General features: G+C 66.8%; 53 protein-coding genes and 1 pseudogene (1 of these 54 running past the window's edge). 17 read left to right on the top strand and 37 right to left on the bottom strand.

Translation table 11 applies throughout. The features are described from left to right. Both ACGTN6_RS14310 and ACGTN6_RS14305 read left to right on the top strand, forming a co-directional pair. Positions 1-773 carry the 3' portion of a carbohydrate porin gene (locus ACGTN6_RS14310; RefSeq protein ID WP_394592659.1) on the top strand. 706 nt of this gene lie to the left of the window's left edge, so 773 of the gene's 1,479 nt are visible here — the last part of the coding sequence; the start codon falls outside the window, past its left edge; it ends in the stop codon at positions 771-773. A gap of 210 nt (positions 774-983) precedes the next feature. After that, a complete protein-coding gene (locus tag ACGTN6_RS14305) occupies positions 984-2,039 on the top strand; it encodes a LacI family DNA-binding transcriptional regulator (protein ID WP_394592656.1) in 1,056 nt (351 codons plus the stop codon). 108 nt (positions 2,040-2,147) lie between these two features. On the opposite strand, the gene ACGTN6_RS14300 is transcribed toward ACGTN6_RS14305, so the two are convergent. The 8 genes from ACGTN6_RS14300 to araD form a co-directional block, all read right to left on the bottom strand. Beyond that, positions 2,148-2,897: a sulfite exporter TauE/SafE family protein gene (locus ACGTN6_RS14300; RefSeq protein WP_394592653.1), complete on the bottom strand. Its 750-nt coding sequence runs from the start codon at positions 2,895-2,897 to the stop codon at positions 2,148-2,150. Next, complete coding sequence (locus ACGTN6_RS14295) at positions 2,894-4,921, bottom strand: alpha-glucosidase (RefSeq protein ID WP_394592651.1); 2,028 nt, start codon at positions 4,919-4,921, stop codon at positions 2,894-2,896. The genes ACGTN6_RS14300 and ACGTN6_RS14295 overlap by 4 nt, the downstream gene beginning before the upstream one ends. Positions 4,922-5,006: 85 nt before the next feature. Then, positions 5,007-5,777 (bottom strand): SDR family NAD(P)-dependent oxidoreductase, encoded by a 771-nt coding sequence (locus tag ACGTN6_RS14290; RefSeq protein WP_394592649.1) that lies wholly within the window; start codon positions 5,775-5,777, stop codon positions 5,007-5,009. An 11-nt stretch (positions 5,778-5,788) separates the two neighbouring features. Next, positions 5,789-7,234 (bottom strand): NAD-dependent succinate-semialdehyde dehydrogenase, encoded by a 1,446-nt coding sequence (locus tag ACGTN6_RS14285; RefSeq protein WP_394592647.1) that lies wholly within the window; start codon positions 7,232-7,234, stop codon positions 5,789-5,791. A gap of 36 nt (positions 7,235-7,270) precedes the next feature. Beyond that, a complete protein-coding gene (locus ACGTN6_RS14280; RefSeq protein ID WP_394592644.1) occupies positions 7,271-8,152 on the bottom strand; it encodes an SMP-30/gluconolactonase/LRE family protein in 882 nt (293 codons plus the stop codon). Then, complete coding sequence (locus ACGTN6_RS14275) at positions 8,149-9,033, bottom strand: aldose 1-epimerase (RefSeq protein ID WP_394592641.1); 885 nt, start codon at positions 9,031-9,033, stop codon at positions 8,149-8,151. The genes ACGTN6_RS14280 and ACGTN6_RS14275 overlap by 4 nt, the downstream gene beginning before the upstream one ends. A gap of 2 nt (positions 9,034-9,035) precedes the next feature. Continuing rightward, positions 9,036-9,833, bottom strand: a complete 798-nt coding sequence (locus ACGTN6_RS14270) for an HpcH/HpaI aldolase family protein (RefSeq protein WP_183387021.1) — start codon at positions 9,831-9,833, stop codon at positions 9,036-9,038. Between the two features lie 9 nt (positions 9,834-9,842). Further along, a complete protein-coding gene (gene araD, locus ACGTN6_RS14265) occupies positions 9,843-11,576 on the bottom strand; it encodes an L-arabinonate dehydratase (protein ID WP_394592637.1) in 1,734 nt (577 codons plus the stop codon). Between the two features lie 362 nt (positions 11,577-11,938). On the opposite strand from araD, the gene ACGTN6_RS14260 reads away from it, so the two are divergent. From ACGTN6_RS14260 to ACGTN6_RS14245, 4 genes are all read left to right on the top strand, one after another. Beyond that, a complete protein-coding gene (locus ACGTN6_RS14260) occupies positions 11,939-12,484 on the top strand; it encodes a TRAP transporter small permease (protein WP_394592634.1) in 546 nt (181 codons plus the stop codon). Between the two features lie 3 nt (positions 12,485-12,487). Further along, positions 12,488-13,777, top strand: coding sequence for a TRAP transporter large permease (locus ACGTN6_RS14255; RefSeq protein WP_394592631.1), 1,290 nt, complete (start codon positions 12,488-12,490; stop codon positions 13,775-13,777). 45 nt (positions 13,778-13,822) lie between these two features. Then, the gene (locus ACGTN6_RS14250; protein ID WP_394592628.1) at positions 13,823-14,893 is read left to right on the top strand and encodes a TRAP transporter substrate-binding protein; all 1,071 of its coding nucleotides are present in this window, start codon (positions 13,823-13,825) and stop codon (positions 14,891-14,893) included. Positions 14,894-15,097: 204 nt separating this feature from the next. After that, complete coding sequence (locus ACGTN6_RS14245; protein WP_394592625.1) at positions 15,098-16,162, top strand: endonuclease/exonuclease/phosphatase family protein; 1,065 nt, start codon at positions 15,098-15,100, stop codon at positions 16,160-16,162. A gap of 30 nt (positions 16,163-16,192) precedes the next feature. Here ACGTN6_RS14245 and ACGTN6_RS14240 read toward each other — a convergent pair whose 3' ends face one another. Beyond that, a complete protein-coding gene (locus tag ACGTN6_RS14240) occupies positions 16,193-17,572 on the bottom strand; it encodes a class II fumarate hydratase (protein ID WP_394592623.1) in 1,380 nt (459 codons plus the stop codon). A gap of 204 nt (positions 17,573-17,776) precedes the next feature. Between ACGTN6_RS14240 and ACGTN6_RS14235 the strand changes: the two genes are divergently transcribed. The 3 genes from ACGTN6_RS14235 to ehuB all read left to right on the top strand — a co-directional run bounded on the left by ACGTN6_RS14235 (position 17,777) and on the right by ehuB (position 19,785). Continuing rightward, positions 17,777-18,145, top strand: coding sequence for a phasin family protein (locus tag ACGTN6_RS14235; RefSeq protein ID WP_394592621.1), 369 nt, complete (start codon positions 17,777-17,779; stop codon positions 18,143-18,145). A gap of 116 nt (positions 18,146-18,261) precedes the next feature. Further along, entirely contained in the window at positions 18,262-18,813 is a 552-nt protein-coding gene (locus tag ACGTN6_RS14230; RefSeq protein WP_394592619.1) for a hypothetical protein, read from the top strand. 93 nt (positions 18,814-18,906) lie between these two features. Continuing rightward, complete coding sequence (gene ehuB, locus ACGTN6_RS14225) at positions 18,907-19,785, top strand: ectoine/hydroxyectoine ABC transporter substrate-binding protein EhuB (protein ID WP_394592617.1); 879 nt, start codon at positions 18,907-18,909, stop codon at positions 19,783-19,785. Positions 19,786-19,817: 32 nt separating this feature from the next. Here ehuB and hda read toward each other — a convergent pair whose 3' ends face one another. Next, entirely contained in the window at positions 19,818-20,519 is a 702-nt protein-coding gene (hda, locus tag ACGTN6_RS14220) for a DnaA regulatory inactivator Hda (protein WP_394592614.1), read from the bottom strand. Next, positions 20,516-21,592: an AI-2E family transporter gene (locus ACGTN6_RS14215; protein WP_394592612.1), complete on the bottom strand. Its 1,077-nt coding sequence runs from the start codon at positions 21,590-21,592 to the stop codon at positions 20,516-20,518. Before ACGTN6_RS14215 ends, hda begins: the two co-directional genes overlap by 4 nt. A 141-nt stretch (positions 21,593-21,733) precedes the next feature. Between ACGTN6_RS14215 and purM the strand changes: the two genes are divergently transcribed. Both purM and purN read left to right on the top strand, forming a co-directional pair. Beyond that, positions 21,734-22,807: a phosphoribosylformylglycinamidine cyclo-ligase gene (gene purM / locus ACGTN6_RS14210; RefSeq protein ID WP_394592610.1), complete on the top strand. Its 1,074-nt coding sequence runs from the start codon at positions 21,734-21,736 to the stop codon at positions 22,805-22,807. Continuing rightward, positions 22,804-23,544 (top strand): phosphoribosylglycinamide formyltransferase, encoded by a 741-nt coding sequence (gene purN, locus ACGTN6_RS14205; RefSeq protein ID WP_394592607.1) that lies wholly within the window; start codon positions 22,804-22,806, stop codon positions 23,542-23,544. Before purM ends, purN begins: the two co-directional genes overlap by 4 nt. Positions 23,545-23,708: 164 nt before the next feature. On the opposite strand, the gene dcd is transcribed toward purN, so the two are convergent. From dcd to ACGTN6_RS14190, 3 genes are all read right to left on the bottom strand, one after another. Continuing rightward, positions 23,709-24,275 (bottom strand): dCTP deaminase, encoded by a 567-nt coding sequence (gene dcd, locus ACGTN6_RS14200; RefSeq protein WP_183387007.1) that lies wholly within the window; start codon positions 24,273-24,275, stop codon positions 23,709-23,711. A 91-nt stretch (positions 24,276-24,366) separates the two neighbouring features. Beyond that, a complete protein-coding gene (gene apbC / locus ACGTN6_RS14195; protein ID WP_394592604.1) occupies positions 24,367-25,188 on the bottom strand; it encodes an iron-sulfur cluster carrier protein ApbC in 822 nt (273 codons plus the stop codon). Positions 25,189-25,324: 136 nt separating this feature from the next. Further along, on the bottom strand, positions 25,325-26,524 hold the full coding sequence (locus ACGTN6_RS14190; RefSeq protein ID WP_394592602.1) for a hypothetical protein: 1,200 nt from the start codon (positions 26,522-26,524) through the stop codon (positions 25,325-25,327). Positions 26,525-26,742: 218 nt separating this feature from the next. Between ACGTN6_RS14190 and ACGTN6_RS14185 the strand changes: the two genes are divergently transcribed. After that, on the top strand, positions 26,743-27,672 hold the full coding sequence (locus ACGTN6_RS14185) for a YihY/virulence factor BrkB family protein (protein WP_394592599.1): 930 nt from the start codon (positions 26,743-26,745) through the stop codon (positions 27,670-27,672). A gap of 7 nt (positions 27,673-27,679) precedes the next feature. Here the strand turns inward: ACGTN6_RS14185 and ACGTN6_RS14180 are convergent, their stop codons facing one another. The 18 genes and pseudogenes from ACGTN6_RS14180 to ACGTN6_RS14095 form a co-directional block, all read right to left on the bottom strand. Beyond that, the gene (locus tag ACGTN6_RS14180; RefSeq protein WP_394592597.1) at positions 27,680-27,904 is read right to left on the bottom strand and encodes a lipopolysaccharide assembly protein LapA domain-containing protein; all 225 of its coding nucleotides are present in this window, start codon (positions 27,902-27,904) and stop codon (positions 27,680-27,682) included. 89 nt (positions 27,905-27,993) lie between these two features. Next, positions 27,994-29,418 carry a phospholipase D family protein gene (locus tag ACGTN6_RS14175; RefSeq protein ID WP_394592596.1) on the bottom strand — a complete coding sequence of 475 codons (1,425 nt, stop codon included), beginning with the start codon at positions 29,416-29,418 and terminating at the stop codon, positions 27,994-27,996. 167 nt (positions 29,419-29,585) lie between these two features. Then, complete coding sequence (locus tag ACGTN6_RS14170) at positions 29,586-30,179, bottom strand: HupE/UreJ family protein (protein ID WP_394592594.1); 594 nt, start codon at positions 30,177-30,179, stop codon at positions 29,586-29,588. 154 nt (positions 30,180-30,333) lie between these two features. Continuing rightward, positions 30,334-30,978 (bottom strand): urease accessory protein UreG, encoded by a 645-nt coding sequence (gene ureG / locus ACGTN6_RS14165; RefSeq protein ID WP_394592591.1) that lies wholly within the window; start codon positions 30,976-30,978, stop codon positions 30,334-30,336. A 164-nt stretch (positions 30,979-31,142) separates the two neighbouring features. Continuing rightward, on the bottom strand, positions 31,143-31,826 hold the full coding sequence (locus ACGTN6_RS14160; RefSeq protein WP_394592756.1) for an urease accessory protein UreF: 684 nt from the start codon (positions 31,824-31,826) through the stop codon (positions 31,143-31,145). Continuing rightward, positions 31,816-32,343: an urease accessory protein UreE gene (gene ureE, locus ACGTN6_RS14155; RefSeq protein ID WP_394592588.1), complete on the bottom strand. Its 528-nt coding sequence runs from the start codon at positions 32,341-32,343 to the stop codon at positions 31,816-31,818. Before ureE ends, ACGTN6_RS14160 begins: the two co-directional genes overlap by 11 nt. Before the next feature lie 122 nt (positions 32,344-32,465). Then, a complete protein-coding gene (gene ureC / locus ACGTN6_RS14150) occupies positions 32,466-34,199 on the bottom strand; it encodes an urease subunit alpha (protein WP_394592585.1) in 1,734 nt (577 codons plus the stop codon). 92 nt (positions 34,200-34,291) lie between these two features. Beyond that, positions 34,292-34,594, bottom strand: a pseudogene (locus ACGTN6_RS14145) (urease subunit beta); the annotation flags it as partial. Between the two features lie 123 nt (positions 34,595-34,717). Further along, positions 34,718-35,020, bottom strand: a complete 303-nt coding sequence (ureA, locus tag ACGTN6_RS14140; protein WP_394592582.1) for an urease subunit gamma — start codon at positions 35,018-35,020, stop codon at positions 34,718-34,720. A 160-nt stretch (positions 35,021-35,180) separates the two neighbouring features. Beyond that, positions 35,181-36,086 (bottom strand): urease accessory protein UreD, encoded by a 906-nt coding sequence (locus ACGTN6_RS14135; protein WP_394592580.1) that lies wholly within the window; start codon positions 36,084-36,086, stop codon positions 35,181-35,183. A 284-nt stretch (positions 36,087-36,370) separates the two neighbouring features. Next, complete coding sequence (gene urtE, locus ACGTN6_RS14130) at positions 36,371-37,069, bottom strand: urea ABC transporter ATP-binding subunit UrtE (protein WP_394592577.1); 699 nt, start codon at positions 37,067-37,069, stop codon at positions 36,371-36,373. Then, a complete protein-coding gene (urtD, locus tag ACGTN6_RS14125; protein ID WP_394592574.1) occupies positions 37,069-37,911 on the bottom strand; it encodes an urea ABC transporter ATP-binding protein UrtD in 843 nt (280 codons plus the stop codon). Before urtD ends, urtE begins: the two co-directional genes overlap by 1 nt. Then, positions 37,908-39,050, bottom strand: a complete 1,143-nt coding sequence (gene urtC / locus ACGTN6_RS14120; protein WP_394592572.1) for an urea ABC transporter permease subunit UrtC — start codon at positions 39,048-39,050, stop codon at positions 37,908-37,910. The genes urtD and urtC overlap by 4 nt, the downstream gene beginning before the upstream one ends. Positions 39,051-39,053: 3 nt before the next feature. After that, positions 39,054-40,658 (bottom strand): urea ABC transporter permease subunit UrtB, encoded by a 1,605-nt coding sequence (gene urtB / locus ACGTN6_RS14115; RefSeq protein ID WP_394592570.1) that lies wholly within the window; start codon positions 40,656-40,658, stop codon positions 39,054-39,056. 63 nt (positions 40,659-40,721) lie between these two features. After that, positions 40,722-42,041, bottom strand: coding sequence for an urea ABC transporter substrate-binding protein (urtA, locus tag ACGTN6_RS14110; protein WP_394592568.1), 1,320 nt, complete (start codon positions 42,039-42,041; stop codon positions 40,722-40,724). A gap of 315 nt (positions 42,042-42,356) precedes the next feature. Beyond that, the gene (locus ACGTN6_RS14105; protein ID WP_394592566.1) at positions 42,357-43,883 is read right to left on the bottom strand and encodes a tripartite tricarboxylate transporter permease; all 1,527 of its coding nucleotides are present in this window, start codon (positions 43,881-43,883) and stop codon (positions 42,357-42,359) included. Then, the gene (locus ACGTN6_RS14100) at positions 43,883-44,335 is read right to left on the bottom strand and encodes a tripartite tricarboxylate transporter TctB family protein (RefSeq protein WP_394592563.1); all 453 of its coding nucleotides are present in this window, start codon (positions 44,333-44,335) and stop codon (positions 43,883-43,885) included. The genes ACGTN6_RS14105 and ACGTN6_RS14100 overlap by 1 nt, the downstream gene beginning before the upstream one ends. Continuing rightward, positions 44,332-45,321, bottom strand: a complete 990-nt coding sequence (locus tag ACGTN6_RS14095; RefSeq protein WP_394592561.1) for a Bug family tripartite tricarboxylate transporter substrate binding protein — start codon at positions 45,319-45,321, stop codon at positions 44,332-44,334. The genes ACGTN6_RS14100 and ACGTN6_RS14095 overlap by 4 nt, the downstream gene beginning before the upstream one ends. Positions 45,322-45,522: 201 nt before the next feature. On the opposite strand from ACGTN6_RS14095, the gene ACGTN6_RS14090 reads away from it, so the two are divergent. Genes ACGTN6_RS14090 through ACGTN6_RS14075 form a run of 4 tightly spaced genes read left to right on the top strand, consistent with a single transcriptional unit; the run spans position 45,523 to position 49,287 of the window. Further along, the gene (locus ACGTN6_RS14090; RefSeq protein WP_394592558.1) at positions 45,523-46,125 is read left to right on the top strand and encodes a helix-turn-helix domain-containing protein; all 603 of its coding nucleotides are present in this window, start codon (positions 45,523-45,525) and stop codon (positions 46,123-46,125) included. Between the two features lie 2 nt (positions 46,126-46,127). Then, entirely contained in the window at positions 46,128-46,790 is a 663-nt protein-coding gene (locus ACGTN6_RS14085) for a response regulator transcription factor (RefSeq protein WP_394592755.1), read from the top strand. Further along, on the top strand, positions 46,787-48,160 hold the full coding sequence (locus tag ACGTN6_RS14080; protein WP_394592555.1) for a sensor histidine kinase: 1,374 nt from the start codon (positions 46,787-46,789) through the stop codon (positions 48,158-48,160). The genes ACGTN6_RS14085 and ACGTN6_RS14080 overlap by 4 nt, the downstream gene beginning before the upstream one ends. Continuing rightward, positions 48,157-49,287, top strand: coding sequence for an ABC transporter substrate-binding protein (locus ACGTN6_RS14075; RefSeq protein WP_394592552.1), 1,131 nt, complete (start codon positions 48,157-48,159; stop codon positions 49,285-49,287). The genes ACGTN6_RS14080 and ACGTN6_RS14075 overlap by 4 nt, the downstream gene beginning before the upstream one ends. Before the next feature lie 101 nt (positions 49,288-49,388). Here ACGTN6_RS14075 and ACGTN6_RS14070 read toward each other — a convergent pair whose 3' ends face one another. From ACGTN6_RS14070 to ACGTN6_RS14050, 5 genes are all read right to left on the bottom strand, one after another. Further along, positions 49,389-49,811, bottom strand: a complete 423-nt coding sequence (locus ACGTN6_RS14070) for a septal ring lytic transglycosylase RlpA family protein (RefSeq protein ID WP_394592549.1) — start codon at positions 49,809-49,811, stop codon at positions 49,389-49,391. Positions 49,812-49,856: 45 nt separating this feature from the next. After that, entirely contained in the window at positions 49,857-50,729 is an 873-nt protein-coding gene (gene cobA, locus ACGTN6_RS14065) for a uroporphyrinogen-III C-methyltransferase (protein ID WP_394592547.1), read from the bottom strand. Between the two features lie 183 nt (positions 50,730-50,912). Then, the gene (locus tag ACGTN6_RS14060; protein ID WP_394592545.1) at positions 50,913-52,373 is read right to left on the bottom strand and encodes a sodium-dependent transporter; all 1,461 of its coding nucleotides are present in this window, start codon (positions 52,371-52,373) and stop codon (positions 50,913-50,915) included. A 171-nt stretch (positions 52,374-52,544) separates the two neighbouring features. Further along, positions 52,545-53,645, bottom strand: coding sequence for a 4-hydroxyphenylpyruvate dioxygenase (gene hppD, locus ACGTN6_RS14055; protein ID WP_394592542.1), 1,101 nt, complete (start codon positions 53,643-53,645; stop codon positions 52,545-52,547). Between the two features lie 222 nt (positions 53,646-53,867). Beyond that, on the bottom strand, positions 53,868-54,191 hold the full coding sequence (locus ACGTN6_RS14050; RefSeq protein ID WP_394592539.1) for an MTH1187 family thiamine-binding protein: 324 nt from the start codon (positions 54,189-54,191) through the stop codon (positions 53,868-53,870). 154 nt (positions 54,192-54,345) lie between these two features. Here ACGTN6_RS14050 and cfa point away from each other — a divergent pair, with 154 nt between their 5' ends. Continuing rightward, positions 54,346-55,497: a cyclopropane fatty acyl phospholipid synthase gene (cfa, locus tag ACGTN6_RS14045; protein ID WP_394592536.1), complete on the top strand. Its 1,152-nt coding sequence runs from the start codon at positions 54,346-54,348 to the stop codon at positions 55,495-55,497. Positions 55,498-55,697: the final 200 nt, after the last annotated feature.

The raw sequence follows: 55,697 nt of genomic DNA, 5'->3' as shown, positions 1-55,697 counted from the left end.
TGTACGGGCGCAGCTTCGACGACTTCCGCCTCGACCCGGAAGACACCGGGCTCAGCGACGATACCGACAGCCTGGTCCTGACCGCCAACAACTACGTCGGAAACTGGCAGTTGATGCTCAACGCGATCTCGGCCGCCGACAACGACCAACGACTCACCGACGGTGCCGGCACCGCCGCCGACCGCGGCCTCCACGCCATGCTCGCCTACAAGGGTGACAGCTTCTTCGGACTGGCAGACGGCGGCTTCCGGGCGGCCCTGCTGCACGGCCAGGGCCTCGGCGCCGAGGTCAAGCAGATCGGGGCCAACGGCGAGCTGCTGGACGACGCCCAGGCCACCCGCCTGGCCATCCAGGGCACCACCTACCTGACACCGGACTGGCGCATCGCGCCGGCGCTGCTGGCCGAAGTCAGCGAGGACCGGTTCGTCGAGGGCGACGACTACCGCTGGGCCTCGCTCAACGCGCGCATCGCCAACGAGCTCACCGAGAACTTCGAAATGCAGTACGAAGCCAGCTACCAGGCCATGGATCTCGACCCGCAGGGCTACAAGGGACGCCGCGCGGTGGAGGGCAACTTCGCCAAGTTCACCATCGCACCGACCTTCAAGCCCCAGGTGGGCGGCTTCTGGCAGCGCCCCGAGCTGCGAGCCTTCGCCTCCTACATCAGTTGGGATGACGAGCTGAACGATTTCGCCGCCGATGATGCCTTCGGCCAGGATGGCTACACCGGCGGGCAGTGGAGTTTCGGCGTCCAGGCGGAAACCTGGTTCTGATCGGCTGACGGGCCCGCTCGCCCCGCGCTCGCTGGCGTTTCGATCCTGCCCCATGGCGACGATGCCATGGGGCCTTTTTCCTTCCCGGCCCGCCTTGGACGAGGCCACGCGGGGGTGTGATAGGATTCATGCAAGTGCCGTCCATGGTCGCCACCTGGCTCGACCCGAGGCACTTTCCGACGTCCCGGCCACATCAATCGAGCAATCAGCATGAGTAGCCAACAGCGCTCCCGACGCAGCACCAAGCGCGTGACCATGACGGACGTCGCCAAGCTTTCCGGCGTCTCGGCCAGTACGGTGTCGCTCTATCTGCGCCGCCCCGACGAAGTATCCGACACCCTGGGGCGCCGCATCCAGGAGGCCATCGACGCCCTGGGCTATGTGCCCAACCTGATGGCGGGCGCGCTGGCCGCGGCCAAGACGCGGGTGATCGGTGTCGTCGTGCCGTCCATGGTCAACTCCATGTTCGCCTCGACCGTCAGCCGCATGCAGCTGTCGCTGAGCCGCCAAGGCTACCAGCTGCTGCTCGGTCACAGCGAGTATTCCGAGCAGCAGGAGGAGTCGCTGGTGCGCACCTTCATGTCCTGGTCGCCCAGCGCCATGGTGCTCACCGGCCTTCAGCACACCCGCGAAACGCGGCGCATCCTGACCAGCTCCGCGATTCCGGTGGTGGAGATGTGGGAGCTGGGCTCCAACGCCCTGGACACCATGATCGGCTTTTCCCACGAGGACGTCGGACGGGCCCAGGCGCGTCATCTCATCGAATCGGGCTGTCGACGCCTGGCCTTCATCGGCGCTCGGCTGAGCGTCGACAACCGTGCCCAGCTGCGGGCGACCGGCGTCAGGACCGCCTGCCGGGACCTGCTCGGCAGCGCCGATTGCCGGATCATCGACACCGGCACCGGCCGCATGGCCGAAGCCGCTCGTGAAGCGCTACGTACGCTGCTCGCCGAGCAGCCGGACATCGACGGCATCGTGTTCTCGAACGACGTCCTGGCCCTGGGGGCCATCTCCCAGGCGCAGGCCCAAGGCGTGCGCATCCCCGAGGACATTGCGCTGGTGGGCTTCGGTGACATGGACTTCAGCAACTGCTGCGTGCCGGCCATCTCGACGGTCCGTCCGCCCCGCGAGGAAATCGGCGACAGGATCGCGGTTGCCCTGCTCGATCGCCTGCAGGGCAACACCGTCGAGACCTCGATCGATCTCGGCTTCGAGCTGCTGGTGCGGGAAAGCTCGACCCGGCGAATCGGGATGGCCACCTCCTGAACGTCAGAGGGGCGCCGATCGGCGCCCCTCTTTTACGACCGCTCTCCCTTTACGACCACTCTCTTTACGACCGTTCTCTCTTCTGCGGCTGTCGTCTTTCCGCGGCCGTCAGCCGAGTCCCGACAGGCACAGGCTGACGCCCGATCCCATCAGCAGGAGGAAGGCGACACGCCGCAGGCTGCGCGGCGATAGCGGCGGCGGGTACCGACGCCCCAGCCAGGTGAACAGCACCACCACCGGGATCGCGGCGGCGGCCAGTCCCAGCACCTCGAGCTCGAGCGCGCCCTGAAACGCCACGATCACCAGGCGCTGGAGGCTATTGATGGCAAAGATCAACAGCAGGCAGTCGCGAATGACCGCCGGCGCCAGCGGCTGGCGGTAGAGCTGGAACACCATGGGCGGCCCCGAGGTCGAGAACATGCCGCCCATGAATCCCGACAGGCCGCCGAACAGCGCGAAGCTCCAGTTCGAAGAGCGCTCGCGCCGCGGCCTGGGGTGGCGCACCAGGATCAAGCTGCTGAGGATGATGGCCACGCCGAGGATCACCTGCAGCCAACCCACGTATTCACCGCTCAGGGCGTCCAGCGCCAGGACGCCCAGGAACACGGTGACCATCCCGCTCGCGGCACTGATCAGTACGACCCGGCGATCCAGGGTGGCACGCTTGCCGTAAAGGGCCACCGCACAGTTGAACAGGCTGAGGATACTGATCAGGATGGCGCCCATCGCCACCGGAGCAATGCCGAACATCACGACTCCGGCCATGAAGATCAGGCCGAAGGCGAAGCCGGTAACGGTCTGGGCGTAGGTCGCCAGCGCCACCACCAGTAGCAGCGGCAGGTGCTCCAGCAGGCTCATCCATCGCGCCCCGGCACGGACTCGAAGAGCCCTCGCCAAGCACTTTCTTGCCGGAAGAACACCGGGGGACGACCATCCGGCGCGGCCACCTGCAATCGGCGGCCACCCGCCTCGACGGCGCCGCTCCACAGGTGGACCCAGGTCTCGCCGGCCGGCAGGTAGACGTCACGCGCCTCGACGCCCTCCTCGACCACCGGCGCCACCAGCAGATCCGGGCCGTAGAGATATTGGGTCTGGGTGGCATAGGCCTCGGGGTCGCCCTCGAAGTGCAGGAACAGCGGACGCTGCACCGGAATGCCCCGTTCGGCGCCCTCCTCGACCTGCGCCTTGAGATAGGGGGCAAGATGGCGATAGACCCGGCTCATGTGCGCCAGGTGTTCGGTCAGCTCGGCGCTATCGAACCACTGCAGGTTGTCGCCGGGTCGATTGCACTCGTGGGTGCGCATCACCGGGGTGAAGGCGGCCAGGTCCACCCAGCGCTTGAACAGCTCGGCGCTGCGCACGTTGCCGAACAGGCTGGTGTAGCCGCCGATGTCGCTGTGATGGAAGGCATTGCCCACCAGGCCCGACGACAGCGCCGCGGTGATCACCGTGCCGATGCCGTCGTGACGGGAGAAGTCCACCGACTGGTCGCCGCCCCACAGCAGCGGGCAATGGGCCTGCACGCCGGTGTAGCCGGCGCGCATGAAGAAGGTGGCATCGGCGGTCTTGTCACGCTCCGCCACCGCCTCGGCATTGACCCTGGCCCAGCGCGTCGGCCAGCGGTTGTGCTCGACCTCCGCCGAGACGCCGTTGGCAAGCGTCACGTCCACGGGCAGGTATTCGCCGAAGTCCGCCATCCAGCCGCTGATGCCGATGTCGAGCATGTTGGCCTTGAGGATGACGTCCTTGAACCAGGCGCAGGCGTCGGGGCTGGTGAAATCCACCACGCCGCAGTCGAATTCGCCGAAGTCGACGATGGCCGGCCCGCCCTGGCCATCGGTGGCCAGGTAGCCGCGGTCGCGGGCCACCGGGTAGAGCTCGCCGTCCACGCACAGATAGGGATTCACGTAGCCCAGGAAGCGAATGCCCCGCTCGCCCAGCTCGCGACACCAGCCGGCAAGGTCCGGATAGCGGCTCTCGGAGGCCTTCCAGTCCCAGAATAGCCGCGCGCCGAAGCTGGTCTCGCGAATCCCCGCCCAGTCCTCGCACCACAGCGCCGAGACGGCCATGTCGGCGGAAAGCGCCTGGTCGAGTTTTTCTTCCGCATGCGCCTTGCCGCGCTTGAGGCCCAGGATGACCCCGTCGTAGACCCAGTCGGGCAGCCTCGGCTGATGGCCGAACCGGGCACCGAGCGTCTCGACCAGTGCCAGGTAGCTTGGCGCGGTAAACAGCTCGAGGCGCTCCGGCACCGCCCAGACCTGCAGTTCGTGAAAGTCCTCGTGGCGGAAGTCGAAGTCGGCGTAGCTGCTGGTTTCCACGTGGCAGGCATAGTAGCGCGACGACAGGAAGGTCGGCTGGGGATAGTTGGTGTGGTAATAGTCCCCACCGGCGCGATTCTCGACGTCCGAACGCCAGGTGACGTAGGTGCTTTTGTCGCGGCCGACGCCGGGCTCGGAGGTCCACAGCGGGAAATGGCGACCGCGCAGATCCAGGTAGGACATCTGTTCGCCGCAGCCCCAGACATGCTCGCCCTGCTCGGCGGCCAGCCGCCACCAGGTGCGGTTGATGCCCGGAGCGGCGTAGAGGGTGGTCAGGGTCGCGCCATCTCCGCGGGTCTCGAGCCGCAGCTCGAGCTGCAGGGCGTCGTCGGCGTGGCGCCGAAAGGCCAGGCGATGGCCATCGCCCTCCGCCATCACCTCCAGGTGCCTCAAGGGTTCGCGGGCCTCGAGATAGTCCTCGATCTCGAAGTTGCCCCGGTACATGTCGAAGCGGGCCTGGCCGCGACCGACGTGGATCGCCGGCGTCTCGGCGCTATGACGAAACAGCAGGGCGTCGCCGCGATAGAGGCTGACGGCGTGCGACTCGGGGATGACGCGCATCATGATGGTGTCCCGTTGGTGAAGAGGAAAAGAAGCGATGGGCAACAGCGGGCATGCGTTCCGGAGGCACGCCCCCGGAACGCAAGGCTCAGTTGAGCGTCAGGCCGGCATCGACCACGAAGTTCTGGCCGGTGCAGCCGCGGCTCTCCGCGGAGCCCAGGAACAGCGCCATGCGCGCCACGTCGTCGGCGTCCAGCCGGAACTTCAGCGCCTGCTGATCGAGGAAACGCTGATTGAGTTCCGGGGTCAGCCAAAGCCGCTCCTGGCGCTCGGTCAGGATGGCACCCGGCACCAGGGCGTTGACCCGGATGCCGTGCACGCCGATTTCCTGGGCCAGGGTCCTGGTCAGGCCATTGATGGCGGCCTTGGCAGTGGTATAGCCCACCATCCCGGGGCGGCCGCGCATCCAGGAGATCGAGCCGAGGTTGATGATGCTGCCCTCGCCTCGCCGCTTCATGGCGGGCAGCACCGCCTGGGTGGCGAAGACATGGTGACGCAGGTTGATGGCCTGGCAATTGTCCCAGTACTCGGGAGTCAGCTCCTCGAGGGAGTGGCGATCGTCGAGGCCGGCGTTGTTGATCAGCACGTCGATGGGGGCGAAATCGCACTCCACCTCGGCGATCACCGCCTGAAGCCGCTCGATGTCGCGGATATCGCACTCGTCGAACCGCACCTCGGCCGGCGCGAGTTCGGCCACCAGCGCCTGTGATGCCGCGGTATCGATATCGACGAAGGCCACTCTGGCACCCTGGCCGGCGAAGGCGCGCACCAGGGCGGCGCCGATGCCGGAGCCGCCTCCGGAGATGAACACCGTCTTGTCACGCAGGGAATGGTATTGAACCGGGGGCTGGTCGCTCATGATCTCGCCTCTCAGATGGCCATGTTGACGTACTTGGTCTCGAGGTAGTCCTCGATGCCCTGGCGAGCGCCCTCGCGACCCAGGCCGGATTCCTTGACGCCACCGAAGGGAGCCTCGCAGGTGGAGACGTGGCCGTTGTTGATGCCCACCATGCCGTAGTCCAGGCCCTCGGACATGCGCCAGGCGCGGCCCAGGTCGCGAGTGTAGCAATAGGCGGCCAGGCCGTACTCGGTGTCGTTGGCCAGGCGCAGTACCTCCGCCTCCTCGCCGAAGCGGAACACCGGCGCCAGCGGACCGAAGGTTTCCTCCGAGAAGCACGCCATCTCCGGCGTAGCCTCGGCGATCACCGCCGGCGACAGGAAGTTGCCGGACAGGCGCTCGCCGCCGACATGCAGCTTGCCGCCCTTGGCCACGGCATCGCGCAGCTGCTGCTCGACCTTGTCGGCGGCGGCGGCATCGATCAGCGGGCCAACCTCGACGCCCGCCTCGTGTCCGGGGCCGACCCTGAGTTCGGCAACCCGGGCCGCCAGGCGCTCGACGAAGGCATCGTGGATGCCCGCCTGGACGAAGATTCGATTGGCGCACACGCAGGTCTGGCCGGCATTGCGGAACTTGGCCAGCATCGCCCCCTCCACGGCCTGCTCCAGGTCGGCGTCGTCGAAGACGATGAAAGGCGCGTTGCCGCCCAGTTCCATGGAGACCTTCTTGACCGTGTCGGCGCACTGGCGCAGCAGCAGCTTGCCGATGCCGGTGGAGCCGGTGAAGCTCAGCTTGCGGACCTTGGGGCTTGCGGTCATGGCACCGCCGATGGCCCGGGCATCGCCGGTGACCACGTTGACCACGCCGGCCGGAATCCCGGCACGCTGGGCCAGCTCGCCCATGGCCAGCGCCGAGTAGGGGGTCTGGCCCGCCGGCTTGATGACGATGGTGCAGCCGGCGGCCAGCGCCGGCCCCGCCTTGCGAGCGATCATTGCGGCCGGGAAGTTCCAGGGCGTAATCGCAGCGCACACTCCCACCGGCTGCTTGACCACCATCATGCGGCGATCGCCCATGGGGCTTGGAATCAGCTCGCCATAGGTGCGACGCCCCTCCTCGGCGAACCACTCCAGGAAGCTCGCCGCAAAGCCGATCTCCCCGCGGGCCTCGGCCAGCGGCTTGCCCTGCTCGGCGGTCATCAGCGCGGCCAGATCCTCCTGATGCTCGAGCATCAGGTCGTGCCAGCGACGCAGCAGGAGGCCGCGCTGCTTGGCGGTCCTGCCCCGCCACTCGACCATGGCGCGTTCGGCCGCCTCGATGGCGCGTTGAGTCTCGGCCTCGCCCAGGCGCGGCACCCGGCCGATCACGCTGTCGTCGGCGGGATTGGTGACGTCGTCGACGGCGCCATCGTCGGCACCGACCCAGTCGCCGTCGATCAGACATGCCTGGCGCAGCAGGTCCTTGTCCTGGAGGTTGAGCATGATGGGCTCCTGTTGAGTGGTGAAAGCGGGCCGGCCTCAGCCGGCGAATGTCGGTTCGGGGCGGCCGGCAACGTCGACGCGCATGGCGAAGACGTCCCCGGACTGCGGATAGGCCGCGAGCTCTTCGGCCGGTCGGCCGTGACGGGCGCTGGTCACGTAGAGAGTCTTGAGGTCCTCTCCGCCGAAGGCGCACATGGTCGGGCAGCGGGCGGGGATCGGATACTCGGCGACGAGCTCGCCTTCGGGGGACAGGCGCACCACGCGACCGCCCTCGAACAGCGCCGACCAGTAATATCCTTCGCTGTCGACGGCGGCGCCGTCTGGCCGGCCGTTGCCGAAGGGAAAGCGGTGGAACACCTCGCGCGGGCCGAGGATCTCGCCGCTCTGCGGGTCCAGCGGGTAGCGATAGATCACGTGGTTGGGCGTATCGGAGTGATAGGCCCAGCGACGGTCCGGACTGAAGGCCACGCCGTTGGACACCAGCACCTCGCCGGCCAGTCGGCGGCAGCTGAGGTCGGCGTCGACCCGGAAGAGAGCGGCCAGGGGCCGGTCCCGCGGCTCGTGGATGGTGCCCGCCCAGAAGCGCCCCCAGGGGTCGACCCGGCCGTCATTGAAGCGGCTGATCGTGGTGTCGGATACCGGCCGGGCCAGGCACTCCAGCGGCCGCGCCTCGTCGTCGAGCAGCCACAGGCCGGAGCGCAGCCCGGCGATGAAGCCGCCCTCGCGGCGGCGGCCGATGCAGCCGATGTGTTCCGGCAGCGGATAGGCGGTGTTGTCGCCGCTGGCGGGGTCGAAGCGGTTGAGGCTCGGCGCCTCGATGTCCACCCAATAGAGTACCCCTTCGTCGCCGGCCCACACCGGGCATTCGCCCAGCGAGGCCCGGGCCGACAGCACGGAGCGGAACGGTGAAGCGGTCATGATGTGATCTCGCCTGTCAGGTGAATGTGGCCGACCAGCCGCTCGCCGGGCGCCAGGTGACGCACTCCTGCCGCAGCCGGATCGGCCATGTTGAGGGCATCGTTGGCGTGGCTGACCGGCTCGATGCCGACGACGTCGCTTTCTTCCGGGGTGAATACCACCAGGTGGGACAACGCTTCGCAGGCCGTCAGGGTCACGGCGATACCGCGCGACGGCCAGGCCAGTCGCGCCTCCCGCGCCCAGCCGGTGAAGCAGTGATCCAGGCCTGGCGTCCCCACCGGGCGGCGGACGCTGTAGTCCCAGTCGGCGGGAACGGACACATGACGCTCCGGGAGCTGGCGGGCGTCGCTCAGCCACACGCCCTCGCAGCGAAACGCCATGTCGAGTCCATCGCGCAGGAAATAGGGGTGCCAGCCAAGCCCCGCCGGCATGTCCCGGTCGTCGCGGTTCTCGACCTCGAGCGCCAGGCTGACGCGACGACCATCAAGCCGCCAGACCTGGCGAAGCCGGCAGCGCCAGGGCCAGTCGGCATCGCCGGGATGGTCCAGCACCAGGCTCGCGGCGTTGACGTCCCGGTCTTCCACCGCCCAGGCGCGCTGCCAGGCGAACCCGTGCAGGCTGTGGGGGTGATCGCCGAAGTTGCGCGCCAGCCGCACCCTCTCGCCCCGCCAGGTAAAACCGGCGTCGGCGATGCGATTGGAATACGGCGCCAGCATGTAGCCGCCGCTGTGGCGTACCGCCTCGGCGGCTGTGGCCCGCTCGGCCTCCAGGGGCCGCAGCACGTCACGCCCCGCCAGGCCGAGACTCGACACGGCCCCGCCCAGGGACGGCACCAGGCAGAGGCGCCAGGGAGGCGACGACAGCGAGAGGGTCTCGACCATGCTCAATAGACGCCGCTGTTCTCGGTGGCGGCGCTCTCGCCGCGCACGGCGGCGAGGTATTCCTGGGCCCGGGACATCATCAGGCTCATGTCGGAGCCGATGGCCACGAAGGCGAATCCCTTGGCGATGTACTCGCCGACCAGCGCCGGGTCGGCGCCGACGATGCCGCACGGCAGGTCACGGGCCCGACAGGCCGCCACGGCCCCAGCGATCGCCTCCTGGACCTCCGGGTGACGAATATCACCGATATGGTCCATGGCGGCGGAAAGGTCCCCCGGTCCGACGAACACGGCATCGACGTCGTCCACCTCGGCGATCTCCGGCAGGACCGCTAGCGCCTCCGGCGTCTCGAGCTGCAGGATCACGCCGATCTCGCGATCGGCCTCCTGGAGGTAACGCTTGACGGTACCGTAGCGGCTGGCGCGGTGCACCGCCGCCACCCCTCGGAAGCCGCGCCCGGGATAGCGGGTGGAAGCCACCGCCTGGCGCGCCTCCTCGGCGTTCTGGATGTAGGGGAACATCAGCGTCTGGGCCCCGCTGTCCAGCATCCGCTTGACCATCACCGGATCGTTCCAGGGCAGGCGCACCACCAGCTCCGCCGGCGTGCCGGCCACGGCCTGCATGATGGCCATGGCCTGGGGCACGTCGACCGGCACGTGCTCCATGTCGAGCACCACATAGTCGAAGCCGGCGAAGCCGATGGCCTCGGCCACGTTGGGACTCGCGGTCATCAGCCAGGTCCCCACCGGTACCCTGGACTCGCCCAGCCACTGCTTGAAGCGGTTCACGGGAAGCGTCATGTCGTCACCTCAGAAGATTTCGGGTTCGTCTTGTCGTTGACCGTTCTGGAGGATGTCGAAATCGCATCCCTGATCGGCCTGGGTCACATGCTCCTGGAAGATTGCGGTGTAGCCGCGATCGATCCGCGGGCTCGGGGCTCGCCAGGCCTCGCGTCGCGCCTCGAGCTCGCTCGGCTCGACGCACAGCTCGAGACGACGCGCCTCGATGTCCAGCTCGATCTCGTCGCCATCGCGCACCAGCGCCAGCGGTCCGCCCACCGAGGACTCGGGCGCCACGTGCAGCACGCAGGTCCCGTAGTGGGTGCCGCTCATGCGGGCGTCGGAGATGCGCAGCATGTCGCGGACGCCCTGGGCCAGGAGCTTCTTGGGAATCGGCAGCGCGCCCCATTCGGGCATCCCCGGCGCTCCCTTGGGCCCGGCATTGCGCAGCACCAGCACCGAGTCGGCGGTGATGTCGAGGGCCGGATCGTCGATGCGCGCCACCAGGTCCGCATGGTTGTCGAAGACCACGGCACGGCCGCGATGGCGGGCCAGCTCCGGATTCGCAGCGCTGGCCTTGATGACCGCCCCGTTGGGCGCCAGATTGCCGCGCAGCACGGCCAGGGCCGCGCCCGGCGTGACGGGCCGGTCGAAGGGGCGAATGACGTCGTCGTCGTAGCACTCCGCCGGGGCGATCCATTCACCCAGCGCCTTGCCGGAGATGCCACGGGCCTCGAGCGCCAGCTGGCCTTCAAGCCGCTTGAGCAGCGCCGGCAGCCCCCCGGCGTAGAAGAAGTCCTCCATCAGGTACTCGCCCGAGGGAAAGATATTGGCGAGCACCGGCACCTGGCGGGCCACGGCGTCCAGGTCATCGAGGGTCAGCGTCACGTTGGCCCGTCGCGCCAGGGCGATCAGATGCACGGCGGCATTGGTGGAGCCGCCCATGGCCATGTAGCAGCGCGCGCCATTGAGGAAGCTCTCGCGGGTCAGGAAGTCGGAGGGCTTGAGGTCCTCCCAGATCATCTCGACGATGCGCGAGCCACATTCGGAGGCCATGCGGGTGTGGCCGGAATCGGCCGCCGGAATGCTCGAGGCCCCGGGCAGGGTCAGGCCCATGGCATCGACGATGGAGGTCATGGTGGAGGCCGTGCCCATGGTGTTGCAGGTGCCATTGGAGCGCGTCATGCGCGACTCGAGGTCCACCCACTCGTCCTGGGTGATGTTGCCGCTGCGCAGCTCGTCCCAGTACTTGCGGGTGTGGGTGCCGGCGCCCAGGGTCTTGCCCTTCCACTTGCCGTTGAGCATCGGTCCCGCGGGACAGAAGATCGCCGGAATATCCATGCTGATGGCGCCCATCAGCAGCCCCGGCGTGGTCTTGTCGCAGCCGCCCAGTAGCACCACGCCATCGAGGGGATGCGAGCGCAGCAGCTCCTCGGCCTCCATCGCCAGGAAATTGCGGTACAGCATGGTGGTGGGCTTGACCATCACCTCGCCGAGCGACATCGCCGGCAGCTCCACCGGGAAGCCGCCGGCGGCCCACACCGCGCGCTTGACCGCGTCGGCCCTATCGCGCAGGTGCGCATGGCACGGGCTCAGGTCACTCCAGGTATTGAGGATGCCGACCACCGGCTTACCCATGAACTCTTCGCGACGCAGCCCCATCTGCTGGGTGCGCTGCCGGTGCGCGAAGCCACGCATGTCCGGGGAACTGTACCAGCGCTGACTGCGCAGCTGGTCGATGGTGCGTCGGTCCTTGTTCATCATCTTGCCTCTCGGTGACTCGCCATGGCTTTCATGGCGACGAAAATCGTAGCGCTACGAAATACTGTGTCAGCGCCGGCCCGCTGTCAACTCGTCTCGCCCTCGATCCATCGCCCCGACGAACGCCATCCCGGCGCCGCCTGCACGCGGCAAGCGCTCACAAAACGTCATGATATTAAGACTTTAGTTCAATGCTGATAACGCCCTTCAGTGTCCCATCACGGCTTGACACTCCCCTGGGGCATACCTACTATTTCGTAGCGCTGCGAAAATGGATACCGCGGCGATCCGACAACCGGACAACAAACACGCGACCGCCGCTGGACGAGGCCATGCCCGGCCGTGGCGGCTCCCGGAGACACTGCATGCCAACGCTCGTATCCTTCCTCGACCGCCTCAACCGGCTGACGACGCGCTGGGCAGGCCACGCGGCAACGCTGCTGCTGGCCGCCATGCTGGCCGTGATGATCGTTCACGTCGTCTATCGCTACGCCCTGGGCGATAGCTTCGGTTGGACCGAGGAACTCTCGCGCTACATGATGGTGTGGATGGCCTTCCTGTACTTCCCGGCCGCCCACAAGAAAGGGCTCAACGTGAGCCTCGACCTGTGCACCGAGTGGTTCAGAGGCTCCCGCCCCTGGCAGCTGCTACAGCTGCTGATCGAGGCCGCCATCCTCGCCGCCCTCGTCTGGAGCATCCAGCTCGGCTTCGACCGCATCGAGCGCGGCGCCACCACCCAGAGCCTGGCACTGGGCATCCCCATGGCCCAGGTCTACTACGTGCTGCCGATCAGCTTCGCCCTCACCGCGCTGTGCTCACTGGAGCGCCTGCTGCGCGCGGCTCATGCCCTGATCTCGCCGCAGGCCGCGGCCCGCGATCAGGACCCCGACCATCGCCAGGCGGAGGCCTGAATCATGACTTTCGCCTATCTGTGGATCTTCGCGGGGCTGCTGATCGCCGGCATGCCGATCGTCTTTCTGATGCTGATCGCGCCGGGCATCAGCCTGGTGCTGGAAGGCAAGGTCATGTTCCTCGACCTGCTTTTCCAGCGCCTGTTCGCGGGCATCGACAGCTTCCCGCTGATGGCGCTGCCCTTCTTCATCCTGGCCGGCGAGCTGATGACGGCCGGCGGGGTCACCTCGCGCATCGTGCGCTTCGCCGAGACCCTGATCGGCCATCGCCGTGCCGGCCTGGGCCAGGTGTCGGTATCCTCCTCGCTGATGCTGGCCGGCGGTTCCGGCTCGGCGGTGGCGGACGCCTCGGCACTGGGCTCGGTGATGATTCCAGCCATGAAGTCGTCGGGCTACACCAATCGCTTTTCGGCGGCGGTGACGGCCGCCTCGGCGGTGATCGCCAGCATCATCCCGCCGAGCGGCATCTTCATCCTCTATGCCTTCATCATGAACGTCTCGGTCGCCGGGATGTTCGCCGGCGGCATCGTGCCCGGCATCCTGATCGGTGTCGGCCTGATGATCGCCATCTCGGTAATGACCCGTTTCAAGGAATTTCCGGAGCCGCTGCCCAAGGCGAGCTGGCGCCAGAAGTGGCAGGCGTTCGTCGCCGCCTTCATGCCCCTGCTGACGCCGGTGATCCTGATCGGCGGCATCGTGGGCGGCATCTTCACGCCCACCGAAGGTGCGGCCATCGCCGCCTTCTATGCCCTGATCCTCGGGCTGTTCGTGACTCGCGACCTCAAGCTTAGCGACCTGCCGGCCCTGTTCGGCAAGGCGGCGCTCAGCTCGGCAGTGGTGCTGCTGCTGGTCGGCGCGGCCGTCGCCTTTGCCTCGCTGGTCAGCCTCAAGGGGACGCCGCAGCTGGTCAGCGGCTTCATCCTCGGCATCACCGACGATCCCGCCCTGCTGTTCTTCCTGGTCGTCATCTTCCTGCTCGGCATCGGCACCATCATGGATGCCGGCCCCGCCATCCTGATTCTCGGCCCGATCCTGTCGCCGGTCATGGTCGGCGTCGGCGTCGACCCGATCCACTTTGCGGTCGTCATGAGCGTGACGCTGATCATGGGCCTGATCACGCCGCCCATGGGCCTGGTGCTGTTCGTGGTCGGCAGCATCAGCAACGAGAAAATCGAGAAGATTGCCTGGGAAATGCTGCCGCTGTTCCTGGTCGAGATCGGCATCCTGTTCGCCCTCGTTTATGTGCCGGACCTGGTGCTCGCCATTCCACGCGCCTTCGGTTACGTCGCCTAGCGCCCACCACTCACCACCCACCACCCACGCCAAGAGGTCACAACAATGAAAACCCCCAGCTTCAAGCCGTCAGGCATCGCCCGCGCCGTGCTGCTTGCCTCCACCCTCGGCGCTGCCTCCACTGCCCAAGCCGTGGACCTCAACCTGGTCCTGCTGGCCAACGAGCAGGACGAAGAGTACGACGCCGCCCAGGTCTTCGAGAACTACGTGGAAAGCCGCACTGGCGGCGAGGTCAACGTCAACATCTTCGTCGGTCCCCAGCTGTGCGGCTCGGCGAACGAGTGCTTCGAGGCCATGCAGGCCGGCATCGTCGACCTGTTCACCGCGACCGCGGGCGGCGTCGCCGGCATCTATCCACCGATCCAGGGCATGGACATCCCCTATACCTTCCCTGACGACCGCACCGCCATGGGCATGCTCTCCGACCCGGAGCTCACCGACTACCTGCGCGGCGAGATCCTCGAGTCCACCGGCGGCGGCATCCGCCTGATGACCATGACCCAGACCGGCGGCTGGCGAAACTTCGCCAACGCCGAGCACGAGATCCGCTCGCCGGCGGACGTCGAAGGACTGCGCTTTCGCACCATCGAGTCCGAGATCCAGCAGCGGCTGGTCCGGGAAATGGGTGGCTCCCCCACGCCCCTGCCCTGGCTCGAGGTCTACACCGGGCTGCAGACCGGCGTGGTCGACGGCACCAAGAATTCGATCTCCGACATCACCAACATGAACTTTCAGGAAGTGCTCAAGTACATCACCCTGGATGGACATGCCTACATGGCGTCGATGTGGCTGATGGGCAACCAGAAGTTCGAGTCACTGAGCGCCGAGCAGCAGCGCGTCGTGGCCGATGCTGCCGCGCTGATGGGGGTGGTGCAGTTCGGCATGCAGCCGCGCAAGGAGCTCGAGGCGTACGCGGCATGGCGGGAATCGGGCGGGGAACTCTACACGCCCACCGAGGAAGAGATGGAGCAGTTTCGCAGCTATGCCACGCCGATCCGCGACTGGTACCTGGAGAACTACGGCGAGCAGGGCCAGGAGTTCCTGAGCGAGCTTGAAGCCGCCCGCGACCGCGCCGCCGAGCGCGTCGCCGCGGACCGCGCATCCGCCCTGCAGTAACCCCCGCCCCGAGACATGGCAGGCGATGCCGGACATCGCCTGCCACGCTCGCCTGCTCCCATCACCGCCGCCATGACGGGCACCCGCCACCGATAGCGATCGCGCCGGAAACCACACCTCGCCGCCGGCCACCTGAGCCGGTACCCTCGAACCAGGGGCGCGACATCGCGCAACGTGACGGGGCACGGTGGGGAGATCACACACATGTTCGGATGGATACTCGGCGGCATCACCGCCATGCTGCTGCTGGCCAGCCTCATTGCCCGGATCCCCGGACATTGGTGGTGGCTGCGCGCCTGCGAGTTTCCTCGCCTGCAGATCGGGCTTGGCGGCGCCGTCTGCGCCCTCGCCTCCCCCCTGGCCGATCCGAGCCAGACCCCGTGGATCGCCGCGGCGGGCTGCGCCGTGCTCGTCGTGCAGCTACGCTACGTGCTGCCCTGGACGCCGCTGTGGCCCGCCCAGGTGAAGGCCGCCCGGGGCGACCGCCCGGATCGCTGCCTGTCGCTGCTGGTGGCCAACGTACTGACGCCCAACCGCGACAGCGACGCCCTGCTGGCGATCATTCGCGATCAGGATCCCGACCTGATCCTGACCCTGGAATCCGATGACTGGTGGGGGCAGCGCCTCGACGAGGGGCTCGGCAGCGGCTGGCCGCATGCCGTGCGCGTCCCGCTGGACAACCTCTACGGCATGCACCTCTATTCGCGACGGCCGCTCATCGATCCCGAGGTCAAGTGGCTGATCCAGGACGATATCCCCTCCATCCACTGCGGCATCGAGCTGGAGAGCGGCGACCGCATCCGCTTTCATGCCCTGCATCCTCGACCGCCGGCGCCCAGCGAGAGCGAGGAATCGCTGTGGCGGGACGGCGAGCTGATGCTGGTCGCCAAGCTGATCCATCAGGATCCCGTGCCCACCGTAGTGGCGGGCGATCTCAACGACGTGGCCTGGTCGCGCAGTACCCGGCTGTTCTGCCGGGTCAGCGGCATGCTCGACCCGCGCCGAGGGCGCGGCATGTTCAGCACCTTCCATGCCCAGCACGCCCTGCTGCGCTGGCCCCTCGACCATGTCTTTGCCAGCGAGCACTTCACGCTCGGTCGCATGCAGCGTCTGCCGAGCTTCGGCTCGGATCACTTTCCGATCCTGACCACGCTCTGCTATCGCCCCTCCCGCGCCGACGAGCATGAGAACCCGACGGCGACGAGGGAAGAGCATCGCGACGCCCGGGACACCGTGGAGGAGGCCCGGGAGCGCGAGCAGGACGACTGACGCCCCCGGGCCGACCTGCGCTCCGCCGGCCTAACCGGGGATGCCCCCTCGCGTCAGCGCCACCGGGTCGAGCAGTCGCTCCAGCTCCGCACGGTCGAGGTCGGTCTGCTCCTCGGCCACCTCGAGGATCGGCCGCCCCGCCTGGTAGGCCTGCTTGGCGATGGCCGCGGCGGCATCGTAGCCGATCACCGAGTTGAGCGCGGTGACCAGGATCGGATTTCGCGACAGCGGCTCGCGCAGGTGGTCCTCGCGCACCTTGAAGGTGGCGATGGCGCGGTCGGCCAGCAGCCAGGCCGTGTTGCGCATCAGGGTGATCGAGGTCAGCAGATTGTAAGCCACCAGCGGCAGCATGACGTTGAGCTGGAAGTTGCCACTCTGACCGGCCACGGTCACCGCCGCGTCGTGGCCGATGACCTGCGCCGCGGCCTGGGTGGCAGACTCGGGGATCACCGGGTTGACCTTGCCCGGCATGATCGAACTGCCAGGCTGCAGCGCCTCGAGCTCGATTTCGCCGAGCCCGGCCAGCGGGCCGGAGTTCATCCACCGCAGATCATTGGCGATCTTCATGACCACGCAGGCCAGCCCCCTGAGCTGGCCGGAAAGCTCCACCGCCGCGTCCTGGCTACCGAGGCTGGCGAAGAAGCTGTCGTTGGGGGAAAGTGCCAGTCCGGTCTGCTGACTCAGGTCTCGCGCCATCCGCTCGGCGAACTCCGGATGGGCGTTGATGCCGGTACCCACGGCGGTACCGCCCTGGGCCAGCCGACACAGTCGCACCATGGCGCTGTCGAAACGTTCGATGGCCTGCCCCACCTGGCTCGACCAGCCGCCGAGTTCCTGGCTCAGGCGCAGCGGCATGGCGTCCATCAGATGCGTCCGGCCAGTCTTGACCACGCCGTCGAGCTCGGAGGCACGCACCTCGATGGTCTCGTGCAGGTGAACCAGGGCCGGACGCAGCTCGCGGGTCACTTCCAGGGCCGCCGAAAGGTGAAGCGCCGTGGGGATGACGTCGTTGCTCGACTGCCCCATGTTGACGTGATCGTTCGGGCCCACCGTGAGATCGTCGCGGCTGGCCAGGTGGGCGATCACCTCGTTGACGTTCATGTTGCTGGAGGTGCCGGATCCGGTCTGGAAGACGTCGACCGGGAACTGATCGTCGTGTTCACCGGCGATCACCGCCTCGGCGGCGGCCACGATCGCCTCGGCCCGCGCCTCATCCAGCAGCCCAAGGTCGCGATTGACCCGCGCCGCCGCCAGCTTGATCCGCGCGATGGCATGGATAAAGCGTGCCGGCATGGCCTGGCCGGACACCGGGAAGTTGTTCACCGCCCGCTGGGTCTGGGCGCCGTACAGGGCATCCGCCGGCACCTCCAGTTCGCCCATGCTGTCGCGCTCGATGCGATGCTCGCTCATGTTCGGCTCCTCCGGGAAGATGTCCTCATCACCATGGTGGCGACCCCGTGCCCTTGCAAGGCGCAGGGCGGCAAAAGAAAAATGTGCGCCGCGATGTTGCAGTGCACAAAATCCGCTGCTATTGTGCACTGCAACAGACGAGAGAAGGCATCGGCATTCCCGCCCAGGCCTTCGAGACGGACGCCATCACAGGAGGCGAACACGATGCAAAACTTCGACACCAAGCAGTTCACCGAGCAGTTCGAATCGCTGTTCTTCGGCCCGGCCCGCGCCTACGCTGGCCTGTCCGTGGACTTTGCCGAGAAGCTGACCAGCGCCCAGCTCGAAGCCGGCCGCGCCTACACCGAAACCGGTCTGGCCCAGGTCCGCGCCCTGCTCGACATCAAGGACGCCGAAGGCCTGCGCAGCTACATGGAAGGCCAGCAAAAGGTCGCCAAGGACCTGACCGAACGCCTCAAGGGCGATGCCGAGAAAGTCGTCTCCCTGCAGCAGGACTTCGTCCAGCAGAGCCAGAAGCTGACCGAAGAGAACGTCAAGCAGGCTACCGAGACTGCGACCAAGGCCGCCAAGTAAGCCTGAACCGCGACTCGCTCTTCGAAGGGGCCACCGCCACGGCGGTGGCCCCTTTCGTTTGCCATTTGCGGTAAGCTCTCTCCCCGCACAGGGCCAACCCGTGAAGGGAGAGTGCAATGAAACACCCCTACCTGCCCATCCTGATGGGCCTGATCCTCACCGGCTGCCAGATGCTGCCGCCGGAGGGCGCCACGCAACGCGGCGGCCCCGCCGAGGTCATCGACATCGGCGAGCGAGCGCCCGACACCACGCCATCGCCCGAGGGACGCGTACCGCGCCAGGTGCCTTTCCCCGCCGAACAATACGCGGCTCTGGAGAAGGCCGGCAACGCCGCCCTCAGCGGCCGTCTGACGCTGGACACCGCGTCGGGCACCGTGGCTGGCGCCGGCGAGACGATCTCGGTGGCGCCGGTTACCACCTATTCCGCCGAGGCCGCCGAGCAGGCCCTGGCCGGCCGCGCGGTGGAACCCGCCGATCCAAGGGCCCGCGCCTATACCCACACTACCCGCACCGATGCCGACGGCTACTTCCTGCTGCGCGGCCTGCCGTCCGGCAACTTCTACGTCTCCGGCAGCGTTGCCGACCCCACCAGCGGTCGTCGAAGCATCATCATCCACCAGGTATCACTGGCCGATGGCCAGCACCGCGAGGTGCAATTGAACCGCTAAGCGCGTCGATGGCGCCTCTGCGACCTGGCTTCTACCCTGAAGGCGATGCTCGCGATGCTCTCGGGTCGCGAGCCCGGATCGGGAGAAGATGACATGGAACGGAGCACGCACGACGTCGGCCGGGCCACATGGGCCTGGTGGGCGCTCCCCCTGGCACTGACCGTCGCTGGCTCATCGCAGGCCGCCAGCTTCGACGAGCTGCAGGAACGGGGCAGCATTCGCGTCGCGGTGGCCAACGAAGTGCCCTACGGCTATCTCGACGACACCGGCCAGGGGCGAGGCCCCGGCCCCGAAGTGGCGCGTCATGTGCTGGGAGAGCTCGGCATCGATGACATCGAATGGGTCGTGACGTCCTTCGGCGACCTGATCCCCGGCCTGGAGGAAGGCCGCTTCGACATGGCCGCCGCCGAGATGGCGATTCGCCCGGAACGCTGCCAGCGGGTGCTGTTCTCGGCACCCAACACCTCTTACGGGGAAGGCCTGCTGGTGCGCGCCGCCAACCCGCTCGAAATCAACGGCTACGCGGACTTCGCCGACCGCGACGACATCCGCGTAGCGGTGCTGGGGGGCGCCACCCAGGTCGACATCATGGCGGCACTGGGCGTTCCGGAAGACCAGGTGGTGGTCATCGACGACAACGCGGCGGCCATCGACACCCTGCTCGACGACCGGGCCGACGCCTACGCCGGCACCGGGCTCACGGTTAGCCGATTGGAAGAGCAGAGCCCCGAGGTCGAGGTGGTACAGAACTTCGAGGATCCGAAGGTCAACGGAGAGATCGTGAGAAGCTGGGGTGCCTTCACCTTCCCGAGGGACGCCGAGACGCTGCGCGACGCCTTCGACACTGTGCTGCTCGACTACCGCAATACCCAAGCGTGGGAAGACACTCTGGAAGACAACGGCTTCACCCAGGACGACGTCCTCAACGCCTTCCGCTTCAATACCGAATGGCTGTGCGGCCAGGAGGAGTGACAGTGGCCGTCGCCGGCCACCCCATCTCCTGACTACCAGTCCAGCGCCTGCTTGACGAACGGGATGGTCAGCTTGCGCTGGGCGGAAAGCGAGGCACGGTCCAGCATCTCCAGAGACTCGAACAACTCCTCCAGCTTGCGCGGCCCACGATGCAGGATGTAGCGTGCCACCTCGTCGGGCAGCTGCATGCCTCGCATCCGCGCCCTCAGCTGCAGGGCGGCAAGCCGGTCGTCATCGCCCAGCCCCTGGACATGGAAAGTCATCCCCCAGGTCAGCCGAGAGGCCAGATCCGGGAGTTTCACGGCCAACTGCCGCGGCGGCGCCTCGGCGGCGATCACCAGGCGACGCCCCGCATCGCGCAAGCGATTGAAGGCATGGAACAAGGCTTCCTCCCAGCGCTTGCGCCCCACCACTCTCTCGAGATCGTCGATGGCCACCAGATCGAGCCGTTCCACCTCTTCCAGCATCAGTGGCGGGAAGTGGCCGAGTTCTTCGAGCGGCAAGTAGAGCGCACGCCGATCGCGATCCGAAGCGGCGTGACAGGCCGCCTGCAATAGATGGCTGCGACCTACGCCCTCGCTGCCCCAAAGATACAGAAACGGCTCACCGTCATCGTCGAGCTGGCGCTTCAGACGATCGACCAGGGCGGCGCTGGGGCCGGGATGGAAGTTGGCGAAGGTGGCGTCGTCGCGCAGCCCCACGCCCAGCGGCAACTGCGCGGGTGCTCGACTCATGGCGACTCCTCGTCCTGGGGGCTACGGCCCGAATCGTAAAGTGTGCTGTTTTTATAATGCTCGTGGAGATAACGCAACACCACCATCACCACGGCCGCCACCGGCAGCGCCAGCAGGATCCCGGTGAAGCCGAACAGCTGGCCGCCGGCCAATACGGCGAAGATCACCGCCACCGGGTGCAGGCCGATCTTGTCGCCCAACAGCTTGGGCTGCAGCACCGTGCTCTCCACCAACTGGCCGAAGCCGAAGACCCCGCCCACGGCGAGCAGCATCAGCCAGTCGCCGAACTGGAAGAAGGTCACCACGCCGGCCACGCTGATACCGACGATCACCCCCAGGTAGGGGACGATGCTGGCCAGGCCGGACAGCAACCCGATCAGCAGCCCGAACTTGACCCCCAACAGGGTCAGGCCGACGGCGTAGATGACGCCCAGGCACAGCATCACGATCAGCTGACCACGCAGGAAGGCAGCCAGTACCTCGTCGCATTCCCCGGCCAGACGAACCACCGCGGGCTCCCAGTGCCGCGGCAGCGACCCGCGCACCTTGGCCACCAGGATGTCCCAGTCGAGCAGCAGGTAGAAGGTCACCACCGGGATCAGCGCCAGGTTTCCCACCCAGGCCGCCAGCGCCAGCCCCGACTGCGAGACCTTGGCCAGCAGGGTGGCGGCGAAGGTACCGGTCTCACGCCAGTTGTCGAGTAGCGCCTGGCGCAGCTGATCGAAGTCCGTTCCCAGATCGATGCCGGTCAGGTTGCGGACCTCGGGCAACACAGTGGCCTGCACCCAGTCCAGGGCGGCGGGCAGCAGCTGCACCACCTGGCCGATCTGGCGTCCCAGCAGCGGAATCACCAGCAGCAGGGTCAACACGATGACCAGCGTCAGCAGCAGGAACACTACCGACACCGACAATCGCCGCGACAGCCCCATGTCTTCCAGGCGATCGGCCAGCGGGTCGCCGAGATAGGCCAGCACCATGCTGACGAAAAATGGCATCAGCACCGGTTCGATGCTGATGAAGAACCACAGTCCCAGTGCCACCGTGGCGACCAGGATCCACCCTTGTCTGCGCATCTCTCTCTCCCTGTGTGATGCCCGGCACGGCGGTGCGAGCCGTGCGTGGTGATGCTACAATTCACGCCCCATCTTGCCCAGCCCGACGGAGCCGCGACCTCCGCGGGTTTCATCGATCGCAATGTTCATACAGGACAGGCCATGACCGATTCCACCAACCGCCCGAGCGGCGCCTCTCTCTGCTACAAGGACGCCGGCGTCGACATCGATGCCGGCAACGCCCTGGTCGACCGCATCAAGGGCGTCGCCAAGCGCACCAGCCGCCCCGAGGTGATGGGCGGTCTGGGCGGCTTCGGCGCCCTGTGCCAGCTGCCCAGCGGCTACCGCGAGCCGGTCCTGGTCACCGGCACCGACGGCGTGGGCACCAAGCTGCGCCTGGCCATGGACCTGGGCCGCCACGACACCATCGGCATCGACCTGGTAGCCATGTGCGTCAACGACCTGGTGGTGGCCGGCGCCGAGCCGCTGCTGTTCCTCGACTACTATGCCACGGGCAAGCTCGACGTGGACATCGCCGCCGACGTGGTGACCGGCATCGGCAAGGGCTGCGAACAGGCCGGCTGCGCCCTGGTGGGCGGCGAAACGGCCGAGATGCCCGGCATGTACGACGGCAGCGACTACGACCTGGCTGGGTTCTGCGTCGGCGTGGTGGAGAAGGACGAGATCCTCGACGGCAGCCGGGTCGCCGAGGGCGACGTGCTGCTGGGCATGGCCTCCTCCGGCCCCCACTCCAACGGCTACTCGCTGATCCGCAAGATCCTCGAGGTCTCCGGCGCGTCACTGGAGACTGCCATTGACGGCAAGCCGCTGGGCGAGGCACTGCTCGCGCCGACGCGCATCTACGTCAAGCCGCTGCTGTCGCTGATCAAGGAAACCGACGTGCCGGTGCACGCCCTGTCGCACATCACCGGCGGCGGCCTCACCGAGAACCTGCCGCGCGTGCTACCCGAGGGCGCCGCCGCCCGCGTCGACGTCGCCAGCTGGGAGCGCCCTGCGGTGTTCGACTGGCTGCAGCAGCAGGGCAACGTCGAGGAAAACGAGATGTACCGCGTGCTCAACTGCGGCATCGGCATGGTGATCGCGGTGCCCGCGGACAAGGCCGATCAGGCCCGCGCCCATCTGCAGGGCCTCGGCGAGACGGTCTACCGCATCGGCGAGATCGTCGCCCGCGGCGAGGACGAGGAAGCGGTCAGGCTGGAGAACCTCAAGGCATGAGCGAGACCGGCTACACCAGCGACACCCTGCAGGACTTCACCCCCGAGCCCGCCGAGGCTCGGCGGGTGGTGGTATTGATCTCCGGCAACGGCAGCAACCTTCAGGCGCTGATCGACGAGCAGCAACACGACCGCCTGGGCGGCGAGATCGTCGCGGTGATCTCCAACCAGGCCGATGCCTACGGTCTCAAGCGCGCCCAAGAAGCCGGCATCGACGCCGTCGCCCTGCCCCATCGCGAGTACGATAGCCGCGAGGCCTATGACGGCGCCCTGATCAAGGTCATCGAGCGCCACGAGCCCGACCTGGTGGTGCTGGCCGGCTTCATGCGCATTCTCACCCCGCGCTTCGTGCAACGCTTCCTGGGCCGGCTGATCAATATCCACCCCTCGCTGCTGCCAGCCTACCAGGGCCTGCACACCCACACTCGGGCGCTGGCCGACGGCGTCGCCGAGCACGGCTGCAGCGTGCACTTCGTCACCGAGGAGCTCGACGGCGGCCCGGTGCTGCTGCAGGCCGCGGTCGAGGTGACCGAGGGCGAGACCGAGGACAGCCTCAAGGAGAAGGTCCACGCCCGAGAGCACCTGATCTACCCGATCGCCGTGAAGTGGTGCCTGGAAGGCCGCCTGCAGTTCCGTGACGGCGGCGCCCGCTTCGACGGCACCCCGCTGCCGGAACAGGGGCTGCGCATGTCCCACGCCGACGCCGCCGAGGAGCTGGACGAGGATCGGGAGCCGTAAGCTGGAAGCTGGAAGCTGGAAGCTGGAAAACCGCATGCCCCCCGCCATCATGGGGTCAAGGTTTTCCTTCAAGCTTCCAGCTTAAGCCCGCGAAGCGGGCGTTCTTCCAGGTGCGAAGCACCGCTCTTCACGCTTACGGCTTACAGCTCTCGGCCGAAGGCCGGTCAGGTACGCGGGAGGGTCACGCCCCTCTGCCCCATATACTTGCCGCCTCGGTCCTTGTAGGAAGTCGCGCAGACCTCGTCGGACTCCAGGAACAGCATCTGGGCCACGCCTTCGTTGGCATAGATCTTGGCCGGCAGGTTGGTGGTGTTGGAGAACTCCAGGGTCACGTGCCCTTCCCACTCCGGCTCCAGCGGCGTGACGTTGACGATGATGCCGCAGCGCGCATAGGTCGACTTGCCGAGACAGATGGTCAGCACGCTACGCGGGATGCGGAAATACTCCACGGTGCGCGCCAGGGCGAAGGAGTTGGGCGGGATCACGCAGACGTCGCCCTTGATGTCGACGAAGCTCTTGTCATCGAACCCCTTGGGATCGACCACCGCCGAGTGAATGTTGGTGAATACCTTGAACTCGTCGGCACAGCGCACGTCGTAGCCGTAGCTGGACGTCCCGTAGGAGATCACCCGCCGATCGTTCACATAGCGCACCTGGTCGGCCTCGAAAGGCTCGATCATGCCATCCCGCTCGGCCATGCGGCGGATCCAGTGGTCGGATTTGATGCTCATGGGTCGTCCTGCTGGGTGGAATAGAAACGTAAAGGGGCCGCCATGATAGCGACCCCGGAGACGGTCGTCACTTTTCGCGCCACCGACAACGTCAGTCGCTGAAGGAGATTTGCGGCCCCTCGTCCGGCGATGCCCCCTCGAGCTGCTCAGCCACCTGGCGGGCCATGGCGCGGAAGCTCGCGGTCACTTCGCCGTCCGGCTCGGCGACCACCGTGGGTCGTCCCCCATCGACCTGCTCGCGGATGGCCAGCGCCAGCGGCAACCGTCCCAGCAGTCGGGTATCGTATTCGCCGGCAATGCGCTCACCGCCGCCCTCGCCGAAGATCGGCTCGCTGTGCCCGCAGCTCGAGCAGACATGCAGGCTCATGTTCTCCACCACACCGAACACCGGCACGTTCACCTTGCGGAACATCTCGATACCCTTGCGAGCATCCAGCAGTGCGATGTCCTGGGGCGTCGTGACGATCACCGCCCCGTCCACCGGCACTTTCTGGGCCAGGGTCAGCTGGATATCGCCGGTGCCTGGCGGCATGTCGACGAACAACACGTCCAGGTCATCCCACACGGTCTGGGTCAGCAACTGCTGGAAGGCTCCGGCCACCATGGGACCGCGCCATACCATGGGCTCCCGGGTGTCGACCATGAAAGCCATCGACATGGCCTGCAGGCCATGCGCCCGCAGTGGCTTCATGCGCTTCTCGTCGGCGGCCTCGGGCCGTTTACCCTCCTCGACACCGAGCATCCGGGCCTGGCTGGGCCCATGTATGTCAGCATCCAGAATGCCCACGCGATAGCCTTCGGCAGCCATGGCCAGCGCCAGGTTGACGGCAACGGTGGACTTGCCGACGCCCCCCTTGCCGGACGCCACGGCGACGATATGCTTGACCCCTTCGATCACGACTCGCTCCTTCATGCGTTTGGGGCCGACCTCCTGAGGGTCGGATAGTGCCAGTATACCTGCCCGTTCACCGCCTGATACAACGTCGCGGATGTCCATGAACGACAAAGGGCACGCCTGAGCGCGCCCTTTGTCGACGGTACGGCCGACTTCAGACTTCCTGGGCTTCCGCCTTGTCGCTCGATTCGGACGATGACGGTTCCTTTCCGGTGGCCGGTTGCGGCTGTTGTTCCTCAGCCGAATCGGGGGACGATGTCGCTTGCTCGCCGTCTTGCGATGCGGCCGACTCACCCTCGCTCGATTCGGTGGACGACGTCGCTTGCTCGCCGTCTTGCGATGCGGCCGACTCACCCTCGCTCGCTTCCTCATCCTCACTCGCTTCGGTGGACGCTGCCGCTTGCTCGCCGTCCTGCGACGCGGCCGGCTCATCCTCGCTCGATGTCGCTGACTCATCCTCCTGAGAGTCGGCCGGTGCAGCCGCGCTCGACTCGGCAGAGGATGCCGCTTGCTCGTCATCCAGCATAGCGGCCGGCTCAGCCTCGTTCGGCTCTACCGGCGATGCCATTTCGGCATCCAGATCGGCCAGGGCATCGCGCCAGCCGGCCAGCTCACTCTTCAGCTGCGCCAACTGCTGGCTGCGCGCCTCGACCCTGGTGTCGAGCCCCGCCAACTGCTCACGGCCTTCCTGAAGCTTGGTATGCAGGGCATCCAGCTTGCTGCTGGCATCGTCGCGTTGGGCCTGCAGCTGCTGATGTTCCTCACGCAGCGGCTCCAGGGAAGCTTCGAGTTCGCCGTGCTGTTGCTCGAGCTCGGTCACCTGTTCCACCAGGCTGTCCCGCTGCCGCTCGGCCTGTTGCTTCGCTTGCACGGCCTCGTCACGAGCCGCCTGAGCCTCTTCAAGCGCCTGGGTCGCGTCTTCCACCTGCTGCTCGGTGTCCTCGAGTGACGCCTGACGCTCCTCTAGGCGCTGCTCGGCCTCGGCGACCTTGGACTGCAAGGGCTCGAGGGCGGCGTTGGCTTCTTCGAGCTGCGACCTGGCCTGCTCCACCTCGGCGGTCACGCTCTTCAATTCGGCCTCGGCCGCCTGGCGCTGTTGCTCGAGCTCATCGGTACGAGCCTGCAGTTCTTCGACCTCGGACTGCGCCGCTTGCTGCTCGGCGACCCGGCTCTTGAGTTCGTCATTCTCGGACTGCGCCGCGTCCAGGCGGGACTCCAGGGAACGGCGGGCTTCACTGCTGGAACTGGCGCTGGACTGCGCGAACAGCGCCCAGACGACGGCCACCACGGCCACGGCGGTCAGCCCCTTGACTCGGTTGTCCTGAAAGAGCTGTCGCATGGAACTATCTGACATCGGCGTTCTCCCTGACATGGGTCGATGTGTAGGCATGGCCCATTCCCGGGCCATGCGCGATGGGACGATTCAGCATACACCCTGGGGCGCCACTTGGCGTCCCCCCCGGCCAACGCCAGGATGACCAGGCACGCCAGCGACATGCGATGAAACGAGGCGATTGACGTGAATCGCAACGGTCAGCGTATCATGCCGAAAGATTCTCGACCGGCTTGTCCATGTCCGATTCCTCGGCAATACCCTCCCGACATCGTCTGCTCCGGCTCCTCGGCCGAGTGGCCTGCTTCACCTGGCGGGTGCTCGGCGCCTTCCTGCGCAACCGCGGCATCCTGCTGGCCGGCGGCGTGGGCTACAACATCCTGCTGTCGATCGTGCCGCTTTTCGCGCTGCTGGTGGTACTGCTTGCCCAGGTGGTCAACGAGCAGCAGCTGCTCACCGTGCTGGCCATCCAGGCCCGCCACCTGGCACCGGCCCATGCCGAGGTGTTGCTCGACGCCGTGCGCTCGCTGCTCGACTCCCGGGATGCCATCGGGCTGCTCGGCCTGCCGGTACTGCTGGTGTTCAGCTCCTTTGCCTTCCGCATGCTGGAGGATGCGCTGGCGCTGATCTTCCACGCTCCGGACGCCCATGCGGGGCGCTCGGTGTGGGTCTCGGTGCTGATGCCCTATGCCTTCATGGTGGTACTGGGCGCCGGGCTGATGGGGCTGACACTGCTGGTCAGCCTGGCGGATGCGGTCAATACGCTATGGATGGCGCTGCTGGGCCGGGAGCTGCCGCTGGCGGGACTGTCCAATACAGCGCTGAACCTGACCAGTTTCGCCGGCGTCTTTCTGCTGTTCAGTGCGATCTACAAGGTGATGCCGGTGGTCCAGGTCGCGCTCAGGCGCGCCCTGGTCGGGGGCTTCGTCGCCGCGCTGCTTTGGGAAGGCGCCCGCCTGCTGCTGATCTACTATTTCGCCCATCTGTCATTCGTCAACGCCGTTTACGGCTCGCTGGCGACGCTGATCGTGGTGCTGCTGACCCTCGAGGCGGGTGCCATCATCCTGCTGCTCGGCGCCCAGGTCATCGCCGAGCTGGAGCGCAACGCCCGCCTGGGCCTGCCCTGGCACCTGGATTCCCGGCACCGAGCGATCACCCACGTGGATTGAACCTCGCTCAGCGATGCTTCACCTGATCCTGGCCCCAGAGACGTCGCACCAGGCTCATCAGGCTGCGGCCGCTGACCATGCCCAACAGGTAGAGCGCCGCGATCAGCAGCGCCAGTGGCATCGAGACGCTCCAGGTCAGCAGGCGAACCTCCACCGGGTTCAGATTCTGCGCGATGAGGATCATGACCAACGCCAGCAATACTACCTTCACACCCAGCCAGAACCGTTCCATGTCGTCCCTCCCGATGCCCTCGCGAACGTCTCGCGGATGACGCCAAGGCTGGTCGCCCCACGCACGACTGTCAATCTGCCCCATGGCGCTCAGAAGGTGGACAGCCCCGAAGCCTCCATCAGCCGATATCGCCAGTAAGCCAGGCGACCAAGGCGCTCCGTCTCCATATAAGGCAGGCTGGTGGTGCGCTCCGGCGTGGAGTGCCAGCGGCGAGCGAAGAAGGCCTGGGCGTCGTCCAATGCCCGCAGGCTGGGCGGCCCGAGCAGACGCACGCTGGTCTCCAGGTTCAGGTTGTCGAGGTTGCGACGGGTGAAGTTGGCCGACCCCAGGATCAACTCGACCTCACCGCCGTCGGCGGGGCGACGCATCAGCAGCTTGGTGTGACACTGCTCGCCACTCGTGGCGCACCAGCGTACCGGAATACCTGCCGCGACCAGCTCGTCGGCCACCGGACGGTTGGGAATGCCACCCTTGTCGATACCGAAGGCTTCGCGATTGGGATCGAGCAACACCCGCACCTCGACGCCGCGCCGTTGCGCCGCGATCAGCGCCTCGATCAGCTCGCGATGGGCCAGGTAGAACACCGCCACATCCAGCCGGTCGCCCTCCCCGGCCCGTTCCACGGCGGTCACCAGCGCATCACGGATCGCTCCTTCGGTGAGCAGCTGCAGGCGCGCCCCGGGAAGGTCATCCTCGGCGGGTGGCGGCGCAGGACCGGGCACCGTAACGCCTGACCAGCTCGCCACCGCGCGCTCCGAGGCCAGCAGGTCAAGGGCCGCCGCACCCTGGACGCGCAGCGCCACGTTGCCGTGAAGGCTGCTGGCATCATGGGGATTGGCCGAGGTCACCAGCCCCGCCCAGCCGTCGCCCTGATCCAACACCAGGGTCTTGCGGTGGTTGGCCTTGACGTTGGCCAGCGCCAGGTAGCTACGCAGGGTGACCTCCCCGGGCCCCAGGGCATTGGGCAACCAGCCGGCGGCGGCCTGGTTGCCGAACCAGCGCGGCCCCAGTTGCCAGAGCCCCGACCACAGCGGATTGGACGCGCGCAGGCGCTCAAGCTCGGTGATCACCACCTCCACGCCCGCTTCTCGCAGCCGCTCGAGGTGATCGAGTTCCAGCCCGCCGTAGAGCGTGTTCAACGGATCGGTGATCAGGATCGCGCGCAGCTCGGGATGGCGCCGGCGCTGTCGCACCAGCGCCTCGGTAAGCTCCTCCGACAGAGGGCGGAAGTCGACGCCATTGGCCTCGCCGGCAAAACTGTTGAACAGGAACATGTCGACCACCACCAGCCGACGCGCCTGGCCGATCATCGCCAGCGCCTCGTCGAAGATGGACTGTCGACGGTGCCGCTCGCCCTCGGCGTCATACCAGGTCTCGTCCGTCAACAGGCGCAGGGCTTCGGCTGCACGAAGTGGATGGGCCTGGCCAACGCCTTCGGGCAACGGCTTGTAGCGTTGCCAGGCCCCCATGACCAGCCAGGCCAGCAGCAGCGCACCGAGTACCCATGGCCACATCCGTCGTCTCCTCGTCCCGCGCATCTCAGCCTGCCTCCCTGGCACCCCCGAGGGCACCGTCACCCCCGTTCACCGCCGCAGCATAGCGCGCGGCCGGCTCCAATGCAGCGCGCCCCAACGCAGCGCGCCCGGCACTGGGCCGGGCGCGGGACATCGAGGAGGCAATATCAGCCGAAGGCAAACAACGCCCCCATGGCGGCGATGACCACGCCCAGGCCACGCAGCACACGCTGCTCGCGGGCCAATAGCCAGCCGGAGACACGACGGCCGACATAGGTCAGGGCCAGGGTCGCCAGGCTGAAGCCGGCAAGATACAGCAGGGTACTGGCGCCGTGGGGCATCTCGGCGGCGTGGGCATGGCCGTGAAAGACCATGAAGGCGACGACGGCGATGCTGCCCAGCGCCGCGGGCACCCGCACCAGGGCAGCGACCAGCACGCCAGCCAGCAGCACGCTCAGGGCGATACCGAACTCGACGCCCGGTAGCGCTACGCCGGCCCAGCCCAGGCCGGCGCCAAGCAGCATGCCGCCCACCGCCAGCAGCGGCACCAGACGGCCCATGGAGGCCGCCTGACGCATGCTGAACAGCCCGATGGCCAGCATCGCCAGCAGGTGGTCGAGGCCGAAGAGCGGATGGGTCAAGCCCGCTGCGAAGCCGCCGCCGGCGACCTCGTGGCCGGGATGGGCCCAGGCGCTGCCGGCCACCAGCAACAGGGATGCGGCGCCCAGGGCGCGCGGGCGAACGAGGGATGACAGTGTCATGGCAAACTCCTAACCAAAGGAATGATGGGAAACTCAGGGGGACATCGCGAATCGGCGAGAAACCCAGGGAAGCAGCGTGGGAGCCGGGCCTGGCATGGGGTGCCTGGCGGCACCATCGCGCAGTATGCTGCGCTCCCACTTGTCTCGGCGTCGCTTACGACTCGTCCGCGATGGTGGCGTGCTGGGGCCGGCGTTCCGACAGCATGCCGCGGTCGAGGATGAAGGCGATGATCTCCTCGAGGCCGATGCCGTCGTGCAGGTTGGTGAACACGAAGGGCCGCTCGCCGCGCATCATCTTCGAGTCACGCTCCATCACCGCAAGCGAGGCATGGACCTGCTCGGCGATGTCGATCTTGTTGATGATCAGCAGGTCGGACTTGGTGATACCCGGCCCGCCCTTGCGCGGGATCTTGTCGCCGGCGGAGACGTCGATCACGTAGAGCGTGAGGTCCGAGAGCTCGGGACTGAAGGTCGCCGACAGGTTGTCGCCGCCGGACTCGACCAGCACCAGTTCGAGCGCCGGATGGCGCGCCTGGAGATCGTCGATGGCGGCGAGATTCATCGAGGCGTCCTCGCGGATGGCGGTGTGCGGACAGCCACCGGTCTCGACGCCGAGGATGCGATCCGCCGGCAGTGCCTCGTGGCGGGTCAGGAAGTCGGCGTCCTCGCGGGTGTAGATATCGTTGGTGACCACGGCGATATCGTAGTGATCGCGCAGGGCCCGGCACAGCTGCTTGAGCAGCGCCGTCTTGCCGGAGCCCACCGGGCCACCGACGCCGATACGCAGGCAATGGGTCATTTTTTCTCTCCTTGTCCGCCATGGCGGCTCTATCAAGTGTGCAATGCCGAAGGCCAGTCGCTGCCGAATCCACCTTGCGCGGCCGCTGTCGACTCGGCCGAGGCGTCAGGGTTTCGGACGCGTGGAGTGGTGAGTGCGGCGCGCTGGCCCGGCAGCCTCATCCTTCAACTCCTGAACAACCGCGAGTACTGGGTCTCGTGCTGGGCGCTGGCCAGCGCCAGACCGGGCAACATCGGCCCGAGTTCGTCGTCGTCGTACTCGAGGGCCGCGTCCGTCGCCGCCACCAGCGACGGACGCAGACGCTCGATCAGGCGCTGGGCGGCGGTGTGGCCGAGCGGCAGCGCCTTGCAGGCCACGGCGAGCTGATTCTCGAGCCAGGCCCAGGCGAAGCCGAGCAGCGCCTGGCGCGGCGCCACGCCCCGGGCCAGCGCCAGCCAGGCGAAGACGCCGACGTAGCCCATGCCAATGAGGCGAGACGGCTCGACCGGTATCAGTTCAAGGCTCGTCACCAGCCGCGTCAGGGCGGCGCCGAGGCGCGCCTCCTCGGCGGCGAGCTCGGCGGTCTCGCGGGTGGCGGCGAGCCAGGCGTTCCAGTGCTCGAGGGCCTCGACGTCGTCCTCGGCCCAGGCCGCCATGAAGCGCGCCAGCACCGGAAGCTCACAGCGCGAGAGGCCGTCGTCGAGCACGCCCGCGAGCCACTCGCCGAGATCGTCCTCGCCGCGCACCCAGCCGAGCTCGAAGGCGCTTTCCAGGCCCTGCGACCAGGCGAAGGCGCCGATCGGCAGCGCCGGGCTGACCAGCTGCATCAGCCCCAGCAGCGCCAGATCGTCACTGGACTCAGTGGGCATGATCATGACCGTGATGATCGCCGTGTTGGTGGCTGTGAGGGGGGTGATGGCCGCCCTCTCCGGCGCGTGCATAGGCGCCGGGCTCGGGATCGAAGGGCGCGGCGTGGTGCTCGAGCCGCGCGCCCAGGCGCTCGGCCAGCTCCTCCAGCACGTGATCCGGCGGGAAGCGCACCCAGCCCAGAGCGGTAGAACCCGCATCGGCGTCGGCGCCGATCGCCAGCTGCACGTGGCGGTTGCCCAGGTGATAGCTCAGCCGCGCCAGCGGCAGGCCCGCCTCAAGGCGCGCGGTGACCACCGGCTCCACCGCGGCCTGGACGCGGATCACCCGGCCGTCCTCGCCGCTCAGCCCGTCGCCGTGACGCAGCACCGGCCCGCGGTCGAGGAATATCCCGACCTCGCGGCCGCCGTCGGAGGTCGCCTTGAAGCGCCCGCGGGTACGGGTCTGATAGTCGAGGGTCAGGGTATCGACGGCGGCACTCGCCTCGATCGGTCCCAGGCGTTCAGTCAATGTCAGCATGGTCTCCATCCTGTTGTGGGTCGCGGGCTTCGGTGGACCTTCGAGAGCGGCTTCGGGCTCCGGGTACCGTCGCTCGCAGTCCGTTGCTCATAGCTCGTAGCCCGTAGCTCGCAGCCCGTGGCTCAAAACAAGTGATAGCGCTGGGCCAAGGGCAGCTCGGCCAGCGGCTCGCAGGTCAGGAGCTCGCCGTCGCAGCGCACCTCGTAGGTCTGAGGGTCCACGCTGAGCTCTGGGCAGACGTCGTTGAGCTTCATGTCGCCCTTTCTGACCTGTCTGACGTCCTTGCAGGCAACGAGCCGGCTGTCGAGCCCCAGCCGCTCCTTGATGCCCGCATCCAGTGCCGCCTGGCTGACGAAGGTCACCCGGGTAGCGCTCGCAGCACGGCCGAAGGCGCCGAACATCGGCCGGTAGTGCACCGGCTGCGGGGTCGGGATCGAGGCGTTGGGATCGCCCATCGGCGCGGCGGCGATCATGCCGCCCTTGAGGATCAGCGCCGGCTTGACGCCGAAGAAGGCCGGATCCCAGAGCACCAGGTCGGCCAGCTTGCCGACTTCCACCGAGCCCACCTCGTGGCCGATGCCGTGAGTGATGGCCGGGTTGATGGTCGTCTTGGCGATATAGCGCCTGGCACGGAAGTTGTCGGCGCCGAGCGCCTTGTCCTCGGGCAACAGGCCGCGCTGCAGCTTCATCTTGTGGGCGGTCTGCCAGGTGCGGCAGACCACCTCGCCGACCCGGCCCATGGCCTGGGAGTCCGAGGCGATCATCGAGATCACCCCCAGGTCGTGGAGGATGTCCTCGGCGGCGATGGTCTCGCGGCGGATGCGCGAGTCGGCGAAGGCCACGTCCTCGGGAATGTTCGGGTCGAGGTGGTGGCAGACCATCAGCATGTCGAGATGCTCGTCTATGGTGTTAACGGTATAAGGGCGCGTCGGATTGGTCGACGACGGCAGCACATAGGGTTTGGCGCAGGCGGTGAGGATGTCCGGCGCGTGGCCGCCGCCGGCACCTTCGGTGTGATAGGTGTGGATGGCGCGTTCCTTGAACGCCCCCAGGGTATCCTCGACGAAGCCCGACTCGTTGAGGGTGTCGGTGTGGATGGCGATCTGCACGTCATAGCGCTCGGCTACCGACAGGCAGTTGTCGATGGACGCCGGCGTGGTGCCCCAGTCCTCGTGCAGCTTGAGGCCCATGGCGCCGGCCTCGAGCTGGGCCTCCAGCGCTTCGGGCAGGCTGGCGTTGCCCTTGCCGAGCAGGCCGATGTTCATCGGCAGGGTGTCGATTGCCTGCAGCATCTTGCCCAGGTGCCAGGCGCCGGGGGTGCAGGTGGTGGCGTTCGAGCCGGTGGCGGGGCCGGTACCGCCACCGAGCATGGTGGTCACGCCGCTGGCCAGCGCCTCCTCCACCTGCTGCGGGCAGATGAAGTGGATATGGGCGTCGATGCTGCCGGCGGTGAGGATCTTGCCCTCACCCGCGATCACCTCTGTGCCGGGCCCGACGACGATCTCCACGTCGGGCTGGGTGTCCGGGTTGCCGGCCTTGCCGATGCCCGCGATGCGCCCGCCCTGGAGGCCAACGTCGGCCTTGACGATGCCCCACCAATCGAGGATCAGGGCGTTGGTGATGACGGTGTCCATGACCGCGTCGTCGACGCGCTGGCTCTGGCCCATGCCATCGCGGATCACCTTGCCGCCGCCGAACTTCACCTCGTCACCGTAATGGGTCGCGTCGCGCTCGACCTCGACCCACAGCTCGGTGTCGCCGAGACGCACCCGATCACCCACCGTGGGGCCGTACATGTCGGCATAGGCCCGGCGGCTGATCTTGCTAGGGGTGGTATTGGGCGTGTTATCCGTCATGACGACGCTCCTTGATCGGCATCACCGGATGACGGGGTTCGCGCGTCGTCGGGCGCGGTAGAGGCATTACGCTCGGCTTCGGTAGCGATGGAAAGCTCACCCATGACCTCGCCGCGGAAGCCGTAGATACGCCGGTGGCCGACGAACGGGATCAGCGTCACCTCCCGTGACTGGCCGGGCTCGAAGCGGATCGCCGTGCCCGCGGCCACGTCGAGGCGTCGACCACGCGCCAGGTCCCGGTCGAAGACCAGCGCCGGGTTGGCCTCGGCGAAGTGATAGTGGGACCCGACCTGCACCGGGCGATCGCCGGTGTTGGCCACCTCGAGGGTGATCCGCTCGCGCCCCTCGCAGAGCGCGATCTCTCCATCCTGAAGCCGATATTCACCGGGAATCATCTATTCGCTCCTTTCAGTCGCCGTGAGGGGTGAGTAGTGAGGGGTGAGTGGACACAGGCGTGCCGCTACCTTCTGTACGACTCACCCTTGACGATTCACCATTTACATTCAGCCATTCACGTCTCACACAATCGGATGGTGGATGGTGACCAGCTTGGTCCCGTCCGGGAACGTCGCCTCCACCTGCACCTCGTCGACCATCTCGGCCACACCCTCCATGACCTCGTCGCGGCCGAGGATCTCGCGGCCCGCGCCCATCAGCTCGGCGACGCTCTTGCCATCGCGAGCGCCCTCCATGATCTCGCAGCTGATCAGCGCCACGGCCTCCGGATAGTTCAGCTTCAGGCCGCGGTCGCGGCGCCGCTCGGCCAGCAGACCGGCGGTGAACAGCAGCAGCTTGTCCTTGTCTCTCGGGGTCAGCTCCATCGCGATAGCTCCCTAGCCATTTTGCTTTAATTCGATGCCCAGCCAGTCGCAACCGGGCTGGAAGAGCGGCGCTTCGCGCCTGGAAGCGTGAAGCCGGAAGTCCCCCAATGCCTGGAAGCCGGAGACTTCAAGCTTCCCGCTTCGAGCTTCCAGCTCCTCGTCAGGTCAGCCATATCCGCGGCACACAGGCCGGCCGCCCGGCCAGCCGGGGGCGCAGCACCTCCCAGGCCCGCTGGCACAGCGACCAGGCGACGTTGCGCTCACCGCCCAGGTAGCGCAGCAACAGCACGCCCTGGCGCACCGTCACCGCCCATTCCCGGCTCGCCGGCAGCGCCTCGCGCAGCTCGGCGATCGCGTCCGTCTCGTCGTCGAGCCCCACCGCCCACAGCGTCGCCTGAACGCCGGCGCCGCCCTGCCCCCAGGCGCCACGGAAGCGGCGATGGGTCGGGTCCAGCACCTGGCGTTCGCACCACAGCGGGCGCCCCTCACGGGTCAGGCGAAAGCGCTGCTCGATGGCCCCCGACACATAGGGCAATTCGCTTGCCGGCCGTCCCAGCGCCAGCACCTCCCAGCCCAGGCAGCACGCGCCGGCGGCCAGCTCGATGTCGGTGACCTGGCTGCCCTTCGAGCCATCGAAGGCGATGGTCTCCTGGGGCAGCCATTCCAGCAGCGCATCCTCGGCCACGCCGAGCCGTGTGTGCTGATACCAGCGCACGCCCTGGCTGTCGGCACGATAGAGCTTGTTGGCCGCCGGCGTGGTGAGCAGCGCCTGGGCGCCGGGCTCGAGCCGGACCGCGATGGCGAGCTCGTCACCGCTGACCAGACCACCGGGCGGATGCAGCAGATAGACATGGCAGGCACCGGGCCGGCCCGCCGCGTCGGGGGCTTCCGGGTAGAAAGGCCGCTGCACCCGCAGCGGCCCCTGATGACGGGCCCTGAGCATCCGGGTATGACCATCCGCACGGACATCGAAGGCCAGCGACAGCGATGCCGCCCAGCGACGCTCGCCGTCGAAGCGATGGCCCGACTCGGCGGGCAACGGGAGGGCTCGCGAAATGGCGGTCATCGACGGGTCCTGTGGTCCGGTGGCTGTTGTCCATTGCCCTAACTTCAGCAAGCCACGTACCAGGTTGGTGAAATTACGAAATAGTCATTAATAAACAATATTTTATCTTGTACACAATCGCGTATCCCAAGGCGGCGCTGCACCAGGAAGGCACATTCAGGGCCTCGTCATGCACTCCTATCGGTCGCCGAATGTCTCTTTCGCACCAGCATGACGCAAGACGCCCGTCGCGAGCGGACCTCGCGACGGGCGTGGGGCGGGTGAGCAGAATCCGACGGTCAGCGTCAGACGGTCAGGTGGGTCTTGATCAGCTCGTCGTCGAGCTCGTCGATCGCCCCCTCGGCCACCGGCCTGCCACGATCCATGATCGCAAAACGATCGGCATACTGGCGGGCGAAAGGCAGCTTCTGCTCGACCAGCAGCACGGTCAGGCCGTCCTCGCGGATCAGCCGCCGGATCACCTCGCCGATCTGGGCGACGATGTTGGGCTGGATGCCCTCCCCCGGCTCGTCGAGGATCAAGAGCTTTGGCTCGAGCACCAGGGCGCGGCCGATGGCCAGCTGCTGCTGCTGGCCGCCGGAGAGGTCGCCGCCGCGCCGATGGCGCATCTCGGCGAGCACCGGGAACAGCTCATAGATGCGCTCGGGAATGCGCTTCGCGCCGTCGCCGCGGGCCGCCAGACCGGTGCGGAGATTCTCCTCCACGGTCAGCAGCGGGAAGATCTGGCGTCCCTGGGGCACGTAGCCGATGCCCAGCCGCGAGCGGTCCTCTATGCGTTTATTCGTCAGCTGCACGTCGTCGGCGTAGCGCAGGCTGCCTGAGGCCACCGCGACCTCGCCCATCACCGCCTTCATCAGGGTGGTCTTGCCCACCCCGTTGCGGCCCATCACGCAGGTGCACTGCCCGGCCGGCACCTCGAGGTCGACGCCCCACAGGGTATGGCTCTCGCCGTAGTACTGATCGAGTGCGCGAATACTCAGCATCAGGCGTCCTCCGTGTTGTCCGACTCGGTGCCCAGATAGACCTCGACCACCTTCGGATCGCTCGACACCTGATCCATGCTGCCCTCAGCCAGCACGCTGCCCTGGTGCAGCACCGTCACGGTGCGCGCGATCGAGCGCACGAAGCCCATGTCGTGTTCGACCACCACCACCGACTGCTTTCCTGCCAGGCCGGTGAGCAGCTCGGCGGTGCGCTCCATTTCCTGTTCGGTCATCCCCGCCACCGGCTCGTCGACCAGTAGCAGCCGCGGCCGCTGCATCAGCAGCATGCCGATTTCCAGCCACTGTTTCTGCCCATGGGACAGGATGCCGGCGGGCCGGTCGCGATGCCCGGCCAGGCCGATGGTGACCAGCACCTCGTCGATGCGGTCCCGCGCCTCGCCGGACAGCCTGGCGCTCAGCGTCGGCCAGATGCGCTTGTCGGCGGCCATCGCCAACTCGAGATTCTCGAACACCGTCAGGGCCTCGAAGGTGGTCGGCTTCTGGAACTTGCGACCGATGCCGAGGCTCGCGATCTCGGGCTCTTTCATGGTCAGCAGATTGTGGCGGCTGCCGAACCACACCGAGCCGTGATCGGGCCGGGTCTTGCCGGTGATGATGTCCATCATGGTGGTCTTGCCGGCGCCGTTGGGGCCGATGATGCAGCGCAGCTCGCCGTCGTCGATGGTCAGGTTCAGGTCATTGATGGCGCGGAAGCCGTCGAAGCTGACGCTGACGTCCTCCAGATACAGGATGGGGCCGTGGCGCACGTCCACCGGCGAGCGTGCCGGCGCCATGAAGTCGAAGACGCGATCGCGGCTGGCCATCTCCTTGAACAGGTTCATGAGCTCGCTCCCTGCGCGGGTGTCTCGGAGGCGCCGTCATCACGACGGCGGCGCAGCGACGCCAGCAGGCCGGCCACGCCCTTCGGCAGCAGAACCGTGACCACCACGAAGAGCCCGCCGAGGGCGAACAGCCAGGCCTCCGGCATCACGCCGGTGAACACCGTCTTGGCGTAGTTGACCACCAGCGCCCCGATCACCGCGCCGTAGAGGGTGCCGCGGCCGCCGAGCGCCACCCACAGCACCACCTCGATGGAGAAGATGGGCGAGAACTCGCCGGGGTTGATGATGCCGACCTGGGGCACGTAGAGCGCGCCGGCCACGCCGGCGAGCATCGCCGAGATCACGAACACGAACAGCTGCACGCGCTCGACGCGGTAGCCGAGGAAACGGGTGCGCGCCTCGGCGTCGCGGCAGGCCACGCTAACCCGCCCCAGCTTGCTGGCGACGATGGCCCGGCACAGCACGTAGCCCAGCGCCAGCGCCAGCCCGGAGGCCAGGAACAGCCCCAGCCGCGTGGCGTCGCTGCGCAGGTCGAAGCCGAGCAGCTCCTTGAAGTCGGTCAGACCGTTGTTGCCGCCGAAGCCCATCTCGTTGCGGAAGAAGGCCAGCATCAGCGCGAAGGTCAGCGCCTGGGTGATGATCGACAGATAGACCCCGGTGACACGCGAGCGGAACGCCAGGAAGCCGAACACCAGCGCCAGCAGCCCCGGCGCCAGCAGCACCATCACAAAGGCGAACCAGGCCATGTCGAAGCCGTGCCAGTACCAGGGCAGGCGGTCCCAGTCGAGGAACACCATGAAGTCCGGCAGCACCGGATCCCCGTACACCCCGCGATCCCCGATCTGGCGCATCAGGTACATCCCCATGGCGTAGCCGCCCAGGGCGAAGAAGGCACCGTGGCCGAGACTCAGGATGCCGAGATAGCCCCACACCAGGTCCAGCGCCACCGCCAGCAGCGCAAAGCTCAGGTACTTGCCGAGCAAGGTAACGGTATAAGTAGAGACGTGCAGCGGATGCCCCGCCGGCACGATCAGGTTGAGCAGCGTGACCACCGCCAGGGCGGCGAGCAGCACGCCGAGGAATATCTGCGTCGAGCGCTCGCGGAACGGCCGCGACAGCCAGGATCTCGAAGCCAGCATGGATCAGCCCTCCGCCGCACGGCCCTTCTGCGGAAAGAGTCCGCGGGGGCGCTTCTGAATGAACAGGATGATGAACACGAGCACCAGGATCTTGGCCAGCACGGCGCCGACCCAGGGCTCGAGCACCTGGTTGATGACGCCCAGCGACAGCCCGGCCACCAGGGTGCCCCACAGGTTCCCCACGCCGCCGAACACCACCACCATGAAGGAATCGATGATGTAGCTCTGGCCGAGGTTGGGGCCCACGTTGGTGAGCTGCGACAGCGCCACACCGGCCAGGCCGGCCACACCGGAGCCCAGCGCGAAAGTCAGGATGTCGACCCGGGTCGCGCGGATACCCATCGAGCGCGCCATGGCACGGTTCTGGGTCACGGCACGCACCTCAAGGCCCAGCCGGGTGCGGCGCATCACCAGCATCAGCCCGGCGAACACCAGCAGCGCGAAGCCCAGCACGAAGAGGCGGTTGAGGGTCAGCAACAGGCCCTCGTTGATCATCAGCGAGCCACTCATCCACTCCGGCGAGACCACCGTGCGGTTGAGTGGCGAGATCAGGGTGCGCACCAGCTGCTGGAGGATCAGGCTCACGCCGAAGGTGGCCAGCAGGGTCTCCAGCGGGCGCCCCTTGAGGAACTGGATGACGCTGCGCTCGATGACGATGCCGGCCAGCGCCGCGACCAGGAAGCCCGCGGGAATCGACAGCAGCAGCGCCAGTCCCGGCTGGCCCGGAAGCAGCTGCTGCATGCCCCAGGTGGTGTAGGCGCCGAGCATGATCAGCTCGCCGTGGGCCATGTTGATCACGCCCATCACGCCGAAGGTGATGGCCAGGCCGATCGCCGCCAGCACCAGCACCGAGCCGAGCGACAGGCCGAAATACAGCGTCTGGATGCCGTCATTGAGCTTCTGCTTCTGCTCGATGCCGGCCAGGGCCTCGCTGGCGGCCTCGGCCAGGACCGCGTCGTCGCTGCGGGCGGCGGCGCTGAGCGCCGAGCGCACGGAGGTATTGAGGCTGCCGGACAGCGCCTCCACCGCCTCGACGTCGCCCCGCTCCAGGCGCTGGATGGCGATGGCCTGGGTCAGCAGCCGGCGCACCTCGTCGTCGGATTCGCCCTCCACCAGGGCGGTCAGCGGCTCGACCATCGATGGGCTCACCTCTCCGAGCAGGTCCCGGGCCGCCTCGCGACGCGCCGAGACCGCTGGGTCCCGCAGGTCGAGCAGCGCCAGGGTGTTCTGCAGCTGGCCACGCAGCGCATTGTTGATGCCGATACGATCCAGCTCGCGGCGCGACATCTCGCCGAGATCCTCGTCGCTCAGCGCATCACGCACCGGCCAGTGGCGGCCGCGATTGGCGATCACCACCACGAAGCGGCCGCTGTCTTCCTGGCGCTGCAGCTTGCCGTCGAGCAGCGCCTCGAGCCAGGCGCGGCTCCGGGGATGGCCGCTCTCGGCGATGGCCGTCACGGCCTCACCCTTGGCGGCGTAGGTATCGGTGTCGAGGGCCTCGAGCAACGCCCGGCCGTCGTCGTCGGGCGCGGCCAGGGCGGCCGGCGCGGCGAGCGAGACGACGATCAGGCACAGCAGCCCCTGCACGAGGGAGCGAATCGTCCTCATGACCATGTCCTGTCAGTGGGAGAAAAATAACGGAAGGCCCCGGGCCGCAACCCGGGGAATGGCTTATTCGGCCGAGGCCACCTCGGCGTCGGCGCCGCCGCCGCAGCGTCCTTCGACGACGTTGTAGTTGCCGCAGCGCATCGGCGCGCGCCAGTCGCTGATCAGGTCGCGCGAGCCCGGCAGGTAGTCGGACCAGGCATCGCCGGCCACGGTGGACGGGGTCTCCCAGACGATGGAGAACTGGCCGTTGTCCTGGATCTCGCCGATCAGCACCGGCTTGGTGATGTGATGGTTGGGCATCATGGTGGCGTAGCCGCCGGTCAGGTTGGGCACGGACACGCCGATGATGGCGTCCTTGACCGCATCGACCTCGGTGGTGCCGGCCTTGCGCACGGCCTCGCTCCACATGTTGAAGCCGATGTAGTGGGCCTCCATCGGGTCGTTGGTGACCGCCATCTCGTCGCCGGTGTAGTCGATCCAGTCATCGATGAAGTCGTAGTTGGCATCGGTATCGACGCTCATGAAGTAGTTCCAGGCCGCCAGGTGGCCGACCAGCGGCGCGGTGTCGATGCCGGAGAGCTCCTGCTCGCCCACCGAGAAGGCCACCACCGGGATGTCCGCGGCGTCGATGCCCTGATTGCCGAGCTCGCGGTAGAACGGCACGTTGGCGTCGCCGTTGATGGTCGAGACCACCGCGGTCTTCTTGCCCTGGCTGCCGAAGTCCTTGATGTCGGAGACGATATTCTGCCAGTCGTAATGACCGAAGGGAGTGTAGTTGACCATGATGTCGTCGTCGGCCACGCCATGGTCCTTGAGATAAGCCTCGAGGATCTTGTTGGTAGTGCGCGGATAAACGTAGTCGGTGCCGGCCAGCACCCAGCGCTCCACGCCGACCTGGTTCATCAGGTAGTCGACCGCCGGGATCGCCTGCTGATTGGGCGCCGCGCCGGTGTAGAAGACGTTCTCCGAGGACTCCTCGCCCTCGTACTGGACCGGATAGAACAGCAGGCCGTCGAGCTCCTCGACCACCGGCAGCACCGACTTGCGCGACACCGAGGTCCAGTTGCCGAAGATCACGTCCACCTCGTCCTGGGCCAGCAGCTGGCGCGCCTTCTCGGCGAACAGAGGCCAGTCGGAGGCCGGGTCGACCACCACCGGCTCGAGCTCGCGGCCCAGCAGGCCGCCCTGCTCGTTCTGCTGCTCGATCAGCATCAGCATGGTGTCCTTGAGGGTCGACTCGCTGATGGCCATGGTGCCGGAGAGCGAGTGCAGGATGCCGACCTTGATGGGATCTTCCTGAGCCATAGCGGGTGCCGAGACGGCAAGACTCATCAGGGTGGCGGCGAACAGACGCTTGGGAACGGCGGGCGAATGGGAACTCATGATGATCTCCTTGTCGATCCAGTCGTTGTATTGACGTTGTTATGAAGGGCGATGGCACGCCACGGTGCACCATGTCCTACCCCAACGCTGCAAGAGCTACGCCACTTTCTGGATCAATCGGGACAACCATTAATTTTCAGTAACTTAACAACTCCAACAAAGCGCTACCTTCTGCCGATAGTGCCCTTCTGGTGCAAGTGTCGCACCGGCTTTGCACTAGATGAGTGCTTCAAGCCAACCGCATAGCCCCCAAACGAAACGGGGCGTCGGCCCATCGGCCGACGCCCCGTCGCATGGCGGTTATCGAGTGCGCTATCAGTCGCCTTCGGGGCCGCCCGTGCCGGTCTGGACCTGCATGCGCCGGCGCAGCAGCGGGCCAACGATATAGGGCAGGATCAGCCCCAGGCCGGCGAACAGCCACAGGCCGATGGCCAGGCCGCTATCCCACAGGATGGTCCAGTCGCCGTCGGCGATATCCATGGCATGGCGCAGGTTCTTCTCCATCTCGGGCCCGAGCAGCAGGCCGAGGATGATCGGCACCAGCGGGATCTCCAACTTGCGGAAGATATAGCCGGCCACGCCGAAGGCCACCATGAAGTAGAGATCGAAGGTGGTGTTCGAGATCGAGTAGATGCCCACGAAGGCGATCATGGTCACCACCGGCAGCAGGAACATCGGCGGCACCGAGAGCAGCTTGACGAAGATACCCACCAGCGGGATGTTGAGTATCAGCAGCAGGAAGTTGCCGATCAGCAGCGCAGCGATCACGCCCCAGACGATGTCGGCATTCTGGGTGAACATCAGCGGTCCGGGGGTGATATTCAGCGAGATCAGCAGCGCCAGCAGCACCGCGGTGGTGCCACTGCCCGGCACGCCGAGCGTCAGCATTGGCACCAGGGCACCGGAGGAGGCGCCGTTGTTGCCGGCCTCGGGGCCGGCCACGCCGCGCGGGTCGCCCTGGCCGAAGAAGCCCTTCTTGCCGACCATCTTCTTCTCGAGGGTATAGCCGATAAAGCTGCCCAAGGAAGCGCCTGCCCCCGGGAGTACCCCCGCGATGAAGCCCAGCACGCCACCGCGGAAACTCGACGGCAGGATGTTGCGGATGTCCTTCCAGGTGAGCGTGAGCTTGTTGACGGCCATCTTCTCCTTGCCGCCCCCGGCCTTGTCCTCGATGAAGAACAGCAGCTCGGAGATGGCGAACAATCCGACGATGGCGATGATGAAGTCCACGCCCTCGTAGAGCTCCAGGGTGCCGAAGGTGTAGCGCTGCACGCCGGTGGAGTCGATGCCCACAGTGGCGATCATCAACCCGATGGCGGCGGCCACCACCGTCTTCATGGGGTTCTTGCCGGTGATGCCGCCCAGGGTGGCGAAGGCCAGCAGGAAGAGCGCGAAATACTCGGCCGGGCCGAAGGTCAGCGCGAAGTCGGCGAGCAGCGGCGCCAGCAGGATCAAGCCGATGGTGGCGACCAGGCTGCCGATGAACGACGCCACGGCGGAGATCGCCAGGGCCTCGGAGGCCTTGCCCTGCTGAGCCATGGGGTAGCCGTCGAGGCAGGTCATCATCGCCGGTTCGTCGCCGGGGATGTTGAGCAGGATCGACGAGATGCGCCCGCCGTACATGGCGCCGGCATAGACCGAGGTGAGCATGATCATCGCGGTCTCGGGGGCGAGCCCCAGGGTAAAGGCCAGCGGGATCAGGATCGCCACGCCGTTGGCCGGCCCCAGTCCCGGCAGAGCGCCGATCAGGGTCCCGAGGAAGGCCCCGAGCAGCGCGAACATCAGATTGTGCGGGGCGAGGGCCACGCCGAAGCCGTCGATCAGGAAGCCAAGGGTTTCCATCAGCTCACCTCCAGGAACGAGAGCAGGCCCAGCGGCAGCGCCAAGTCGAGGGCGAAGTTGAACAGCAGGAACACCACCACACCCGACGCCGCACCGGTGACGAAGGCTCGCACCGGCGCGGCACCCATGCGCCAGCACAGGGTGCCCACCGCAAGGGTGGTGCTGATGATGAAGCCCAGCGGCTGCAGCAGTGCGGCATAGAGGATCAGCACTACCACCGCGACGATCAGCTCGATGCCGGTGCGGCTCCAGGGCCAGGCGTTATCCGGATCCGGCCGTACCACCATATAGAGACTGGAGAGTGCCAGCACCACGGCCAGCAGACGTGGAAAGGTCTCGGGACCGACGGCTTCGGTCCCGCCGAACGGCTCGGGGAACTGAGTGGTGCCCCAGCCGTACGCGACGGCCAGGACGATCATCAGTATCCCGAAGATGCGGTCGTTGAAGGTCATTGCTGGATCAACCCGATATCTTGGGAAAGTTGCTGGATGTCGACGATCTGGTCGGTGACGAACTGCTCGAATTCACCGGCACTCATGTGGAAGGGCATCAGGCCGTTCTGACGCATGACGTTCTTCCACTCCTCGCTCTCGTAGATGGTATCCATGGCGTCGACCCAATACTGCTTGGCCTCGTCAGAGATATCGGCCGGCATGTAGAAACCGCGCCAGTTGGGGCCGATGGCGTCGATGCCCTGCTCCCGGGCGGTGGGGATGTCACTGAACTCACCCGGCAGGCGCTCCTCCGAGAGGACGGCGAGGACCCGCAGGTCGCCGGATTCCATGAAGCCCTGCGCCTCGGTGATGTCGCCGGTGAAGGCATCCACGTGGCCGCCGACCACCTGGGTCATGGCCTCGCCGCCGTTGTTGTACGACAGGTAGGGGATGCGCGGCAGGTTCTCGACGCCGGCGGCCTGGGCGGCGATCAGCACCTTGAGGTGATCCCAGCCCCCCTTGGCGCTGCCGCCGGCGAACTTGACGCTGCGCGGGTCTTCCTTCAACGCCTCCATCAGCTCGGGCAGGTCGTCGTACTCGGCATCGTCGGCCACGGCGATGACCCCGTAGTCGGCCCCCAAGGCGCCGATCCAGTTGACCATGTCGGCGTTCATGCCCGGGAACTGACCCTGGGCCAAGCGGGTGGTGGTGGCGGTGGAGGCGGCCACCAGGAGTTGCTCGTCGCCGGCCCGCTTGCTGACGGTATGGGCATAGGCCACGCCGCCGCCGGCACCGGCCATGTTGATGGTCTGGACACTGCGCGGAACGATCTCCAGGTCCTCCATCACCTTGCCGACGCTGCGGCAGGTGAAGTCCCAGCCACCGCCCGGATCGGCGGGTGCCAGACACTCCACCTTGCCCTCGGGCTCGAAGGCCATGGCGGAACCGGCGCTGACGGTGAAGGTGGCGACGGCGATGAGTCGGAGCGGCGTTCTCATGGACATTGTTGTTGTCCCCTCTGGCGTTCGTTGGTGATTCGGTATGGACTTGTCGGGAGCTGACGGCTGGCTTACAATTCTGTAAGGCAGAACAACGTTCCCTTGAGCGGAAAGTTAGGCATCCCCTCCCCGGGGGTCAATGCTCGAGGGCCGAATTGCGACCAAAGTTGCAGTTCGACTGACATCATGACGATGAGGTAAGGATAGATGGCCCAGGACCGCGTCGAGGCCGTGGAGCGCGCATTGACCGTGCTCGAGGTCTTCGATTCTCCACGCGACGCCTTCGCCCTGGCCGAGCTGGCCGAGGCCACCGGCTTCTACAAGAGCACCCTGCTGCGCCTCCTCGGCTCGTTGGCTCGCTTCGACTACGTGCAGAGAGGCGAGGACGGCCGCTGGCGTCTAGGCGGCAGCCCGGCACGCCTGGCGCGCCGCCACGGCCCCTCACGGCATCTGGCGGCGCGCGTGCAGCCATGGCTGGACCGCCTCGCCGCCGAGACCGGCGAAACCGCCGCCCTGCTGACGACCCACTCAGGCGAGGCGGAATGCCGGCTGGCCGCCCTGCCAGAGGCCAGCCTGCGTCATGATCTGCGCCCAGGCAGCCGCTGGCCGGTCGAACGCGACGACGATCCCCGCCCCCTCCTGCCGGGGGGCAGCATGGCCTGCGTGGCGCTGCCCACCGGACCCGAGGAGCTGCCGCTGTGGCTGTCGCTGTCCGGCCCCGCCGGACGCCTGTCCACCGACATGGCGCGACGCGCCCTGGAGACGGCCAGGGCAGCCCTCGACGACGACCCGAGAACCGAGGAGCCATGACCATGACGCTGCTGCTGGTGGAGGACGACCGCCTGCTGGCGGAAACGCTGGTGGACACCCTGGCGCTGGAGCGTCACGAGGTCGAGCACCTGGCCGACGGCCTGGCAGCTAGAACCCGCCTGGACCGGGCCGATCATGGCATCGCCCTGGTACTGCTGGACCTCAACCTACCCGGCTGCAGCGGCCTGGAAGTGCTCGAGACCCTGCGACATCACGATGCCGATACGCCGGTGCTGATCCTTACCGCCCGCGGCGCGGTAGAGGACCGGGTACGCGGACTCGACCTGGGCGCGGACGATTACCTGGCCAAGCCCTTCGCCCTCGACGAGCTCGAGGCCCGCGTGCGCGCCCTGCTGCGGCGGCGCGAACGAGGCCAGCCCCTCAAGGTCGGCTCGCTGGTGTTCGATGCACCGGCCCAGCGCTTCAGCCTGGAGAACGAACCTCTGGCCCTGCCGCCGCGAGAACAGCGCCTGCTGGCGTGCCTGATGCGCCACGCGGGCGAACCGGTGGACAAGGCGCGGCTTGCCGAGGAGGCCTTCCAGGGAGAACCCATGGGCGACAATGCGATCGAGGTCTACGTCCATCGCCTGCGCAAGCGTCTGGCAAGCAGCGATGTCGCCCTGCGCACCGTGCGTGGTCTGGGCTATCTGCTGGAGGCCATGTGAGGCGACCCACCAGCCTTTACCGCCGCCTGCTGACCTGGCTGTTGCTGCCGCTGATGGGGCTGGGCGGGCTGATGGTGGTTCAGGCATGGATGGAGGCTCGGCACACCGCCGATCGCGCCTTCGACCGCCTGCTCGAGGCCGCCACCCTGGCCATCGCCGAGCAGGTTCAGTGGCAGGACGACAGGCTATGGCTCGACCTGCCGCCGGCCGCCCTGGAGATGCTTGCCACCGACGCCGAGGAGCGTGTTTTCTATGCCCTCTACGATGCCCGGGGACGCTTCGTCACCGGCAACGCCGACCTGCCGGGCCCGCCCCACGAGACCGACGCCGAAGCCCCTTCCCTGCGCTATCGCGACCTGATCTGGCACGGCCTCGAACTGCGCCAGGGCATTCGGCACTCGCGCCTCGAGGACTGGCGCCAGCGCGAGGGGTTCGAAGTCCGCGTGGCCCATACCCGGGAAGGACGGGAGCGACTCACCGGCGAGCTGTTGCAAGGCAACCTGGTGTATATCCTGGGCATGGCAGGGCTTGCGGTCGTCGTGGTGGTATTGGCGATTCGCGGAGCGCTGAGGCCGCTGACGCGTCTGCGTCGCGCCATCCGCGCTCGGGACCCGCGCACCCTGGCACCGCTGGAACTGCCGCTGCCGCGGGAACTCGCCGAGCTGCGTCAGACACTCAACGAGCTGCTGGCCAGGATGCGCCGGGTGAAGGCCAACCAGGAACGCTTCATCGGCGATGCCTCCCACCAACTGCGTACGCCGCTCGCCGGCCTCTCGGCCCGGGCCGAACTGGCACTGCGGCAGGACGATCCGCGGCGCTGGCGCGAGGCCCTGGAGGCGATGCAGGCGACCAGCGCCCGCACGTCGCATCTGGCCGTTCAACTGCTCTCGCTGACCCGGCTCGACAACCCCGAATACCAACCCGACTTGCTGCCGCTCGATCTCGGAGCCCTGGCCCGCAACGCGGTGCGCACCCACTGGGCCAGCTGCCACCGCGACGGCATCGACCTGGGCGTGGAAGCCCCCGAGGCGTCCGTGACGGTGCCGGGGCTCGACTGGCAGCTCGAAGAAGCGCTCGGCAATCTCATCGACAACGCCCGGCGCTACGGTGCCAAGCATATCACCGTGCGAGTCGCCGCCACCCCGCCCGTGCTCGAGGTCGAGGACGATGGCCCGGGCATCCCGCCGGCCCAGCGCTTGCTGATGCTGCGCCCCTTTCATCGCGGCAGCGACGACCCTGAGGGCTCGGGGCTCGGCCTTGCCATCGTCGATGGCATCGCGCGCACCCATGGCGCCCGACTCCGGCTCGACGCCGGCACGGGAAAACGAGGGCTCAAGGTCAGCCTGCAATTTTCGGGAGAGGCATCATGATCCAGCGACTGCTGTACCTTGTGCTGCTGGGGCTGAGCAGCGCTTGCCTGGCCTCGGCCGACGAACGCCTCCACTACCCGGCTCGGACGGTGGACGACGAGGCGCCGGGCCACCTGGTGATCCACGCGGCCCTGGATCCGACCTATGCGCGACCGATTCTCGCCGCCTTCCACGCCCGCCACCCGACCATCGACCTGACCTACCGCAATCTCGACACCCTTCCCCTGTATCGACGCTTCCTCGAGGCACCGGACGAAGTCGACGTATTGATGTCCTCGGCCATGCCCTGGCAGTACCGGCTGGCCAACGATGGCCATGCCCAGCCGTTGAACACGCCGGAGGCCAGGGCATGGCCCGCTTGGGCTCGCTGGCGGCAGGAGCTGTTCGCCTTCACCTTCGAGCCCATCGTCATGGTGGTGCGTCGTGAGCTCATCGAGCGCTTCGGTCGCCCTGCTAGCCACGCCGACCTGCTGGCGCTGCTGCAGCGCCAGCCGGATGCCCTTCACGGCCGCGTGGTGACCTACGATCCAAACGTGAGCGGGGCCGGCTATGGCTATGCCATCGAGGAATCTCGGCTGTCGCCGCGCTACTGGGACCTGATCGCCGCCTTCGGAGCGACGGAGACCGCCCTGGCGGCCACCACCGGGGAAATGCTCGAGGGTCTGATCGACGGACGCTTCTGGCTGGGCTACAACCTGCTCGGGAGCTATGCCCGCGAGGTGGTCGAGCGGCATCCGGGCCTGGAAATCGTCGTCCCCGACGACTACACGCTGGTCACCCAGCGCCTGGCACTGATGCCTCGCCAGGCGCCGCATCCCGACGAGGCGCGCCGCTTCATGGATTTCCTGATCGGCAAGGCGGGCCAGCAAGTCATCGCCAACGAGACCTCCCTGGGTGCCGTGCACCCGGCCCTCACCGGCCCCGGCACGGCCTGGGCCCTGCGCTCCAGCCACGGCGACGCCCTGCGCCCGGTCACGCTGGGCCCCGGCCTGCTGGCCACCCTTGATGACCTGAAACGCCAAGCTCTACTGACACGCTGGCAGCGAGAATTCACACGGCATCAGGCACCGCTTGCGCGCGACGCGAGCCAGGATGGCGCCCAACGCCAAGCAGACACCAGGCAATAGCACCGCCCAGGCAACAAGGCAGAGGGAGACAAAAAGGCGGGGAAACGCGAACGAGCCGGCCAGGCTCGCGGGTGCGGGCCTGGCCGGCTTCCCTGAGTCGCTCAGCGAGCGAGACTCAGCTGTACGGGTACGGTGCCGCGATGCAGCATGCCGAGCGCACGGGCGGCGCTCTTGGAGAGATCGATCACACGACCGCTCACGAAAGGCCCGCGATCGTTGATCATCACCTCGACCTGTCGACCATTGTCGCGACGAGTGACCAGCACCTTGGTGCCAAACGGCAGGCTGCGGTGGGCGGCGGTCAGCTCGCGCTGATCGAAGGGTTCACCGCTGGCCGTAGTGCGGCCTTGGAAGCGGTCGCTATAGTAGGAAGCAACCCCCTTCTGTATCGTCGAAGCCTGCCCAGCGCTAGGGTGGGCCAGACTCGTTCCAGCGGCGCCCAGCGCCCACACCGCTAGACCTGTCAACAACAACAAACGCCATCCTCTGGGGCGAGCCAGGCTCGCCTTGCCGGAATACCCCATGCGTCAACCTCACATCGACTTGTACGCCGATCGACCTCCTCGCGATCAGACGCCTCGAGACGCGTCAGACGGTGTCGGGTGCTTTCCCTGCAGCCAACCCAGGCTTCCGGCTCGCTCGCTGTCGAACCAGGCCAATGCGTCATGCAACGTCACCACCGTGCCGACGATGACGAGTGTCGGCGGTCGAATGTTACCTAACTCAACCGCAGACGGCAAATGCATCAGACTGCCGACATGAACGCGCTGACGCGACGTGGTGCCCTGCTCGATCAGCGCCAGGGGGGTCTCATCCGGCAAACCATAGGCGCGCAATCGTTCACTGATGATCTCGAGGCTGCCGAGTCCCATGTAGAACACCAGTGTCTGCCCTGGGCTCGCCAGCGCCGGCCAGTCCAGCTCGCAGGTACCGTTACGCAGGTGCCCGGTGATGAAACGCACCGACTGGGCATGGTCGCGATGAGTCAAGGGAATGCCGGAATAGGCGGCACACCCCGAGGCGGCGGTGATGCCCGGCACCACTTCCACGTCGACGCCGGCCGCCACCAGGGTCTCCAGCTCCTCGCCTCCACGCCCGAAGATGAAGGGATCCCCGCCCTTCAATCGGACGACACGCTTCCCAGCCCGCGCCCACTCCACCAGCGCCTGGTTGATACCCTCCTGGGGCACGCTGTGGTCGGAGCGTGCCTTGCCGACATACAGACACTGCACGTCAGCGCCGGCCAGGGCCAGAATCTCCTCGCTGACCAGCCGATCGTGGAGGATGACATCAGCCGCCTGCAGACGCCGCAGGGCCTTGATGGTCAAGAGTTCGGGATCCCCGGGGCCGGCTCCGACCAGGCTGACTCGGCCAGGTGCCAGCGAGGACGACTCGGGAGGCAGCCGGAGGGCCTGCGAAACGGGGGAAGAGGCGGCACACATATTCCAATATCTCGAAGTCAAAAGAGCTTTATATGCAATAAAGTAATTAATTCATCGAACGAATGCCACTCTTCACTGGGCGCAAGCATATAACCGATCCAGCACCCGAGCCGACAGAGAAATCCACAAACGATGCGGCCCCCGCCATTGGCGGGGGCCGCGCGGAACGTATAGCGGCGAGACTCAGGCGCTCAGCACACGCTTCAACCGGGGACTGGCGAGTTCACCGATCACGGCGAACACGGCCAGCGCCAGCACCAGCCAGGGCCACTGCTCGCCGAACTTCAGGGTGGCGATGCCGAGGGCGTCGACGAATATGACCACGATGCCCAGCGGGCTGACATAGCGCACCATGAACAGCCACAGGGCGTGCATGGCCGGGGACAATCCGAGTTCCTCGCGCAGCGTCTCGCTCTTGAGCACGAAGCCGGCCAGCAGCACCATGCCCAGGCCGCCCAGCGGCATCATCCAGCGGGAGGTCAGGTAGTCCAGCCAGCCGAAGAAGTGCTTGCCGGCGAGGGTCCACTCGGCGCCGACGTTGAAGGACAGCATGGCCAGGGTGCTGATGATCCACAGCACAATACCGGTGCCCCAGGCCGCAGCGCGGCGCGAGATGCCCTTGTTGTCGGTGAGCCAGGACACCGTGGCCTCGACCATGGAAATCGAGGAGGTCAGCGCAGCCATCGACAGCATCACGAAGAACAGGATGCCGAACAGAGTGCCCAGCGGCATGGCCTGGAAGGCCAGCGGCAGGCTCATGAAGATCAGCCCCGGACCGCTGCCCGGCTCCATGCCGTTAGCGAAGATCACCGGGAAGATGGCCAGGCCTGCCATCAGGGCGACCAGGGTGTCGGCCACCGCCACCGTCAGGGTGGTGCGACCGATGGAGGCATTGCGCGGCAGATAGCTGCCATAGGTCAGGATCGCCCCGGAGGCCAGCGACAGAGTGAAGAAGGCATGCCCCATGGCCGCCAGCATGCCCTCGCTGGACAGGCTACCGGCGTTGAAGGCGAACAGGAAATGCAGGGCATCGCCGAAACCGCCGGAGAAGGCGCCGTAGACGATCATGATCAGCAGCATGATGACCATGCCCGGCATCATCCAGCTCACGCTCTTCTCGATGCCGGCCTGAACGCCCTTGCCGACGATCACCATGGTGGCGATCGTCACCAGGGTGCTCCAGAAGCCCAGGTTGAAGGGGCTCTCATTGTTGGCGCCGAAGATCGCCGCCATATCGTCGACGCTGGTGCCGGCCAGGCCTCCGCTGAGCATCTTCCACAGGTAGGAAAACGACCAGCCGGCCACCACCACGTAGAAGCACAGGATCATGAAGCCGCAGGCCATGGCCATCCAGCCCAGCAGCGACCACAGCGAGCGGCCGCCGGACTCGGCGGTGACGCGGCGAATGGCATCGATGGGACTGCCGCGGCCACGACGGCCGAAGGCGATCTCGGTCATCATCACCGGCACGCCGATCGCCAGAATGCAGGCCAGATAGACCAGCACGAAGGCGCCGCCGCCGTATTCGCCGGTCATGTAGGGAAACTTCCAGACATTGCCCAGGCCGACCGCGGAGCCGGTCGCCGCCAGGACGAAGCCCCAGCGGCCCAGCCACTGGGTACGAGGTTGTGCGTCGTTTGTCATGTCACACCAGGATCACGGAACTGTTGTTGTCGCCGCCACGCAGCATGGGCCAGCACAAGCCGTCCATTGTGACGGATTTTGTCGTGAATGGGCAGGGAGTCGGAGGATTGTTCTAACTGTCGACGCCCTGCCCGTCGGATTCGGCCGCAGAGGCCGCTCCGATGGTACGGATCAGTCGTCGGCCTTGAGCACGCCGCGACGAATCTGGTCTTCCTCGATGGACTCGAACAGCGCCTTGAAATTGCCCTCGCCGAAGCCGTCATTGCCCTTGCGCTGGATGATCTCGAAGAAGATCGGACCGATCACCGTCTCGGTGAAGATCTGCAGCAGCACGCCCTGCTCCGGCGCGCCGTCCACCAGCAGGTTCAATTCACGCAGGTCCTCGAGGTTCTCCTCGTGGTTGGGCACCCGCTGGTCGACCTTCTCGTAGTAGGTGTCCGGGGTAGTCAGGAACTGAACCCCATTGGCCTTCAGCGCCCGCACCGTGGCGTAGATATCGTCGGTGGCCATGGCCAGGTGCTGGATGCCCTCGCCGTTGTATTCACGCAGGAATTCGGCGATCTGCGAGCTGTCGTCGGCGGATTCGTTGATCGGGATGTGCATCTTGCCGCAGGGTGCGGTCATGGCGCGAGAGTGCAACCCAGTCTTCTTGCCGGCGATGTCGAAATAGCGGATCTCGCGGAAGTTGGCCACCCGGGTGTAGAAGTCAGCCCAGACGTCCATCTGGCCGCGATCGACGTTATGGGTCAGGTGATCGAGCACCTGAAGGCCGACGCTGTGGTCGCGGGGCGTGCGGCCTTCGATCGGCTCGAAGTCGATGTCGTAGATGGTTCGGCCGTCACCGTCGAGCTTGTGATCGACGAAGTACAGCAGCGAGCCGCCGATGCCCTCGACGGCCGGAATGCCGACCTCGCCCTCGCCTACCGGGATCTCCACCGGCTTGGCACCGCAAGAAACGGCATGGTCAAAGGCCTGACGGGCGTCAGCCACTTTCCAGGCCATGGCACAGGCGGACGGGCCGTGGACACGGGCGAACTCAGCGGCCTGGCTGTCCGGTTCAGCATTGAGCACGAAATTGATGTGCTCCTGTTGGAACAGGAACACTTCCTTGGAACGGTGCTTGCGGGTCTCGGTGAAGCCCAGCTGCAGGAACAGCCGACGCAAGGCTTCGATACCCTCGGCGGTCGGGGCAGTGTACTCGACGAATTCGAAACCGTCGGTGCCGATGGGGTTGGCGGTGTCGAGCTGGCTCGTCTGGGCGGGGGCGTTCATGCAGAACCTCCGGATAGCTTTGTGGTTGTCGTCGGGGCACTCGGCCCTTGGATGCCCACAGACTAGTGGCCCCCCGCCCTTGCCGGAATGCCCGGGACCGGCGCCCCAGCTCCCGTGAACCCCATCGTCAGCCAAGCGTGCGTCACACTTTCGTTACACCTCCGGCGACCCCATGATTCGCGCCACCGGGGCGGCAAACATTCATGACACGCCGTAAAGAAATCATGACACCTTCGGGGATGACTGGCCGCCCAACAGGGCCTCTACGCTGGCGACCTTGTCATCCATGCCCTGTTCTCGATCGGTACGCGTGCCCAACTTGAGCGTGGACGTGATCCGTGGCGCTCCCATCTGGTGCACTCGCTCATGGCAGCGCTTGACCACGGCCATGACCTCGTCCCAGGGCCCCTCGATATTGGTGCCATAGGCATGCATGCGATATTCCAGTCCCGATGCTTCGATCACCTCCTGGCAAGCGGCAACATGCGGTGAAACGGAAACACCGACGCCCATCGGCACCACACAGAGATCCACGATCACCTTCATTCAGCTGTCCTCATATAAAACGTCAAAAGGGGCAATTGTCAGGAACAATTGGGTCTGGTCTATGCTAACGCCTTGTAATAGGAGACCAAGAGTCAACGCATCACGCCCGTGACTGTCCCGGCTGCCACCCGTGTCTGAAGGCTCAGGAGGAGACATGACCAGCGACCCGCGACTCGGCCCCATTGCCCTACCCGACTCCCGCGCCCGACGCGTCGTCGAGAAACTGCTGGACGGCTCCAGCGTCAGCCTGAACGGGCATGCTCCCCAGGACATTCGCGTCTATCACCCCGACTTCTTTCCCAGGGTATTGCACCAGGGCACCCTGGGGCTCGGAGAGGCCTACATGGACGGCTGGTGGGACTGCGAGCGAATCGACGAGATGGCACATCAGCTGCTAACCCATGGCCTGGGCGCACATGCACAATCCACGTCGGAGCGGCTGATGTATCGGCTACAGGCAGGATTCTTCAACCTGCAAAGCCGAGCTCGCGCCTACATCGTCGGCGAAGCTCACTACGACCTCGGCAACGACCTCTTCCAGCGCATGCTTGACGACACCATGTGCTATTCGTGCGGCTACTGGAAGGATGCCGATACCCTGCTCGAGGCCCAGCGCGCCAAGCTTGATCTTGCCTGCCGCAAGCTCAAGCTGGAACCCGGCATGCGAGTCCTCGACATTGGTTGCGGCTGGGGCAGCTTCGCGGAACATGCTGCCCGCCATCACGGCGTCGAGGTGACCGGCATCACCATCTCCCGGGAGCAGGCCGAACTGGCCAGGAAGCGCTGCGAGGGGCTGCCCGTCGAGATTCTGCTCGAGGACTATCGCGACCTGGAGGGCCAGTTCGATCGCATCGTTTCCATCGGCATGTTCGAGCACGTCGGCCATCGCAACTACGACACCTATTTCGAGACGGTCAGCCGGCTGCTGCCAGCAGACGGACTGTTCATGCTGCACACCATCGGCTCCAACAGCTCGAACATCAGTGCCGACCCCTGGATCAATCGCTACATCTTCCCCAATGGCGTACTGCCCTCCGCCGTGCACATCGCCAGGACCAGCGAGAGCCAACTGCTGATGGAGGATTGGCAGAACTTCGGGGCCGACTACGACCGCACCCTGATGGCCTGGCTGGAGAACTTCGACGCCCGCTGGCACGAGATCGCCGACCGCTACAACGAACGCACCCGGCGCATGTTCCGGTATTACCTGTCGGTCTGTGCCGGCGCCTTCCGCGCTCGCAACCTCCAGCTCTGGCAGGTGGTGTTCTCGAAGGGGCGCGAGGGACGCTACGACGCCCCGCGCTGAACGCCCACGGCGCATGTTCCGGCTCATTTCCAGCCTGTCGGTCTGTGCCGGCGCCTTACGCGCTCGCAATCCCCAGCTCTGGCAGGTGGTGTTCTCGAAGGGGCGCGAGGGACGCTACGACGCCCCGCGCTGAACGCCCACGGCGCATGTTCCGGCTCATTTCCAGCCTGTCGGTCTGTGCCGGCGCCTTACGCGCTCGC

Origin of the sequence: Halomonas sp. B23F22_20, from assembly GCF_043496985.1 — a bacterium.
Taxonomy (GTDB): domain Bacteria; phylum Pseudomonadota; class Gammaproteobacteria; order Pseudomonadales; family Halomonadaceae; genus Halomonas.
This window is presented reverse-complemented; position numbering and strand designations above follow the sequence as displayed.

Excerpts from the sequence above, each read along its gene's own strand:
- ACGTN6_RS14175 (WP_394592596.1), bottom strand. The coding sequence starts at position 29,418 with ATGTGGCCATGGGTACTCGGTGCGCTGCTGCTGGCCTGGCTGGTCATG.
- hda (WP_394592614.1), bottom strand. The coding sequence starts at position 20,519 with ATGAGTCGAGCACCCGCGCAGTTGCCGCTGGGCGTGGGGCTGCGCGAC.
- cfa (WP_394592536.1), top strand. The coding sequence starts at position 54,346 with ATGACCAGCGACCCGCGACTCGGCCCCATTGCCCTACCCGACTCCCGC.
- ACGTN6_RS14300 (WP_394592653.1), bottom strand. The coding sequence starts at position 2,897 with ATGAGCCTGCTGGAGCACCTGCCGCTGCTACTGGTGGTGGCGCTGGCG.
- urtA (WP_394592568.1), bottom strand. The coding sequence starts at position 42,041 with ATGAGTTCCCATTCGCCCGCCGTTCCCAAGCGTCTGTTCGCCGCCACC.
- urtE (WP_394592577.1), bottom strand. The coding sequence starts at position 37,069 with ATGCTGAGTATTCGCGCACTCGATCAGTACTACGGCGAGAGCCATACC.
- ACGTN6_RS14230 (WP_394592619.1), top strand. The coding sequence starts at position 18,262 with ATGAAACACCCCTACCTGCCCATCCTGATGGGCCTGATCCTCACCGGC.
- ACGTN6_RS14185 (WP_394592599.1), top strand. The coding sequence starts at position 26,743 with ATGTCCGATTCCTCGGCAATACCCTCCCGACATCGTCTGCTCCGGCTC.
- apbC (WP_394592604.1), bottom strand. The coding sequence starts at position 25,188 with ATGAAGGAGCGAGTCGTGATCGAAGGGGTCAAGCATATCGTCGCCGTG.
- ACGTN6_RS14095 (WP_394592561.1), bottom strand. The coding sequence starts at position 45,321 with ATGTCCATGAGAACGCCGCTCCGACTCATCGCCGTCGCCACCTTCACC.
- ACGTN6_RS14180 (WP_394592597.1), bottom strand. The coding sequence starts at position 27,904 with ATGGAACGGTTCTGGCTGGGTGTGAAGGTAGTATTGCTGGCGTTGGTC.
- ACGTN6_RS14070 (WP_394592549.1), bottom strand. The coding sequence starts at position 49,811 with ATGGGGTATTCCGGCAAGGCGAGCCTGGCTCGCCCCAGAGGATGGCGT.
- ACGTN6_RS14050 (WP_394592539.1), bottom strand. The coding sequence starts at position 54,191 with ATGAAGGTGATCGTGGATCTCTGTGTGGTGCCGATGGGCGTCGGTGTT.
- ACGTN6_RS14105 (WP_394592566.1), bottom strand. The coding sequence starts at position 43,883 with ATGGAAACCCTTGGCTTCCTGATCGACGGCTTCGGCGTGGCCCTCGCC.
- ACGTN6_RS14090 (WP_394592558.1), top strand. The coding sequence starts at position 45,523 with ATGGCCCAGGACCGCGTCGAGGCCGTGGAGCGCGCATTGACCGTGCTC.
- ACGTN6_RS14060 (WP_394592545.1), bottom strand. The coding sequence starts at position 52,373 with ATGACAAACGACGCACAACCTCGTACCCAGTGGCTGGGCCGCTGGGGC.
- urtD (WP_394592574.1), bottom strand. The coding sequence starts at position 37,911 with ATGAACCTGTTCAAGGAGATGGCCAGCCGCGATCGCGTCTTCGACTTC.
- ACGTN6_RS14260 (WP_394592634.1), top strand. The coding sequence starts at position 11,939 with ATGCCAACGCTCGTATCCTTCCTCGACCGCCTCAACCGGCTGACGACG.
- ehuB (WP_394592617.1), top strand. The coding sequence starts at position 18,907 with ATGGAACGGAGCACGCACGACGTCGGCCGGGCCACATGGGCCTGGTGG.
- purM (WP_394592610.1), top strand. The coding sequence starts at position 21,734 with ATGACCGATTCCACCAACCGCCCGAGCGGCGCCTCTCTCTGCTACAAG.
- ACGTN6_RS14250 (WP_394592628.1), top strand. The coding sequence starts at position 13,823 with ATGAAAACCCCCAGCTTCAAGCCGTCAGGCATCGCCCGCGCCGTGCTG.
- ACGTN6_RS14135 (WP_394592580.1), bottom strand. The coding sequence starts at position 36,086 with ATGACCGCCATTTCGCGAGCCCTCCCGTTGCCCGCCGAGTCGGGCCAT.
- ACGTN6_RS14075 (WP_394592552.1), top strand. The coding sequence starts at position 48,157 with ATGATCCAGCGACTGCTGTACCTTGTGCTGCTGGGGCTGAGCAGCGCT.
- ACGTN6_RS14240 (WP_394592623.1), bottom strand. The coding sequence starts at position 17,572 with ATGAGCGAGCATCGCATCGAGCGCGACAGCATGGGCGAACTGGAGGTG.
- ACGTN6_RS14085 (WP_394592755.1), top strand. The coding sequence starts at position 46,128 with ATGACGCTGCTGCTGGTGGAGGACGACCGCCTGCTGGCGGAAACGCTG.
- dcd (WP_183387007.1), bottom strand. The coding sequence starts at position 24,275 with ATGAGCATCAAATCCGACCACTGGATCCGCCGCATGGCCGAGCGGGAT.
- ACGTN6_RS14305 (WP_394592656.1), top strand. The coding sequence starts at position 984 with ATGAGTAGCCAACAGCGCTCCCGACGCAGCACCAAGCGCGTGACCATG.
- ACGTN6_RS14235 (WP_394592621.1), top strand. The coding sequence starts at position 17,777 with ATGCAAAACTTCGACACCAAGCAGTTCACCGAGCAGTTCGAATCGCTG.
- ACGTN6_RS14275 (WP_394592641.1), bottom strand. The coding sequence starts at position 9,033 with ATGGTCGAGACCCTCTCGCTGTCGTCGCCTCCCTGGCGCCTCTGCCTG.
- hppD (WP_394592542.1), bottom strand. The coding sequence starts at position 53,645 with ATGAACGCCCCCGCCCAGACGAGCCAGCTCGACACCGCCAACCCCATC.
- ACGTN6_RS14160 (WP_394592756.1), bottom strand. The coding sequence starts at position 31,826 with ATGCCCACTGAGTCCAGTGACGATCTGGCGCTGCTGGGGCTGATGCAG.
- ACGTN6_RS14255 (WP_394592631.1), top strand. The coding sequence starts at position 12,488 with ATGACTTTCGCCTATCTGTGGATCTTCGCGGGGCTGCTGATCGCCGGC.
- ACGTN6_RS14100 (WP_394592563.1), bottom strand. The coding sequence starts at position 44,335 with ATGACCTTCAACGACCGCATCTTCGGGATACTGATGATCGTCCTGGCC.
- ACGTN6_RS14285 (WP_394592647.1), bottom strand. The coding sequence starts at position 7,234 with ATGCTCAACCTCCAGGACAAGGACCTGCTGCGCCAGGCATGTCTGATC.
- urtB (WP_394592570.1), bottom strand. The coding sequence starts at position 40,658 with ATGAGGACGATTCGCTCCCTCGTGCAGGGGCTGCTGTGCCTGATCGTC.
- urtC (WP_394592572.1), bottom strand. The coding sequence starts at position 39,050 with ATGCTGGCTTCGAGATCCTGGCTGTCGCGGCCGTTCCGCGAGCGCTCG.
- ureG (WP_394592591.1), bottom strand. The coding sequence starts at position 30,978 with ATGACCCATTGCCTGCGTATCGGCGTCGGTGGCCCGGTGGGCTCCGGC.
- cobA (WP_394592547.1), bottom strand. The coding sequence starts at position 50,729 with ATGTGTGCCGCCTCTTCCCCCGTTTCGCAGGCCCTCCGGCTGCCTCCC.
- araD (WP_394592637.1), bottom strand. The coding sequence starts at position 11,576 with ATGATGAACAAGGACCGACGCACCATCGACCAGCTGCGCAGTCAGCGC.
- purN (WP_394592607.1), top strand. The coding sequence starts at position 22,804 with ATGAGCGAGACCGGCTACACCAGCGACACCCTGCAGGACTTCACCCCC.
- ACGTN6_RS14290 (WP_394592649.1), bottom strand. The coding sequence starts at position 5,777 with ATGAGCGACCAGCCCCCGGTTCAATACCATTCCCTGCGTGACAAGACG.
- ureA (WP_394592582.1), bottom strand. The coding sequence starts at position 35,020 with ATGGAGCTGACCCCGAGAGACAAGGACAAGCTGCTGCTGTTCACCGCC.
- ureE (WP_394592588.1), bottom strand. The coding sequence starts at position 32,343 with ATGCTGACATTGACTGAACGCCTGGGACCGATCGAGGCGAGTGCCGCC.
- ACGTN6_RS14245 (WP_394592625.1), top strand. The coding sequence starts at position 15,098 with ATGTTCGGATGGATACTCGGCGGCATCACCGCCATGCTGCTGCTGGCC.
- ACGTN6_RS14280 (WP_394592644.1), bottom strand. The coding sequence starts at position 8,152 with ATGACCGCTTCACCGTTCCGCTCCGTGCTGTCGGCCCGGGCCTCGCTG.
- ACGTN6_RS14270 (WP_183387021.1), bottom strand. The coding sequence starts at position 9,833 with ATGACGCTTCCCGTGAACCGCTTCAAGCAGTGGCTGGGCGAGTCCAGG.
- ACGTN6_RS14170 (WP_394592594.1), bottom strand. The coding sequence starts at position 30,179 with ATGACACTGTCATCCCTCGTTCGCCCGCGCGCCCTGGGCGCCGCATCC.
- ACGTN6_RS14295 (WP_394592651.1), bottom strand. The coding sequence starts at position 4,921 with ATGATGCGCGTCATCCCCGAGTCGCACGCCGTCAGCCTCTATCGCGGC.
- ureC (WP_394592585.1), bottom strand. The coding sequence starts at position 34,199 with ATGACGGATAACACGCCCAATACCACCCCTAGCAAGATCAGCCGCCGG.
- ACGTN6_RS14190 (WP_394592602.1), bottom strand. The coding sequence starts at position 26,524 with ATGTCAGATAGTTCCATGCGACAGCTCTTTCAGGACAACCGAGTCAAG.
- ACGTN6_RS14215 (WP_394592612.1), bottom strand. The coding sequence starts at position 21,592 with ATGCGCAGACAAGGGTGGATCCTGGTCGCCACGGTGGCACTGGGACTG.